Annotated in this window: 37 protein-coding genes and 1 pseudogene; 9 read left to right on the plus strand and 29 right to left on the minus strand. The window is 72.7% G+C overall.

Features of this window, described 5'->3' with window-relative positions; genetic code table 11:
* Positions 1-170: 170 nt before the first annotated feature.
* The 9 genes from ACFU97_RS33805 to ACFU97_RS33845 form a co-directional block, all read right to left on the minus strand.
* Positions 171-620, minus strand: a complete 450-nt coding sequence (locus ACFU97_RS33805) for an avidin/streptavidin family protein (RefSeq protein WP_384264306.1) — start codon at positions 618-620, stop codon at positions 171-173.
* A 53-nt stretch (positions 621-673) separates the two neighbouring features.
* Positions 674-1,375, minus strand: coding sequence for a CBS domain-containing protein (locus tag ACFU97_RS33810; protein ID WP_384264307.1), 702 nt, complete (start codon positions 1,373-1,375; stop codon positions 674-676).
* A 201-nt stretch (positions 1,376-1,576) separates the two neighbouring features.
* Positions 1,577-2,632: a YbhN family protein gene (locus ACFU97_RS33815; RefSeq protein WP_384264308.1), complete on the minus strand. Its 1,056-nt coding sequence runs from the start codon at positions 2,630-2,632 to the stop codon at positions 1,577-1,579.
* Positions 2,633-3,161: 529 nt separating this feature from the next.
* The gene (locus ACFU97_RS33820) at positions 3,162-4,106 is read right to left on the minus strand and encodes a universal stress protein (protein WP_384264310.1); all 945 of its coding nucleotides are present in this window, start codon (positions 4,104-4,106) and stop codon (positions 3,162-3,164) included.
* Between the two features lie 135 nt (positions 4,107-4,241).
* A complete protein-coding gene (locus ACFU97_RS33825) occupies positions 4,242-4,484 on the minus strand; it encodes a DUF397 domain-containing protein (RefSeq protein WP_384264311.1) in 243 nt (80 codons plus the stop codon).
* Between the two features lie 94 nt (positions 4,485-4,578).
* Positions 4,579-5,745, minus strand: coding sequence for a thiolase domain-containing protein (locus ACFU97_RS33830; protein WP_384264313.1), 1,167 nt, complete (start codon positions 5,743-5,745; stop codon positions 4,579-4,581).
* Complete coding sequence (locus ACFU97_RS33835; RefSeq protein WP_384264315.1) at positions 5,742-6,788, minus strand: thiolase domain-containing protein; 1,047 nt, start codon at positions 6,786-6,788, stop codon at positions 5,742-5,744. Before ACFU97_RS33835 ends, ACFU97_RS33830 begins: the two co-directional genes overlap by 4 nt.
* Positions 6,788-7,729: a Zn-ribbon domain-containing OB-fold protein gene (locus ACFU97_RS33840; protein WP_384264317.1), complete on the minus strand. Its 942-nt coding sequence runs from the start codon at positions 7,727-7,729 to the stop codon at positions 6,788-6,790. Before ACFU97_RS33840 ends, ACFU97_RS33835 begins: the two co-directional genes overlap by 1 nt.
* A gap of 29 nt (positions 7,730-7,758) precedes the next feature.
* Positions 7,759-8,559, minus strand: a complete 801-nt coding sequence (locus ACFU97_RS33845; RefSeq protein WP_384264319.1) for a crotonase/enoyl-CoA hydratase family protein — start codon at positions 8,557-8,559, stop codon at positions 7,759-7,761.
* Positions 8,560-8,746: 187 nt separating this feature from the next.
* Between ACFU97_RS33845 and ACFU97_RS33850 the strand changes: the two genes are divergently transcribed.
* The 3 genes and pseudogenes from ACFU97_RS33850 (at position 8,747) to ACFU97_RS33860 (ending at position 13,209) form a co-directional block, all read left to right on the plus strand.
* The gene (locus tag ACFU97_RS33850) at positions 8,747-10,366 is read left to right on the plus strand and encodes an acyl-CoA synthetase (protein WP_384264320.1); all 1,620 of its coding nucleotides are present in this window, start codon (positions 8,747-8,749) and stop codon (positions 10,364-10,366) included.
* A 153-nt stretch (positions 10,367-10,519) separates the two neighbouring features.
* Positions 10,520-12,663 (plus strand): annotated as a pseudogene (locus tag ACFU97_RS33855) (sulfatase).
* Positions 12,664-12,795: 132 nt separating this feature from the next.
* Complete coding sequence (locus tag ACFU97_RS33860; RefSeq protein ID WP_384264322.1) at positions 12,796-13,209, plus strand: hypothetical protein; 414 nt, start codon at positions 12,796-12,798, stop codon at positions 13,207-13,209.
* A 101-nt stretch (positions 13,210-13,310) separates the two neighbouring features.
* Here the strand turns inward: ACFU97_RS33860 and ACFU97_RS33865 are convergent, their stop codons facing one another.
* Positions 13,311-14,087, minus strand: coding sequence for a helix-turn-helix domain-containing protein (locus ACFU97_RS33865; protein WP_384264323.1), 777 nt, complete (start codon positions 14,085-14,087; stop codon positions 13,311-13,313).
* Positions 14,084-14,878 (minus strand): helix-turn-helix domain-containing protein, encoded by a 795-nt coding sequence (locus tag ACFU97_RS33870; protein WP_384264325.1) that lies wholly within the window; start codon positions 14,876-14,878, stop codon positions 14,084-14,086. Before ACFU97_RS33870 ends, ACFU97_RS33865 begins: the two co-directional genes overlap by 4 nt.
* Before the next feature lie 325 nt (positions 14,879-15,203).
* On the opposite strand from ACFU97_RS33870, the gene ACFU97_RS33875 reads away from it, so the two are divergent.
* Entirely contained in the window at positions 15,204-15,581 is a 378-nt protein-coding gene (locus ACFU97_RS33875; protein ID WP_384264326.1) for a peptidoglycan-binding protein, read from the plus strand.
* A 43-nt stretch (positions 15,582-15,624) separates the two neighbouring features.
* On the opposite strand, the gene ACFU97_RS33880 is transcribed toward ACFU97_RS33875, so the two are convergent.
* Positions 15,625-16,476 (minus strand): alpha/beta fold hydrolase, encoded by an 852-nt coding sequence (locus ACFU97_RS33880; RefSeq protein WP_384264327.1) that lies wholly within the window; start codon positions 16,474-16,476, stop codon positions 15,625-15,627.
* A gap of 133 nt (positions 16,477-16,609) precedes the next feature.
* Between ACFU97_RS33880 and paaK the strand changes: the two genes are divergently transcribed.
* A complete protein-coding gene (gene paaK / locus ACFU97_RS33885; protein ID WP_384264328.1) occupies positions 16,610-17,908 on the plus strand; it encodes a phenylacetate--CoA ligase PaaK in 1,299 nt (432 codons plus the stop codon).
* 15 nt (positions 17,909-17,923) lie between these two features.
* On the opposite strand, the gene ACFU97_RS33890 is transcribed toward paaK, so the two are convergent.
* Together ACFU97_RS33890 and ACFU97_RS33895 are read right to left on the minus strand one after the other, a co-directional pair.
* The gene (locus ACFU97_RS33890) at positions 17,924-19,426 is read right to left on the minus strand and encodes a metallophosphoesterase (protein ID WP_384264329.1); all 1,503 of its coding nucleotides are present in this window, start codon (positions 19,424-19,426) and stop codon (positions 17,924-17,926) included.
* An 86-nt stretch (positions 19,427-19,512) separates the two neighbouring features.
* Positions 19,513-21,009, minus strand: coding sequence for an acyl-CoA synthetase (locus ACFU97_RS33895; protein ID WP_384264331.1), 1,497 nt, complete (start codon positions 21,007-21,009; stop codon positions 19,513-19,515).
* An 85-nt stretch (positions 21,010-21,094) separates the two neighbouring features.
* On the opposite strand from ACFU97_RS33895, the gene ACFU97_RS33900 reads away from it, so the two are divergent.
* Positions 21,095-21,604 carry a DUF2867 domain-containing protein gene (locus ACFU97_RS33900; protein WP_384264332.1) on the plus strand — a complete coding sequence of 170 codons (510 nt, stop codon included), beginning with the start codon at positions 21,095-21,097 and terminating at the stop codon, positions 21,602-21,604.
* Between the two features lie 7 nt (positions 21,605-21,611).
* Here ACFU97_RS33900 and ACFU97_RS33905 read toward each other — a convergent pair whose 3' ends face one another.
* The 5 genes from ACFU97_RS33905 to ACFU97_RS33925 all read right to left on the minus strand — a co-directional run bounded on the left by ACFU97_RS33905 (position 21,612) and on the right by ACFU97_RS33925 (position 28,272).
* Positions 21,612-23,165, minus strand: coding sequence for an acyl-CoA synthetase (locus ACFU97_RS33905; protein WP_384264333.1), 1,554 nt, complete (start codon positions 23,163-23,165; stop codon positions 21,612-21,614).
* The gene (locus tag ACFU97_RS33910; protein WP_384264334.1) at positions 23,162-24,271 is read right to left on the minus strand and encodes a nitronate monooxygenase; all 1,110 of its coding nucleotides are present in this window, start codon (positions 24,269-24,271) and stop codon (positions 23,162-23,164) included. The genes ACFU97_RS33905 and ACFU97_RS33910 overlap by 4 nt, the downstream gene beginning before the upstream one ends.
* 122 nt (positions 24,272-24,393) lie before the next feature.
* On the minus strand, positions 24,394-25,164 hold the full coding sequence (locus ACFU97_RS33915) for a class I SAM-dependent methyltransferase (RefSeq protein WP_384264335.1): 771 nt from the start codon (positions 25,162-25,164) through the stop codon (positions 24,394-24,396).
* Positions 25,161-26,729 (minus strand): phytoene desaturase family protein, encoded by a 1,569-nt coding sequence (locus ACFU97_RS33920; protein WP_384264337.1) that lies wholly within the window; start codon positions 26,727-26,729, stop codon positions 25,161-25,163. Before ACFU97_RS33920 ends, ACFU97_RS33915 begins: the two co-directional genes overlap by 4 nt.
* 85 nt (positions 26,730-26,814) lie before the next feature.
* Positions 26,815-28,272, minus strand: coding sequence for a LuxR C-terminal-related transcriptional regulator (locus ACFU97_RS33925; protein ID WP_384264338.1), 1,458 nt, complete (start codon positions 28,270-28,272; stop codon positions 26,815-26,817).
* Positions 28,273-28,576: 304 nt separating this feature from the next.
* Between ACFU97_RS33925 and ACFU97_RS33930 the strand changes: the two genes are divergently transcribed.
* Positions 28,577-29,242 carry a cutinase family protein gene (locus ACFU97_RS33930; RefSeq protein ID WP_384264339.1) on the plus strand — a complete coding sequence of 222 codons (666 nt, stop codon included), beginning with the start codon at positions 28,577-28,579 and terminating at the stop codon, positions 29,240-29,242.
* Positions 29,243-29,305: 63 nt separating this feature from the next.
* On the opposite strand, the gene ACFU97_RS33935 is transcribed toward ACFU97_RS33930, so the two are convergent.
* The 6 genes from ACFU97_RS33935 to ACFU97_RS33960 all read right to left on the minus strand — a co-directional run bounded on the left by ACFU97_RS33935 (position 29,306) and on the right by ACFU97_RS33960 (position 35,805).
* On the minus strand, positions 29,306-30,184 hold the full coding sequence (locus ACFU97_RS33935) for a universal stress protein (RefSeq protein ID WP_384264340.1): 879 nt from the start codon (positions 30,182-30,184) through the stop codon (positions 29,306-29,308).
* Positions 30,185-30,314: 130 nt separating this feature from the next.
* The gene (locus ACFU97_RS33940; RefSeq protein WP_384264341.1) at positions 30,315-30,935 is read right to left on the minus strand and encodes a hypothetical protein; all 621 of its coding nucleotides are present in this window, start codon (positions 30,933-30,935) and stop codon (positions 30,315-30,317) included.
* 177 nt (positions 30,936-31,112) lie between these two features.
* Complete coding sequence (locus tag ACFU97_RS33945) at positions 31,113-32,036, minus strand: carbamate kinase (RefSeq protein WP_384264343.1); 924 nt, start codon at positions 32,034-32,036, stop codon at positions 31,113-31,115.
* 3 nt (positions 32,037-32,039) lie between these two features.
* Positions 32,040-33,041 (minus strand): ornithine carbamoyltransferase, encoded by a 1,002-nt coding sequence (gene argF, locus ACFU97_RS33950; RefSeq protein WP_384264344.1) that lies wholly within the window; start codon positions 33,039-33,041, stop codon positions 32,040-32,042.
* A gap of 21 nt (positions 33,042-33,062) precedes the next feature.
* Positions 33,063-34,277, minus strand: a complete 1,215-nt coding sequence (locus ACFU97_RS33955) for an arginine deiminase (protein ID WP_384264345.1) — start codon at positions 34,275-34,277, stop codon at positions 33,063-33,065.
* 31 nt (positions 34,278-34,308) lie between these two features.
* Positions 34,309-35,805, minus strand: a complete 1,497-nt coding sequence (locus ACFU97_RS33960; protein ID WP_384264346.1) for an APC family permease — start codon at positions 35,803-35,805, stop codon at positions 34,309-34,311.
* Positions 35,806-36,105: 300 nt separating this feature from the next.
* Between ACFU97_RS33960 and ACFU97_RS33965 the strand changes: the two genes are divergently transcribed.
* Positions 36,106-37,782: a GAF domain-containing protein gene (locus ACFU97_RS33965; RefSeq protein ID WP_384264362.1), complete on the plus strand. Its 1,677-nt coding sequence runs from the start codon at positions 36,106-36,108 to the stop codon at positions 37,780-37,782.
* A gap of 34 nt (positions 37,783-37,816) precedes the next feature.
* On the opposite strand, the gene ACFU97_RS33970 is transcribed toward ACFU97_RS33965, so the two are convergent.
* The 4 genes from ACFU97_RS33970 to ACFU97_RS33985 form a co-directional block, all read right to left on the minus strand.
* Positions 37,817-40,057, minus strand: a complete 2,241-nt coding sequence (locus ACFU97_RS33970; RefSeq protein ID WP_384264348.1) for a tetratricopeptide repeat protein — start codon at positions 40,055-40,057, stop codon at positions 37,817-37,819.
* Positions 40,058-40,113: 56 nt separating this feature from the next.
* A complete protein-coding gene (locus ACFU97_RS33975; protein WP_384264350.1) occupies positions 40,114-40,971 on the minus strand; it encodes an oxygenase MpaB family protein in 858 nt (285 codons plus the stop codon).
* A 9-nt stretch (positions 40,972-40,980) separates the two neighbouring features.
* Positions 40,981-42,159, minus strand: coding sequence for an acyl-CoA dehydrogenase family protein (locus ACFU97_RS33980; protein WP_384264352.1), 1,179 nt, complete (start codon positions 42,157-42,159; stop codon positions 40,981-40,983).
* 411 nt (positions 42,160-42,570) lie between these two features.
* Positions 42,571-42,942: a ferredoxin gene (locus ACFU97_RS33985; RefSeq protein WP_384264354.1), complete on the minus strand. Its 372-nt coding sequence runs from the start codon at positions 42,940-42,942 to the stop codon at positions 42,571-42,573.
* A 75-nt stretch (positions 42,943-43,017) separates the two neighbouring features.
* On the opposite strand from ACFU97_RS33985, the gene ACFU97_RS33990 reads away from it, so the two are divergent.
* Positions 43,018-43,380: a DUF6479 family protein gene (locus ACFU97_RS33990; RefSeq protein WP_384264356.1), complete on the plus strand. Its 363-nt coding sequence runs from the start codon at positions 43,018-43,020 to the stop codon at positions 43,378-43,380.
* Positions 43,381-43,424 lie beyond the last annotated feature (44 nt).

Below are 43,424 nucleotides of genomic sequence, written 5' to 3' on the forward strand. Positions count from 1 at the left end.
TCGGACTGGGGGGGTGGGAGTGCCCCCACCGGGGGGGAGGAGTTTCGATGGGGAGAGGGGACCAGGGACCTCCGTCAGGGGATGGGGGGGGGGAGGGCCCCCCGGCCCCCTTTCGGGACTACGCTCCCCGCTCCGGCGTCCGCCGGCGGGCGTCCCCTCGCGCCCGCGCCTCACGCCGGTGTCACCTCGCCGAGGCTGACGGGGCGTGGGTGGGAGGTGGCTTCGGCGTGCCGCAGGCGCCTCTCGGCCTCTGCCCGGGTGGGCGCCCGGCGGGTGAAGACGTCCTGCCCGACGGCCGTGGCCTCCCAGGTGTTGGCCTCGGCCGCGGAGGCGGTGAGCAGCCAGGTGACACAGAGCCGCTCCTCGCCGTCCGCGTAGTACTGGCCGTTCCAGCTGGTCACCGAGCAGGCGTCGGTCCTCGCGTTGCGCCACGCCACCGTCCAGCCGAGCGGCGTCCCGTGGTCCGGGAGGGCAGCAGTCTCATAACGCCCTACGAGCGGGTACGCGCCCACCGCGTGCCCCGCGCCCGAGACGTAGGTGCCCCGGATGCAGCCGGTGGGGTCGGCCGTGATCCGCATGAACGAGCCGAACTCGTTGTACCAGTCTCCGGTGATGCTCATCGCTCGCTCCTCCTTCGTCCGCCCCGGCCCCGGCCCGGCCGTGGGACGACCGGCTACATGTGTCCGGAGGGCCCGCCGGCGTGGTGTGCCCGGACGGCGTCCGGACGGTGGGTCAGCCGGTCGGCCACGGCCACGGCGCCGTCCACGTGAGCGGCGATCTGCGCCGCCAGTTCGGCGTCCTCGCGCCGCTCCAGGTGCCCCCTCAGCGTCACGACGCCCGCGTCGACGGTGACGTCCACGGCGTGGCGGGGAACGCCGACCCCCCTGGTCACCTGGTCGATCACGTCGCGGCGCAGCTCGTCGTCCGTGCGCAGGAAGACCCTCAGCAGGTCGCTCCTGGTGACGATCCCGACCAGGTGATCCTTGTCGTCCACCACGGGCAGCCGCTCCACCCGGTGCTCGCGCATCACCCGTGCCGCCTCGGTGACGTACTGCTCCGGGGTGGCGGTGAGCGCGGGCCGGGTCATGAGGTGCTCCGCGGTGCCCGCGCGGGCCTTGCGCTCAGCCGTACGTGCCGCGTGGGTCAGCCTCGGCAGCCGGACGTGCCTGCGTCCGTGCCGCTCCTCACGCTGTGCCTGATGCTGCAGCAGATCCGTCTCGGAGATCACTCCGACGACGTTCTGCGCGTCGTCGACGACGGGCAGTCCGCTGATGCGGTGCTCCGACAGCAGCCGGGCGACCTGCTTGAACGACGTCTCACGCCCGGTCCTCACGACCTCCTGTGTCATGACGTCCTTGATCCTGCAGTACCTCATCGCCGTCTCCTTCCTCCTTCCGTCCGCAGTGCCTTCAATTCGGCTCTCCTTGTCCATCTCCCCCTCCACTTCCCAGCATTGACCTCGGCGGCGTGCGCCGCATGGGCCCGATCGGGCACAGGTGGCTCCGGCCGACCCATGGCAGCGAAGGCGATGCGGCGGCCGCGCCGACCGCGCGGAAAGGCTCAGCGCGGGGACCGGTCAGCGCGGCGGGTGCGTGGGGCGTTCCTGGAGCGTGACCGCGAGCCAGCACGCCCAGCCGATCGGCTGCACGGCCCAGAAGCTGACGGCCCGGTACAGGAGCGTCGCGGCGATCGCCGACGCCGACGGGAGTCCGTAGAGCACGAGAAGCGCGGACATGCTCGTCTCGACCACGCCGAGGCTGCCGGGGGTCAGTCGCAGACTGCCGGGGATCTGGGTGAGGACGTAGGCGAGCAGCAGCCCGTGCCAGGGCACGCCGACGTTCAGGGCCCACAGGGACGCGGCCAGGCCGGCGACGTCGAGCCCCCAGTTGAGCAGGGCCAGCGTGAACGGGCGCAGCCACGGCCGCAGTCCGGGCTGCAGCCCGCGGGCCTGCTCGATCAGCCGCGCCAGCGCCTGCTGTCCTTCCCGGACGCGGGCGGAGCGTGCTCCGGCGCGCTGCCACAACCTCTCGACGGCCGAGCGGAAGGCGGCGAACCGGGACGCCCCGAGCACCGCCAGCGCGATGCCCAGGACCGGGAGCACACCGGCGAGAGGGAGCAGGACCGTGCGCAGGCCCGCCGGTCCGGCGGCGGTCACGCCGATCAGGAAGACGAGGGCCAGGCTGAGGGCCGACAGCACCCCGGCCATGACCAGCACCGCGGCCGCGAGCACCTGCTGCACTCCCCGGCGGCGCAGCTGGCGGTAGACCCACGCCGCTGAGAAGGCCGCCCCGCCGGGCAGCGCGCCGGCCACCGAGTTGGCGGCCACCACGACCGCCGTCGTACGGCGCAGGCTCCAGCGCTCCCCGCCCGCGGCCAGCAGCCACCGGTACACGCCCGCGAAGCACACGAACGACAGCGCCTCGCACCCCACGGCGACCGCGACCGGCAACGGGTGCACCCCGGCGATGAGGTGGTACGCCTGTGCCAGCTCACGGCGTCGCAGCACGGCGACCAGGACGACGGCCGCGGCGAGGAGCACGGCCCCCAGCCACCACACGATCCCCGGCCGCGCGGGACGCCCCGTCTCCCACTCGGCATGGCGCTCCGTGGCGGACACCCGCCGGCGGGCCATCAGCCGTCACCTTCGGCCGCGCCCGGCGGACCCACAGGGCGGTTGCGTTCCACGGCCGCCTCCTTAGCGGCGTACCAACGCTCGATTCCTCTCCATACAAACGCCCTGGCCGCCTGGGAGCGCCTTGCCGGCCGGCGGATGCCGGGCACGCGGGCCGCACGAGGATCACCTGCGACGAGCGCGTCGTCGCCGGTCGGCCTCACGCTGGCCCGGCCCCGGGGCGGGCCGGTAGCGGCCCACCCCCTTCTCCGAGGAGCCGCCGCGGCGGCCCGTGCCGGTCCCCACACCGGCGCCACCCACGGGACACTGTGTCTCTTCGGGCCTGCACCCCACAGGGCCCGGGGTGGAGACACGCGGCTGATGAGGTCCTTCCCCAAGAGGAACCCCGTCGCCGGTTGTCTCGTGGGTTCGCGTGCCACACTCGCACCACACCCGCGGCGGGAGCAGATGCCGAACGACCCACCGAGGGGGCCGACCGGCCCAACGGCTCGGCGTGGCGCGCCGTCCGCGCCCGCCCGCCGCCCGGACGTCAGGCGGCCTGCTCCGACGCCGTCGGCGGGACCACCGCCACCGGAGCCATCGCGTGCAGCAGCACGGCCTGGGTGACCGAGCCGACCATGCGGGCCGGGGACATCAGGCGGCGGCGATGGCGGCCCACGACGACCAGTTCGGCGTCCTTGGAGGCGGCGACCAGGAGGCCCGCCGCGTCGCCCGGCAGGGCGTAGGCGTCGGACCGGACGTCGGGGTGCCGCTCGCGATGCGGGGCGAGAAGGCCCTCGGCCAGGGCCCAGGTCTCGTTCTCCACGGCGCTCTGGTCGATGGTCGGCGGGACGAGCTCGCCGGGCGAGGCCCAGAACTGCGGCGGCCAGCTGTAGGCGGCGATCACCTGGAGGCGGGCGCCGCGCAGCCCGGCCTCGCCGCAGGCGAAGGCGAGGGTCGCCTGGTCGGGGTGGTCGACGTCGACGCCGACCACCACACGCGGACCGGACTCGACGGTCAGGACGCCGTGCTCGCCCTGTGCCCCGGCGTCGTGGGAGGCCCCACCACCGCGCCCCTGCCGGGGCACCACGATCACCGGGCACTCCGCGTCACGGGCGGCGGCCATGCCGGTGGAGCCGAGCAGCAGGCTGGCGAAGCCGCCGCGCCCGCGCGAGCCGAGTACCAACAACTGTGCGCCGGAGCCCAGTTCGGGCAGCACGGCGGCCGGTGCGCCCTCCAGCGGGCGGTACTCCACGGCCGGCAGGTCCGTTCGGCCCTCGAACCGCGCGCGCACCTGGTCAAGGACCGGGTCGTCCTCCGGGTCGGGCGGACCGGTGGTGAGGACCTCGGGCTGCGCCCAGGGCGCGTACTGCCGCACATGGACCACCCGCAGCGGCGCCCCGCGCCCGCGGGCGGCGTCCACCGCCAGGTCCAGCGCGTGCAGGCTGTCGTCCGACCCGTCGACCGCCGCGATGACCGGCAGGCTGCTGCTCATGGGGCTCCTCACCTCCGGAAGACGACCTTCCCCTCCGGGGGCCAGCCTCGCTCAGGAGGCGGCCCCGGGAGGGCCACCAGGTCGCGTGTCCGGAAAAACGGGCGGAACACTCCCGGATCGGACCGCAGGATCAGGTCACGTCAGGTCGAACTCTCCTTCCCGCGCCCCTGACACGAACGCGCCCCACTCCGCGGGGGTGAAGATCAAAGAAGGGCTTTCCGGGCGGCCGCTGTTGCGCATCGCGATGAAACCCTCGACAAATGCGATCTGGACATCCCCCATGCCACGGCTGCTCGAGTGCCAGTCGGCGTTGCTGAGGTCCAGCTCCGGCTTATCCCAGCCGGCAAGCGGGTGCTGCTGGATGGTGCTCTCGGCCACGTCCGTGCTCCTCCCGATTCGTCGTCCGCGGCCAGCCTAGCGATCGGTTTCTGTTGCCGACAGGCCACGTGAGGGGGACCCTTTCCCGCGGCCGTCAGGAGTCGGGCCGTTCGCTGCCCACGAGCCACATGGAGAAGAACTGCGAGCCGCCTCCGTAGGCGTGCCCGAGGACCCGTCGCGCGCCTTCCACCTGGTGTTCTCCGGCGAGGCCGCGCACCTGGAGGGCCGCCTCCGCGAAGCGGATCATGCCGGAGGCGCCGATCGGATTCGTCGACAGGACGCCGCCCGACATGTTGACGGGCAGGTCCCCGTCCAGCTCCGTGACCCCCGATTCGGTGAGTTTCCAGCCCTCGCCCTCCTCCGCGAAGCCCAGGTTCTCCAGCCACATCGGCTCGTACCAGGAGAACGGCACGTACATCTCGACGGCGTCGATGTCCCGGCGCGGGTCGGCGATCTGGGCCTGCCGGTACACGTCGGCCGCGCAGTCCTTGCCGGCCTGCGGCGAGACGAAGTCCTTTCCGGCGAAGAGCGTCGGCTCGCTGCGCATGGCGCCGCCGAGCATCCAGGCCACCGGCCGCGGGGCGCGCGCGGCCCCGGCCCGGTCGGTCAGCACCATCGCGCAGGCGCCGTCGGAGGACGGGCAGGTCTCCGAGTAGCGGATCGGATCCCACAGCATCGGCGAGGCCTGGACCTTCTCCAGGGTGATGTCGTGCTCGTGGAGGTGGGCGTAGGTGTTCTTCAGGGCGTTGCGCCGGTCCTTGTAGGCGACGAGCGAGCCGACCGTGTCCGGCGCCCCGGTGCGGCGCATGTACGCGCGCACGTGCGGGGCGAAGAAGCCGCCCGCGCCGGCCAGCAGCGGCTGCTGGAAGGGGATCGGCAGGGACAGGCCCCACATGGCGTTGGACTCGGACTGCTTCTCGAAGGCCAGCGTGAGCACGGTGCCGTGGACGCGGGCGGCGACGAGGTTGGCGGCGACGAGTGCGGTGGAGCCGCCGACCGAGCCCGCGGTGTGCACGCGCAGCATGGGCTTGCCCACCGCGCCGAGCGCGTCGGCGAGGTACAGCTCGGGCATCATGACGCCCTCGAAGAAGTCGGGCGCCTTGCCGATGACCACGGCATCGATGTCGGCCCAGGTCAACTCGGCGTCCTCCAGGGCGCGTTGCGCGGCCTCCCGGACGAGCCCGGCGATCGACACGTCCCGTCGCGCCGCCACGTGCTTGGTCTGGCCGACGCCTACGACGGCCACGGGTTCCTTGCTCATCGCGGATCCCCTTCGAGTACGGCGACCAGGTTCTGCTGCAGACAGGGGCCGGAGGTGGCGTGGGCGAGCGCCCGGTCCGACTCGCCCCGGTGGATCGCGGCGGCGGCCTCGCCGAGCCGGATGAGTCCCGCGGCCATGATCGGGTTGGCGGCGAGCGCGCCGCCGGAGGGGTTCACCCGCACGTCGTCACCGAGCCGCAGGGCCTTGCGCAGCACGACCTCCTGCGAGGTGAAGGGCGCGTGCAACTCGGCCGTGTCCACCGGCCGTTCGAAGACGCCGGCCTTCTCGGCGGCGAGCCGGGCGGAGGGCGAGTCGGTCAGGTCGCGCACGCCGAGGCCGTGCGCCTCGATGCGGTGGTCGATGCCGCGGATCCAGGCGGGCCGCTCGCACAGCTCCCGGGCCCGCTCCCCCGCCGCGAGGATCACGGCGGCGGCTCCGTCGCCGATGGGCGGGCAGTCTCCGGTACGCAGCGGCCGTACGCGGTAGTCGCCTTGCGGGACCGAACCCCTCAGCTGGGCATGGGAGTTGGCCTCGGCGTCGGCGCGGCTGCGGGCGGCGACGGCCGCGAGGGCGGGCTCGTCGGTCTCGCCCGCGTCGATGAGGGCCTGGGCCTGGAGGGCGGCGAGGGCGATGGAGTCGGGCCACAGGGGCGCGACGTAGTAGGGGTCGAGCTGCCGGGTCAGCACGTCGCGCACGGAGCCGGGCGAGGACTTGCCGTACGCGTAGACGAGGGCGGTGTCCGCGTCGCCGGTCAGCAGCTTCGTCCACGCCTCGTACAGGGCCCAGGCGCCGTCCATCTCCACGTGCGACTCGGAGATGGGCGGCCAGGCGCCGACGCCGTCGAGCGCGAGAGTGAAGGAGAAGGCGCGGCCGGCCAGATAGTCGCTGGAGCCGGAGCAGGTGAAGCCGATGTCGGCGGTCTTCAGGCCGGTCTGCCCGAGGACGCCGTGCAGCACCGGCATGAGCATCTCGACCTCGGAGAGCTCGTCGCTGGTGCGGCGGTGGTCGGTCTGGGCGAAGGCCACCAGTGCTATGTCACGCATCAGAGCAGCTCCTTGTAGGTGTCGTACTCCGCGTCGGGCTCCCCGGTGGGCCGGTAGTGGTCGGGGTAGCGGGCCCCTTCCGTCCACACCGCCTCGACGCGCAGGCCCATGCGCACCTGGTCGTAGGGGATGCCGCCGATCCGGCCGTGCAGTGCGAGGTCGGCACCGTCGAGCGCGATGTGGGCGTAGACGTACGGCACTTCGATGTCGAGGTTCTTCGCCTTGATGTTGACGATGCAGTACGTGGTGACCGTGCCGCGCGGCCCGACCTCGACCTGCTCCGCGGTGGCGACGCCGCAGGTGGGGCAGGCGCCGCGCGGCGGTACGTACACCTTGCGGCAGGACGGGCAGCGTTCGCCGACCGTGCGCCGGTCCGCGAGGGCGTGGATGTAGGCGGACTGCGCGCGGCCCGGCGAGTAGGTGTAGTCGAGCCGGGCGGGCGCGACGATGCCGGTGATCGCGTCCGCGAACCGGCCGTCGTGGCCCGTGGGTTGCTCCTGTTCGCCGTCGTACGGCTCGAAGCAGGCGATGTCGGTGATGGCGCCCTCGCGCTCCTCGGCCCAGCGCACCCGGACCCGCATGCCGGTGTGCACGGCGTCGGGGCCGGGGGCGTCGAGGGCGTGCAGCAGGGCGGTGTCGGCTCCGTCGAGACGGACCAGAACCCAGGCGAAGGGCGTGCCGAGGGGCTGGCCACGGCGCGGCTCGTGGTTCCAGGCCCAGGTCGTGACCGTGCCGGTGGGGGCGACCTCGACCAGGTCGCGGAGCTCCTCGGAGGTGACGGGGTCGTACTCCACGGGCGGGACGAGGGTGCGGCCGTCGCCGGTACGCACCCCGAGGACGACGCCCTCGCGCAGTCCGGTGAGGAAGGCGCTCTGGACGGGGCCGACGGAGCGGGTGAAGGGGAACTCGACGGCGAGGGGTGCTTTGAGGACTTCGGGCATGCCGGTCTCCTTGGGAGGGCCTGCTGGGCTCAAGCTCGCTTGTAGACGGGCGGTCGCTTCTCCGCGAAGGCGCGGGCGCCCTCCTTGGCGTCGGCGGTGTCGAAGATCGGCCAGCCGCGCTTGAGTTCGGCGGCGAGTCCGTCCGTCTCGGTCATCTCCGCGGTCTCGTAGACCGAGGCCTTGACCGCTTCCACGGCCAACGGACCGCAGGCGTTGATCAGTTCGGCGATCTCCAGCGCCTTGGCGAGGGCTGTGCCGTCGGGTACGACATGGCCGACCAGGCCGATGGCGGCGGCCTCGCGGGCGCTGTAGGGGCGGCCGGTGAGCAGCATCTCCAGGGCGTGGGTGCGCGGGATCTGGCGCTGCAGCCGGACGGTGGAGCCGCCGATCGGGAACAGGCCGCGCTTGACCTCGAAGAGGCCGAAGGTGGCCGACTCGCCCGCGACCCGGATGTCGGTGCCCTGGAGGATCTCCGTGCCGCCCGCCACGCAGTACCCCTCGACGGCGGCGATCACCGGCTTGCGCGGGCGGTGGTGGCGCAGCATCGCCTTCCAGTGCAGGTCGGGGTCGGCCTTGAGGCGGTCCCGGTACTGCTCGCCCTCCATGCCCCTCCCCGCCAGGGCCTTGAGGTCCATGCCCGCGCAGAACGCACCGCCGGCGCCGGTCAGCACGACCGAGCGGACCGCGTCGTCCTCGTCCGCCTCGAGCCAGCCGTCGTGGAGCCCGACGAGCATCGGCAGCGAGAGCGCGTTCTTGGCCTCGGGCCTGTTGAGCGTGAGCACCAGTGTGGCGCCTTCGCGCTGCACGGTGAGGTGTTCCGTCCCACCCATTGCCGTCTCCCCTCTCCAGGAACGAGAACAGGTTGCAGTACCCCGCAAGGCACTTCAAGAGTTTTCTGACAGACAGTCAGATTTCTTCGCGCGAACCCTTCACAGTTGCCGCGCCCTTTGCTCTGATGACCGGCGAACCGACAGCTGCCAGGCTCGCCCCGGGGCGAGGGGACGGTCAGGAGGAGCGGTGGAGTACAACCTTGCGGACCTGTTCGAGTCTGTCGTCGACGTGGTGCCCGACCGCGAGGCCCTGGTGTACGTCGACCACCCGGGCACGGGCGCCGAACGCCGCCTGACCTACGCGGAGTTGGACGCGGCCGCCAACCGCATCGGCCATCACCTGATCGACGCCGGCATCCGCCCCGGCGAACACCTCGGACTGCACCTCTACAACGGCATCGAGTACCTGCAGACGGTGTTCGCCTGCCTCAAGGCGCGGATCGTCCCGGTCAACGTCAACTACCGTTACGTGGAAGACGAGTTGGTGTACCTCTACCGCGACGCCGATCTCGTGGCGCTGGTCTTCGACGCGGAGTTCGACGGCCGGGTGGCGGCGGCGCTGCCGCAGTGCCCGAAGCTGCGGCACCTGGTGCGGGTGGGGGGTGACGGCGGGCCGTCGGCCGCGGTGTCCTTCGCGGCGGCGGAGGCGGGCGGTTCACCGGAGCGCGGGTTCCCGGCGCGCTCGGGGGACGACCAGTTCATCATCTACACCGGCGGCACCACGGGGATGCCCAAGGGGGTGATGTGGCGCCAGGAGGACCTGTTCTTCGCGGGTCTCGGCGGCGGCGCGCCGACCGGGGAGCCGGTGCAGAAGCCGGAGGAACTGGCCGAGCGGGTCGCGGCGGGCGGCAGCGGGATCACCTTCTTCCCCACTCCCCCGCTGATGCACGGCACCTCCACCCTCACCTCGTTCATCGGCTTCAACTTCGGCCAGCGGGTGGTGATCCACCGGAAGTTCGTTCCGGAGGAGGTGCTGCGCACCATCGAGAAGGAGCGGGTCACCAGCGTCTCGCTGGTCGGCGACGCGATGCTGCGGCCGCTGATCGACGCCCTGAACGGCCCCATGAAGGGCACGGACTGCTCGTCGGTGTTCAGTGTGTCCTCCTCCGGCGCGGTCATGTCGGAGACGGTGCGCCGCCAGTTCCAGGAGCTGCTGCCGAACACGATGCTGCTGAACAACTACGGCTCGTCCGAGTCCGGCTTCAACGGCACGGCGACGGCCGACTCCGGGGCCGGGCAGAGCTTCCGCATCCAGGTCAACTCGCGCACGCAGGTGGTCGACGTGGTCACCCGTGACCCGGTCGCGCCGGGCGAGGTGGGCCGAGTCGCCCAGTCCGGCAACGTCCCGCTGGGCTACTACAACGACCCGCGGAAGACGGCCGAGACGTTCTTCGAGAAGGACGGCCGGCGCTGGGTGCTGCTCGGCGACATGGCGACCGTGGACGAGGAGGGTGTCGTCACCGTGCTCGGCCGGGGCTCGCAGTGCATCAACACCGGCGGCGAGAAGGTGTATCCGGAGGAGGTCGAACAGGCCCTGAAGTCCCATCCCGACGTGTACGACGCGCTGGTGGCCGGGGTGCCGGACGCGAAGTGGGGCAACCATGTGGCCGCGGTCGTACAGCTGCGGGCGGGGGCGCCGCACCCCTCGCTGGAGGACGTCCAGTCCTACTGCCGTACCCATCTGGCCGGTTACAAGATCCCTCGCCAGCTGGTGATCACCGACGGCATCCGGCGCTCGCCCAGCGGAAAGGCGGACTACCGGTGGGCCCGGGAGGTCGCGGTTGCGGCGGACGGCACCACCCGCTAGGCGCCCGCCCGAGGCGACCGGCGTAGTCTTTGCGCGCGGTTGACCCGGGACTTTGAACAGCGAGTGACGCCGGGCCGTACGGAGGTTGGCGGCCCGGCCCTGCGGGTCCGGTTCGCCGTGCCATCAGCGGGCTACGTACGGAAGGACCTCCGGGTGTCGCACCTCACGCCCCCTCGTCAACTGCCGGACATCGCAGCGGGGGCCGACCCCGATACGGGTGTGGCCCCTGATGCCGCCGGGGCATCAGGTGATACGGCCGGGACAGCCGGGACGACCGAGGCGAAACCGGCGAAGCCGGTGAAGCCGCGCGACCCGGTGTGCGGCGACGCGGCTGCGGGAGCAGAGGACACGGCGGAGCCGAAGACGGAAGCGGCGGCCACGACCGCGGACACCACGGAACCGGAGACGAAAGCTGCGGCCACGACCGCCGACACCACGGAACCGGAGACGAAAGCTGCGGCCACGACCGCCGACACCACGGAGCCGAAGGCGGACACCGCTGCCACAGACACCACCGAGCCGGACGCAGAGGCCGCGGCCACGACCGCCGAACAGCAACAGCCCTCGGCACACGGCCCCGCCTCCGCCACCGACCTCTCCTCCGACACCGCCCCGCCGTCCGGCCCCCCGTCCCCACCAAGCCGTCCCGGATGGTTCGGCTGGCGGCGTCGGTACCCGCGGGCCGCGAGCACCGTGCGGGTCGTCACGAGCGTTCTCGCCGCGCTGCTGGTGCTCGTCGTGCTCCTGGTGCCCAACCGGCTCGACCGGATCAACGTCGAGTCCTTCCTGCGTCTGCCCGTCGAGGCGATCTTCCTCGCGGCGATACTGCTCGCGCTGCCGGCGAGGCCACGGCGCGTCACGGCCGGGGTGCTGGGCGTGTTCCTCGGTCTGTCCACCATCCTGAAGTGCCTCGACATGGGCTTCCGCCAGACGCTGGCCCGGCCGTTCGACCTGGTCTTCGACTGGGTCCTGCTGAGCGACGCGGCGGACTGGATGAAGGACTCGTTCGGCCGCGGCGGTGAGCTGCTCGCGGTGATCGGCGTGATCGTCGCGGTCGTCGCCGTGCTCGTGGTGAGTGCCCTCGCGCTGATACGGCTGGCGAACGTGCTGGCCCGTCACCGCCCCATGGCCGTACGCACCACACTGGTCCTCGGCGTCGTGTGGATCATCTGCTTCACCCTGGGGGTCCAGTTCGGCGGCGTCACCTTCGCCACCAAGGGCTACGCCCAGTACCTCGCCAACCGGGTGCAGTACGTCCGCGACGGCCTCGGCGACGCCGACGTCTTCAAGAAGCAGATGGCCGTCGACGCCTACGCCAAGACCCCGCCCGACCAGCTGCTGACCGGGCTGCGCGGCAAGGACGTGATGTTCACCTTCATCGAGAGCTACGGCCGGGTGGCCATCGATTCGCCGGCCATGGGGCCGCAGATCGACGCGACGCTCCAGCAGGGCGACGCCAGGCTCAAGTCGGCCGGCTTCGCGGCCGCAGCGGCTGGCTCAGGTCGCCTGTGACGGGCGCGGGCAGCTGGCTCGCCCACTCGACGTTCCTGTCCGGCCTGTGGATCAAGAACCAGCAGCGCTACCGGACCCTGACCACCAGCAAGCGCGCCACGCTGACCAGCTACTTCCAGAAGACCGGCGCCTGGCGCACGGTCGGCATCGTCCCGGGCGTGCGCAAGTCCTGGCCCGAGGGCAAGTACTTCGGCCTCGACCACATCTACGACTCCACGCACCTCGGCTACGAGGGCCCGTACTTCAGCTGGACGCCGGTGCCGGACCAGTTCAGCCTGGAGGCCTTCCAGAAGCTGGAGCACGGCAAGAAGAACCGCGACCCGCTCATGGCGGAGATCATCCTCGCCTCCAGCCACAACCCCTGGTCCCCCATCGCCCACATGATCGACTGGAAGGACCTCGGCAACGGCAAGGTCTTCTACAAGATCAAGAAGGAGGGCACCAACCCCACGCAGGTCTGGAAGAGCGCGAAGCGCGTGCGGACCGAGTACCGCAAGGCCATCCAGTACTCCCTGGACAGCCTGACCCAGTGGATGCAGCGCTACGGCGACAAGAACACCGTCCTCGTCTTCCTGGGCGACCACCAGCCCGTCCCGACGGTCACCGGCGGCACCGCCAACCGGGACGTGCCGGTCTCGATCGTCGCCCGCGACCCGAAGGTGCTCGACCGTGTCGCGAACTGGGGCTGGACGGACGGCCTCAAGCCCGCCGACAACGCCCCGGAGTGGACCATGAACCACTTCCGGGACCGCTTCCTGACGGCGTACGGGCCCCACGCCGGGTGAGGTGACGTGACGGGCCCCGGCCGGCCGGGCCGGGGCCTTCGGACGGCGTAACACAACGCGCCCGGCCGAGGCGGGTGTCCCTAGGGTCGATCAACGGTGATCGAACGTCACCGGGCCTGATGAGGACACCCCATGAACGTACCGATACGTGCGCTGGCCACGACCGCGCTCACGATCCTCCTGACCACCGGGCCGACGACCCTGGCGGCCCGTACGCAGACCGATCTGGACTGCAGCGACTTCGTCTTCCAGGAGGACGCACAGGCGGAGTTCAACCGCGATCCCAGCGACCCCTTCCGGCTGGACGCCGACGACGACGGCATCGCCTGCGAGGTCCTGCCGCACCGGACCGCGGCCCCCGTCACTCCGGCTCCGGCCACGATCCCCCAGCGGGGAGTGGACGCGGGCGTGGGCGCAGGCACCGTTCCCGCCGACCTCGAGATGGCGATCGGCGTCGGCCTCGCCCTCCTCGCCCTGACTCTCGCCTCCGGCCGCGTCCTGCTGCGACGGCGGGACGGCGCGGCGACCGCGCGGGCGAGGGACTGACCGGGGACCCCGCAGCGCCCGCGCCACCGTTCCCCCCTCCCCTCTTCCCCGCCGCACCCGGTCAGCCGGTCAGCCGGTCAGCCGGTCAGCCGGTCAGCCGGTCAGCCGGTGAAGCACATCCTCCGGCCGTCCGCCGGGACGAGGCAGACGCGGACGTCGCCGGGGTCCTGCCCGGGCGGCATGCCGGTCATCGGGGTCGCGAGGTAGGCGTCGACGTCGTGCCGGTCCTTCACCCGGATCTCCTTGCGAGGTGCCCCGGGCAGGGTGAGTTCCACCCGGTCGCCGAGGTGGAGGTGCGTGGCGCGCACCCAGACGGCGTGGCACGCCGTGCCGAAGCGCAGCTGCAGGCGCCGTCCCCCCGCGGCGGTGCGCACGGCCAGGGTCCGGACCATCCGCTGCCCGCCGCACCCCATGTCGAGGGGGTCCTGCCCCTCGCACGTGCGGCCCGAGCACCCGGGCCGTGGTGTGAAGGCCGTCGCGGTGGCCCCGGCGGTGGCCGAGGGTGACGTGTGCGGGGTGGACAGCAGCACGGCCGCGGCCGCCGCCGTGATCGCCGCCAGCGCGGCGGCGGCACCCCACACGTACGGTGTGCCGCGGCCGCCGCGGGTCTCGGGCGGCGGCTCCGGTGTCGCCCGCGCCCGTCCGCTCCAGCGGGCGTCGGCCAGCTCCCAGAGCGCGAGCAGCCGGTGCGGGCGGACGCCCGCCACCTCGCACAGCGACTCCACGGCACGGCGTGGCACCGGCTGGGTGCCGGCCAGATAGCGCGCCCAGGACGACTTGCTGTACGGGGTGCGCCGGGCCAGCTGCGCCAGACTCAGCCCCGCCGCGGCGCGCACCTCGCGCATGCTCACGGCCAGCTGCGCCGTCTCCGGGCTCATGTGCGCAGCTCTCGCCAGGTGTCCGGGCCGACGATGCCGTCCGGCACCAGCCCGTGCCGTTTCTGGAAGGCGCGCGCGGCCTGCCCGGTCCGCTCGCCGTACACCCCGTCGACCCGGCCGGGGGAGGAACCGTGCCGCAGCAGCAGGCACTGGGCCTCCACCACGTCCCAGCCGGTGCTGCCCCGGTCCAGCAGGACGTCGCGGCTGGTGGCGTATCCGGCGGTCAGGACGCCGTTCGCGCGCCGGATCCGGCCGCAGTCGTAGGAGCGGCCGCTGTGGTAGGCGGAGGTGCCGAGCGCGGCGCTCCGCCCGGTCCCCGCCCTGCCGCCGTCGCCGTGCCAGGACGCTCCGGCGAGGAACCCGGCGGCGAAGGCCACCAGGACGGCGGCGCCCGCGGCGGCCGGGACGGTGCGCGCGGTCCACCACGACCGGCGCGTCCACCACGCCCGGCGGGTCCACCGCGCCCGGCGGGTCCGGCCTGGCGGGCGGTCGGCGGCGTCGGACGCGGGGGCCGGTTCCGTTCGCCGGGCCCGTGCGGTCCCGGCGACCTCGTGCAGCACCAGCAGCCGCTCGGCCGGGGTCCCGCAGAGCTCGGCGAGTTCCTCGGCCGCGCCGCGCGGCACCGGCTTCTTGCCGTTGAGGTAGCGCTCCCAGGACGAGGAGCTGTACGACGTCCTGGCCGCCAGCGCGGCCAGGCTCAGTCCCGCCCGGTCCTTCAGCCGTCTCAGCTGCGCGACGAGTTGCCGTTCCGCGTCGTCGAGCCCGGCGGGCAGTTCCTTCCAGCGCGTCATGTCACGTCCTCGTACACGGGTGAGGTCGCCGTCGTGGAGGAGGACGCGGTTCCCGTGGGGCCCCGGTTGCGCTTCCCGGCGCTCATGACCACTTCCCGCCCCGCCGGCCGTCCCACGGTTTTGTCACGGGACCCGGTGTCCCAGCAGGTCGGCGCATGGGTCGTGCCGTGTGCCACCGGTTTCGGCGGCGCGTGTGGCGGGCGCCGGATCCAGCCGGGCAACGTCGTCGGTGCCACCGAGGGGCCCGGCACGGGAGGGACCTCCCCCGCCCCGCATTCCACCGGAAGCGGACGCGGCCCCTCAACCCACCGGAAAGGAACCGGCCATGACCCTGCGCAGGACTCTCGCGCTCACGACCGTCACCGGAGCACTCGGAGCGGGCCTGGTGCTCGGCTCGGTCGGCAGCGCCTCCGCGCGGCCCGACGTGCCGAACGTCGGCCGCGGCGATGCGGGCGTGCCCGTGCTCTGCGTCCAGCACGGCTACAACGACTGGGCCAGGCGCACGCACCACCACACGATCGGCGAGGACCGGGACTTCGGTGCGCGGACCGAGAGCGCGGTCCGGCTCTTCCAGAAGAAGTCCCACCTCGGCGTGGACGGCGTCGTCGGCAAGAAGACCGGCAACAGCCTCCTGGACAACCTGCAGGGCGACGGCGGCTGGCGCTCCGGCTGCTACGAGCACCTGCCGAGCACCCACCGCTGAGCCGGCCTGCCGAGCACCCCGGTCCACCGCGTGGGCCGGGGCCTCAGCGTGCGGATGCCGTCCGGTCCAGGAACGCGGCGACCCGGGCCGCGAACCACACCGGGTCGTCCACCCACGGGTAGTGGCCGGCGCCGGGCTGGACGGTCAACTCCCCCTCGGGGAACGCCTCGACGGTGCTGCGCGCGAGCTCGGGGCACGGGCCGCCGTCGAGTTCGCCGGCGAGGACGAGGACCGGTGCGGTGAGACCGGAGAGCGCGGCCCGGGTGGCGGGCGGGTCGTAGGCGCCGTCGGTGCCGTAGACGTCGGCGGCGTCGTCGTTGAACTCCTCGTCGGCGCGGGCGTCGTGCTCCGCGGCCGCGTCGTCCCAGCGGCCGTAGAAGAAGGGCGCGAACGCCGGGTCGAAGTCGGTCTTCCCCGCCAGCCACTCCTCGTACGAGGGGAACGCCTCCTCGAACCACGGCTCACCGCTGCGCAGCCGCGCCGCCGCCAGCCGGTGCTCCAGGGTCGCCGGCATGCCCAGCGCCCACGGTATGGCGGTCACCAGCACCAGCCGGGAGATCCGCTCCGGGTGGCGGGCGCCGTACAGCATGGCGAGGCTCCCGCCGGCCGAGTGCGCCAGCACGTCCATCCGCTCCAGGCCCAGGTGCACCCGCAGCGCCTCCACGTCCGCCACGAGCCGGTCGCAGCGGTACGTCTCCGGGTCCGCCGGCACCGCGGAGTCGCCGGTGCCGCGCAGGTCGAGCAGGACCAGCCGGCGGTGCGCGGCGAGGCCTCCCAGATCGCCGAGGTAGCCGGAGGCCCGCATGGGCCCGCCGGGCAGCACGACGAGCGGGGTCCCCTCGCCCCGCAGGTGGTAGGCGAGCTCGGTCCCGTCCGGGGCGGTGAAGGTCGGCATACGGAGATCCTCGCGTGCGAAAGCGAGGTCTGACCACTTGCCCGCGGCAACGTGGCCTGAATTACTGATCCCGAGCATCGCGACCGAATGATCGGTTGCCCGAATCGGTGCGGTTGGCCCGGAAGAGGTCCCCATGGCTGATGCGACGGAGCTGCTGGACGCGGGAGAACGGCTGGACGCCGGCGCGCTGCGGGAACTCCAGCTGGAGCGGCTGCGGGCCTCGCTGCGGCACGCGTACGAGCACGTGCCGTTCTACCGGGAGTCCTTCGACAAGGCGGGCGTCCGTCCCGAGGACTGCGCGTCCCTCGCCGATCTGGCCCGCTTCCCCTTCACCGCCAAGACGGACCTGCGGGCGAACTACCCGTACGGCATGTTCGCCGTCCCCGAGGACCGCATCCGGCGCATCCACGCCTCCAGCGGCACCACCGGGCGCCCCACGGTCGTCGGTTACACGGACAACGACCTGTCCCTGTGGGCGGACATGGTGGCCCGCTCGATCCGGGCGGCGGGCGGCCGGCCGGGCGACAGGGTCCATGTGGCGTACGGCTACGGACTGTTCACCGGCGGCCTCGGCGCGCACTACGGCGCCGAGCGGCTCGGCTGTACGGTCATCCCGGCGTCCGGCGGCATGACGGCCCGTCAAGTCCGGCTTGTCCAGGACCTGAAGCCCGGGATCATCATGGTGACACCGTCGTACATGCTCACGCTCCTCGACGAGTTCGAGCGGCAGGGCGTCGATCCGCGCGCCACCTCGCTGCGGGTCGGGATCTTCGGCGCCGAGCCGTGGACCGAGCGGATGCGGCAGGAGATCGAGGAGCGGTTCGCGATCGACGCGGTCGACATATACGGCCTGTCGGAGGTGATCGGCCCCGGGGTCGCGCAGGAGTGCGTGGAGACCAAGGACGGGCTGCACATCTGGGAGGACCACTTCTACCCGGAGGTCGTGGACCCGATCACCGGCGAGGTGCTGCCCGACGGCGAGGAGGGGGAGCTGGTCTTCACCTCGCTGACCAAGGAGGCGATGCCCGTCGTGCGCTACCGCACCCGGGACCTGACCCGGCTGCTGCCGGGCACGGCCCGCGTCTTCCGGCGGATGGAGAAGGTCACCGGGCGCAGCGACGACATGGTCATCCTGCGCGGGGTGAACCTCTTCCCCACGCAGATCGAGGAGATCGTGCTGCGCACGCCCGGCGTCGCCCCGCACTTCCAGCTGCGGCTGACCCGGGAGGGCCGTCTGGACGCCCTCACCGTCCGGGCGGAGGCTCGCACGGACGCGGATCCGCGGACGCGGGAAGCCGCGGCGAAGGCCATCGCGGCGGCCGTGAAGGACGGCATCGGGGTGTCCGTGGCGGTGGAGATCGTCGACCCGGAGTCGCTGGAGCGGTCGGTGGGCAAGATCCGCCGGATCGTGGATCTGCGGGAGGTCAAGTGACGGGCGCGGGGCCCGTCACCCCGTCGGGTCGGCCACGGCCAGGGAGGGCAGCGCCGGCCGCCTGATCCCGGAGAGGTCGCGGAAGACCACGCTGTTGCGGTCGGTGACCGCACGGCCGAGCGCATGGTGCGGCCACAGTCCGCCGGCCATCCGGCGGCTGCGCTCGCCCCACTCCAGCGCCTCGGTGGTGCGGGCCTTGAAGAAGTTCAGGGCGTACCCGCCGGTGTGGATGCGCAGCAGACCGAAGCCGCCGGGGTACTCCTTGGCGGCGCCGACCTCCTGCAGGGCCACGTGCGGGGCGTGCGGCAGGAGCGTGCGCTTGTTGCGGTGGGTGTGGCCCGCGTGGTGCAGGAAGACTCCTGGGGTGGCGGCGTAGGCCTCGACGATCTCGCGGGCCTGGCGGCGGCCCATGCGCTGGCCCGCGCCGACCGGGAAGAGGGAGTCGCGCACGAACAGCGGATGATGGCCGAAGACCAGGGTGGGCTGCTCCCTGTTCTCGCGCAACCGGCTGCGGAACCAGGACAGTTGCTCCGCGCCGAGGCCGCCCGAGTCGGCGCCGTTGCCGGGCTTCTCGTACGTGTCGAGGCCGATCAGCCGCAGCCCGCCGAGGTCGCGTGCGAAGTACCCGGGCTCGTCCTCGCCGCCGAAGCCGCGGCGGAAGGTGTCGCTTCCCTCGCCGGCCCCCGACCCGGGCCGGTCGTGGTTGCCGCGTACCACGAAGTAGTCCTCGCCATGGGTGCCGAAGCCGTCCAGGATCCGCCGGGCGTCCGCCAGGTCCTGCGGCGCGCCGCCTGCCGAGATGTCGCCCGCGGCCAGCAGCAGGTCCGCCCCGCGGCGGCGGGCCTCCGCGACCAGGGCCCGGCTCATGATCTCCGGGTACGGCTCGAGGCCGGGCTGCTGCGTCACCCCGCGCAGGAGGGGGATGCCGGTCACGAGGCCGGCGATGGTCTCGCCGAGGTGCAGGTCGTTGCAGAGCGCCAGCGTCATCAGGTGGCTGCCGGGCGGCGGCTGCGGTGTGGTGAAGGAGTACGGGCCGCCGAGCGACCCCAGGCCGTGACGGGAGGTGCCCGCCGCGTTGCCGCGCACCAGGTGCAGCGTCGTGGGCCGGGCGGCGACGCCGCGTGACCGCGCCTGATAGTAGTACGTCTGCCCGGGTTCGAGACCGGTGAGCTCCACATGGTGGTGTGCCGTGAGCCGGTCCTCGCCGGCGACGCGGTTGAGGCGGCCGGGGTGGGTGCCGTAGACGACCTCCCCCTCCGTGACGGCGGGCAGCATGTGGCCGAAACCGTCGTCGGTGCCGGGCACTCCGGTGTACCAGGTGATGATCGCGCGGTCCTCGGTCAGCGTGACCAGTTCCAGATGGACGGCCGAGACCGTCTGGTGGTGCGGGAGGCGCGCGCGGGCGGCCGAGGCGGCCCTGAGCAGGGCCGGGGCGAGCAGAGCTCCGGAACGCAGCACCTCACAGGGGCCGGGGATCCCGGCGAGGGCGGCGAGGGGAGCGGGGAAACAGCATCGCATGCCTGGTTTGTGCCCTCCTGCCGTATACACCAGACATCGTAACGGCGGCGGTACCAGGTATGAAATGAGACTTCTTGTGTATCTCGTCACCCGGCGAAGCGGTCCCGCAGCTCCCGTTTGAGGATCTTCCCGCTTGCGTTGCGCGGGAGTTCGTCCACGAACACCACCCGCTTCGGCGCCTTGAAGTGGGCGAGGTGCTCGCGGGCGTGGGCGATGAGCTCCTCCTCGGTCACCGCGCCGCGCGGCACCACGAACGCGGTGACGGCCTCGATCCAGCGGTCGTCGGGCAGGCCGACCACGGCGACCTCGGCGACGCCCTCGTGCGTGTAGAGCGCGTCCTCGACCTGGCGCGAAGCGACCAGCACACCACCGGAGTTGATCACGTCCTTCACGCGGTCGACGATCGTGTAGTAGCCGTGCGCGTCCCGGACCGCGAGGTCACCGGAGTGGAACCAGCCGTCGCGGAAGGCGGCGGCGGTCTCCTCGGGCTTGTCCCAGTAGCCCTCGCACAACTGCGGGGAGCGGTAGACGACTTCGCCGGGTGTGCCGTCGGGTACGTCCTTGCCGTCCTCGTCGACCACGCGCGCGTCGACGAACAGGACCGGGCGTCCGCAGGAGTCCATGCGCCCCTTGTGCTCGTCCGGCGCCAGGACCGTGGCCAGGGGGCCGATCTCGCTCTGCCCGAAGCAGTTGAAGAAGCCGAGCTTTGGCAGCCGTTCGCGCAGGCGCTCCAGGACGGGCACCGGCATGGTCGACGCGCCGTAGTAGGCCTTGCGCAGTCCGGACAGGTCGCGGGTGGCGAAGTCCGGGCGGTTGGCGAGCCCGATCCAGACCGTGGGCGGGGCGAACAGGCTGTCCACGCGGCCGGCCTCGATCAGGTCGAAGAGCCGGTCGCCGTCGGGGGCGTCGAGGATGATGTTCGTGGCGCCTACGGCGAGATACGGCAGCAGGAACACGTGCATCTGCGCCGAGTGGTAGAGCGGCAGGGAGTGCACGGGCCGGTCGCCGGCGCTGAGGTCGAGCGCGGTGATCGCGCTCAGGTACTCGTGGACGAGGGCGCGGTGCGTCATCATCGCGCCCTTGGGCAGGGCTGTGGTGCCGGACGTGTACAGCAGCTGCACCAGGTCCTCGGCGCGCGGCTCGGGCCCGTCGTACGCGGGCACGGCCGCCTGCCGGGCGAGCAGCGAGTCGTCGGCGTCGCGCAGGGGCAGCGTCGCCGTCCCGTCCGGGAGCCGCCCGGCGAGGTCGGGGTCGGCCATGACCAGGGTGCTGCCGGACTGGCCGACGATGTACGCCAGATCGTCGCCGGTCAGGTTCTGGTTGACCGGTACGTGGACCAGGCCCGCGCGGGCGCAGGCGAGGAAGCCGATCAGATAGGCGTCCGAGTTGTGGCCGTAGGCGCCGACCCGGTCGCCGGGGGCGAGGCCCTGGGCGAGCAGCACGCTCGCCGCGCGGGAGACCGCCTCGTCGAGTTCTCCGTACGTCCACGAGCGGTCGCGGTACTCGACCGCGACGCGCGCGGGGGTGCGCCGGGCGCTGCGCCGCAGCACCCCGTCAACCGTACTGCCCTGTCCCTGCGTCATGACTGATGATCCTCGGTCCGGCACAGGGTCAGGTCAAGCATGTGGCAGGCTCGGGGACGAGCCGGTCACGGGGGGGTACGGGGACATGACCAGCACACGGGTGCGCAGGCACGCCGAGCCGGTGCTCGACGGGGCGGTGGCCGATCTCGGCGGCTACGACCACGCCGACGCGGTGGCCGTGGAACTGCCCGCCGGCGCCGACGCCGCCGAGTTCACCCGGCTGGTGTTCACCGGTACACCGCAATGGGTGCTCCGCCTCCTCGACGTGCGGGACAAGGCGATGGCCCCCTTCGGGCTGCAGACGCAGCAGCGGGTGCCCAGGGCGGAGATCAGGGTCGAACCCGGCCTGAAGATGGGGCCCTTCCGCATCCTGACGGTGGGTGAGGACGAGGTGCTGTGCGGGGACGACGACAAGCATCTGGACTTCCGCACGTCGTTCGCGGTCCGCCCGGTCGTCTCAGGCACCGGGCTCGAGGGCGTCTGCACGACGGTCGTGCGCTTCCACCGTCCCGCCGGCCGCCTGTACTTCAAGGCCATCGAGCCCTTCCACCACCTGATCGTCCCGCACGTCGTGGGCAACGCGGTGCGGTCCTGACGGCTCGTCACACCGCCCGCGTCCGGCCCTCCCAGTAGGGCTCGCGCAGCCGCCGCTTGTAGAGCTTGCCGTTGGGGTCGCGGGGCATCTCGGCGATGAAGTCGACGGTCTTCGGCCGTTTGTAGCCCGCGAGTTGCTCGGCGCAGTGCTCCAGGATCGAGGCGGCCAGTTCGGGGCCGGGCTCGTGGCCGGGGGCCGCTTCGACGACGGCCTTGACCTCCTCGCCCCAGTCGTCGTGCGGGATGCCGAAGACGGCGGCGTCGGCGACCGCGGGGTGGGCGAGCAGCGCGGACTCGATCTCGGCGGGGTAGATGTTGACGCCGCCCGAGATGATCATGTCGATCTTGCGGTCGCGCAGGAACAGGAAGCCGTCCTCGTCGAGGTAGCCGAGGTCGCCGACGGTGAAGAAGTCGCCGATACGGTTCTTCCTCGTCTTGGCCTCGTCCTTGTGATAGGCGAAGCCGCCGGTGTTCATCTTCATGTAGACGGTGCCGAGTTCACCGGCCGGCAGCCGCTTGCCGTCGTCGTCGAAGACCGCGAGTTCGCTGATGGGCCAGGCCTTGCCGACGGTGCCGGGCTTCTTCAGCCAGTCCGCGGCGGTGGCGAAGGCGCCGCCGCCCTCGCTGGCCGCGTAGTACTCCTCCACCGACTCGCCCCACCAGTCGATCATCGCCCGCTTCACATGGTCGGGGCAGGGTGCGGCGCCGTGGATCGCGTGCCGCATGGACGAGACGTCGTAGGAGCGGCGAACCTCTTCCGGCAGGGCGAGCAGCCGGTGGAACTGGGTCGGGACCATGTGCGTGTGCGTGCACCTCTCGCGGTCGATCAGCCGGAGCATCTCCTCGGGCGTCCACTTGTCCATCAGGACCAGCCGGTGGCCGATGTGCAGGGACGCGCCGGCGAACTGGAGCACGGCGGTGTGGTAGAGCGGCGAGCAGACCAGGTGGACGTTGTCGTCGAACGGCCTGATGCCGAAGATGCCGAGGAAGCCGCCGAGATAGGCCTCCTCGGGCGTCCTGCCGGGCAGCGGGCGGCGGATGCCGCGCGGGCGTCCGGTGGTGCCCGAGGTGTAGTTCATGACCCAGCCGAGTTCGCGGCCGGCGGGCACCGACTCCGGTTGCCCGTAGAGGAGTTCGGCGTACGGCCGGAAGCCCTCGACCGCGCCGACGGCGTACCGGTGGGTGGCCGGCAGTCCGGCCTCATCGGCCGCGTGCCGCGCCGCCTGTGCGAACCGCTGGTGTGAGATCAGCACCTTGGCACCGGAGTCGGCGACGATCCAGCCGATCTCCGGTCCCACGAAGTGGTGGTTGACGGGGACCAGGTAGAAACCGGCCTGGCTGGCGGCGAGATAGGCGGTGAGGAACTCGACGCCGTTGGGCAGGACGACCGCGAAGGCGTCCCCGCGTTCGAGTCCGGCGGCGCGCAGGCCGTGCACCAACCGGTTGACGTCGGCGTGCAGACGGCCGGCGGTCCACCGCTCGCCGTCCGGCGCGACGAGGACCTTTCGGTCGGGATCGGCGGCGGCCTGGGCCCAGAACCCGGCGGGGGGCGTACTCGTCACTTGCCGCTCCTTCCGGCGATACGGATCATGCGGTCGACGGCTTCCTCGAAGCCGCGGGTGAGGTCGTCGAAGACGGCCTGGACACTGCGTTCGCTGTTCATCCGGCCGACGATCTGGCCGACCGGCGTGCCGAGCAGGGGCTCGACCTCGTACTTCTGGATGCGGGTGAGGGCGTCGGCGACGAGCAGGCCCTGGAGGGGCATGGGGAGCGTGCCGGGTCCGGCCGGGTCGTCCCAGGCGTCGGTCCACTCGGTACGGAGCTGGCGTGCGGGTTTCCCGGTGAGGGCGCGGGAGCGGACGGTGTCGCCGGAGCCGGCGGCGAGCAGTTTGCGGGTCACCGCGGGCGAGGTGAGGTCGGCCTCCGTGACGGTCAGCCAGATCGAGCCCAGCCAGACGCCCTGGGCGCCGAGGGCGAGCGCGGCGGCCGCCTGCTGCCCGCTGCCGATGCCGCCCGCGGCCAGCACGGGCAGCGGATCCACGGCCTCGACGACCTCCGGGGTGAGCACCATGGAGGCGATGTCGCCGGTGTGGCCGCCCGCCTCGTAGCCCTGGGCGACGACGATGTCGATGCCCGCTTCCCGGTGCTTGAGCGCGTGCCGGGCGCTGCCCGCGAGCGCGGCGACGAGCACGTCGTGCTCGTGGGCGCGGGCCACGACGTCGGCGGGCGGCGAGCCGAGGGCGTTGGCGAGCAGCCGGATCGGGTAGTCGAAGGCGACGTCGAGCTGGTTGCGGGCGACCTGCTCCATCCAGCCGGTGATGCGCCAGCCGGATGCCTCTCCCTCGGCGAGCTCCGGCACTCCGTACTTGGCGAGGGTGTCCCTGACGAACTGGCGGTGCGACTCGGGGATCATGGCCTCCACGTCGGCCTCGGTGACGCCCTCCACCTTCTTGGCGGGCATCACCACGTCGAGGCCGTAGGGCCGCCCCTCGACATGGGCCTCCAGCCAGTCGAGGTCGCGTTTGAGCTCGTCGGGGGCGGTGTAGCGGACCGCGCCGAGCACCCCGAAGCCCCCGGCCCGGCTGATGGCCGCGGCGACGGCGGGGAACGGCGTGAAGCCGAAAATGGCGTGCTCGATTCCCAGTTTCTTGCTCAACTCCGTCTGCATGGCCGCAGAATGCCGCAGACCTCCGGCCGACGGAAGGCTTTTTCTGATGCTCCGTCAGATTTCTGTGCGGGCGCGGACGCCCCGACGGGTCCTGCCGAAGGTGTCTCGTCCCCCTCGTACCGCTAGGCGGCCCGCGCCACGCATACGGGCTGGTAGAAGCCGCTGTCCGCCGGAGCGTGCCAGGTCGGACCGGTGAAGGCCGCGGACCTCACGGCGTCCGTCACCTCGCGCCGGGTCAGCGCCCGGGAGGTGGCGTGGCGGACGCGGACCTCCCAGCCGTCCCCGTCCGGCAGGAGCTGGAAGTACTCCTGGTCGTAGCGCTCCCCGTCGTCGTGCCAGTGCCAGAGCTGGAAGGTGATCGTCCGGCCGTCGGAGGCGTGCGACACCTGGGGAGGCACGGAGGCGGGGCGGGTGCGGCGGGCCTCGTCGTAGTCGCGGAGGGTGAGCAGGAGCAGTCCGCCGTCCCGCAGGACGCGCCGCATCTCGCGCAGTGCCGCTTCCAGGTCCTCCGTGGTCAGCAGATGGGCGATCGAGTTGTCGGCGCACACGACGGCGTCGAACACGCCCCTCCCGAAGGGGAGTTGCCGCATGTCCGCGGCCGCCGTGGACAGGTCCGCGCCCCGGGCCGCGGCCTCCGCGGCCGCGCGGGTGGCGGCCACGGTGCTCAGGTCGCTGCCGACGACCCGGTGCCCGGCGCGTGCGAGACCGATCGCCTGGGTGCCGATCCCGCAGGCGCAGTCCAGGACGCGGTAGGGGCCCGGGCCGTCGAGTTCACCGCGCAGCAGGCCGTCGAACACGGCGGCCTGGCGGGCGATGCTCGCGTCCCAGTCGAGGAAGGTGCGGTGGTAGTCGGCGGCCAGCGAGTCGTAGAAGTCGCGGGGCGAGCGCGTCACTCGCCCGTCGCCTCCAGGACCGCCATCGCCGCGTTGTGCCCGGGCACGCCGCTCACTCCCCCGCCGCGCACCGCGCCCGCGCCGCACAGCAGCACGTTCGCGTGTCCCGTCTCGACGCCCCAACGGCCCGTCCCCTCCTGGGCGTAGGGCCAGGACAGCGCGCGGTGGAAGATGTTGCCGCCGGGCAGGCGCAGGTCGCGCTCCAGGTCCAGCGGGGTCTTGGCCTCGATGCAGGGGCGGCCGTCCGCATCGGTCGCCAGGCAGTCGGCGAGCGGTTCGGCGAGGTGGGCGTCGAGCTGGCCGAGGGTCGCCTTCAAGAGCTCGTCGCGGACGGCGTCGTTGTCCCGGTCGAAGAGGCGGGCGGGCGTGTGCAGGCCGAAGAGGGTGAGGGTCTGGTAGCCCTGCTCGACGAGGTCCGGGCCGAGGATGGTCGGGTCGGTGAGCGAGTGGCAGTAGATCTCCGACGGCGGCGCGGCGGGGAGTTCGCCGGAGGCGGCCTGGGCGTGGGCGGTGGCAAGCTGCCGGTAGCCCTCGGCGATGTGGAAGGTGCCGGCGAACGCCTCGCGCGGGTCGACGGAGGTGTCGCGCAGCCTCGGCAGCCGCTTGAGCAGCATGTTCACCTTCAGCTGGGCGCCCTCGGCGGGTTCCGGCGGGGTGTCGCCGGTCAGCTCGGCCAGGGCCTGTGGGGAGGCGTTGACCAGGACGTGGCGCGCGGCGGCGACGCCCTCGCCGTCGGGTGTGCGGTAGGTGATCTCGGCGGTCGTGCCGTCCGTGGCGATGCGGACCGCCTCGTGGCCGGTGGCGATGACGGCGCCCGCGGCACGGGCGGCGCCGGCCAGGGCGTCGGTCAGCGCGCCCATGCCGCCGACGGGGACGTCCCAGGCGCCGGTGCCGCCGCCGATCACGTGGTAGAGGAAGCAGCGGTTCTGCGGCAGGGTCGGGTCGTGGGCGTCGGCGAAGGTGCCGATGAGGGCGTCGGTGAGGACGACGCCCCGCACGAGGTCGTCGGCGAAGCGGTCCTCGATCGCGATGCCGATGGGGTCCTCGAACAGCACCCGCCAGGCCTCCTCGTCGTCGACGCGGCGGCGCAGCTCGTCCCGGGTGGGCAGCGGCTCGGTGAGGGTCGGGAAGACGCGTTCGGCGACGCGGCCGGTCATGGCGTAGAAGCGCTGCCAGGACTCGTACTCGCGGTCGGAGCCGGTGAGCTGGGCGAAGGCCTCGCGGGTGCGCCCCTCGCCGCCTCCCACCAGGAGCCCGGTCGGCCGTCCGTCCCGTTCCACCGGTGTGTACGAGGAGATGGTGCGGGTGCCGAGGCGGAACTCCAGGCCGAGGTCCCGCAGGATCTTCCGCGGCAGCAGGCTGACCAGGTACGAGTAGCGCGACAGCCGCGCGTCGACCCCGGCGAACGGCCGGGTGGAGACGGCGGCGCCCCCGGTGTGGTCCAGCCGCTCCAGCACCAGCACGGACCGCCCGGCCCGTGCCAGATAGGCGGCGGCGACCAGCCCGTTGTGCCCCCCGCCGACGATCACTGCGTCGTACGTCCGGTGTCCCTCGTGTGCAGCCATGGTTCTTCGTAACATGCGATGATCGTCAACGGCCAGGGGTGTACGGCGACGGGGTCATGACTCCGGCGTCCGCCCCGGCCCGCGGTCAGGCCGGTCCGTCTCCCAGGAGCCGGGTGAGGGCGACGCGGGAACGGACGCCGAGCTGGGTGAAGACGTTGCGCAGGTGGTACTCCACCGTGCGCGTGCTGATCGAGAGCTGCCGGGCCACCTCCCGGTTGGTGGCGCCCTGGGCGACGGAGCGGGCGATGCGCAGCTGCTGCGGGGTGAGCAGGCTGAGCGTGCCGGGCCCGGGGCCGGGCGCGTCGGCGAGCGTCTCCCCCGCGGCGCGCAGCTCCGCGCGGGCGTGCTCGCTCCACACGTCCGCGCCGCACTGCTCGAACCCCAGCACGGCACTGCGCAGTTGGGCCCTGGCCTCCACGGGCCGGCGCCTGCGGCGCAGCCACATCCCGTGGGCGAGGTGCGTCCGGGCGTGCTCGTAGGGCCCGTTGACCTTCTCGTGTTCCGCCAGGGCCGCGGTGAACAGCTCCTCGCTGCGCTCGTCGCGCTCGACGAGCGCCCGGCAGCGCAGGGCCAGCGCCGGTGCCTGGGGGTCGGCGCCCATGGCGGCCCAGGCGGCGTACTGGCCGATCATGTCCTCGACGTCGACGTCGACCTCGTGGCCCGCCAGGACGGCGGCCTCGACGTAGCAGGGGACCGTCATCACCCAGAGCCCGAAGTGGCCGCGCCGCGGGCCCTCGTGGACCAGCGGGGAGAGGCGGGCGGTGGCGTGCTCGGCGTTGCCGTGCCCCAGATCGGCGCGGGCCTGGGCCCATTCGGCGAGCGTGCTCGTCTGGCGCAGTCCGTGGGCGTGGGCGATGCGCAGCGCCGCCTGCGCGTGCCCGGCGACCGTCGCCGGGTCGCCCGCGATCGAGGCGGCCAGGGCCAGTACGGCGGACAGGCCGGCCGCCACGTTGCGGCGGCCGTGTTCCCCGGCCGCCTCCAGTCCCGCCTCGGCGTGGACGCGGGCCTGGTGGTAACTGCCCTCGCGCAGTTCGGCGTAGGCGAGGTGTTCGAGGATGCGGGCGACGATGTCGGTCGACTTCGCGGCGCGGGCGGTGGCCAGCGCGCGGCCGAGCACCTGGCGTGCCGTCGCGAGGTCGCCCAGCATGAGCGCGATGGTCCCGGCGGACATCAGGGCCGGCGGCTCGTCCCGGGCGCCGAGGACGGCGAGCACGGGGCGGAGCAGCAGGGTGGCCGCGGTGAAGTCGTCTTCCATCACGCGGCGCATGCCGTCCCGGTAGGAGCTCCAGAAGGCGTCGGCCGGGTCGTGCTCCTCCCCCGCCTGGAGTGCGGTGCCCCGGGGACCGGCCGGGGCGCAGAGGGCGTCGAGGGCTGCGAGGTATCCCTCGCGGTCACCTCCCGACCAGGCCGCCAGCGTGGCCTGCACGCCGGCCGTGCGCGACCGGGCGGGGTCGGTGGTCCGCAAGGAGGTGGAGGCGAGGAGGAGCAGGTTGTAGGCGTCGGCCGCCGGGCCGTCGCGCAGCAGGTGGAGGCCTTGGGTCATCTCCTCGTGCAGGTGAGGCGGTTGGTCGCCGCCCACGGGATGGTCGCAGTCCGCTCGGGTTTCTTCATGCCCCACGTGCACCACCATTCCCTGTGGCCTCGCTGTGCCGATCGTAGCGAGCGGTGGGCGTGCGCGGGTTCGAAACCCCGTAATGCTGACGGGCCGTCCAACAACGCGCCCCTGGTGGGCGACTGGTGATTCCACCGATACGTGAGGGGCGTGGCGGTTCCTACGTTGCTGTTGCGCTCGACGCACCGATCCGTGCGGAGCGCCCGTACCGCCGCACAGAGAAGAGGTACCCCCCATGTCTCACCGCGCGTCCCGACGTCATCTCGCGATCCTGTCCGTCGCCGCCGCCGGCGCTCTCGGTGCCGCCGGACTCACGCTGCTGCCCTCACTGGCCTCCGCCGCCCCCTGCTCCGACGTCGACGTCGTCTTCGCCCGCGGCAGCGGCGAGGCCCCGGGGCTCGGCATCGTGGGCACGCCCCTGGTGAAGACCATCAGGAGCGAACTGCCGGGCAGGTCCGTGACCTCGCACGCCGTCGACTACGCGGCGAACCTCTCGCAGACCAGCGCGGGCCCCGGGGCCACGGCCATGACGGACCACGTCAGGTCCACCGCCGCGAGCTGCCCCGGCACCGCCTTCGTCCTCGGCGGCTACTCCCAGGGCGCCAGTGTCACCGACATCGCGCTGGGCATCCGTACGACCCTGGGCACGGGCCGGACCATACCCACGGACCTGGCCTCCCGGGTCAAGGCCGTCGTCGTCTTCGGCAACCCGCTGCGGCTCTCGGGCCGGACCATCAACACCGCCGGCACCCTGTACGGCGCGAAGGCCAAGGAGTTCTGCAACACCGGCGACCCTGTGTGCGGCAACGGCAACAACGCCGCGGCGCACCTCACTTACCACGTCAACGGCAGCGTGCAGTCGGGCGCCCGCTTCGCCGCCGGCAGGATCGACGCGGGCTGAGCCACGGAGGCCGGAGGGGCCGCGGTGCACGGCCCTCCGGCTTCCGCCGAACCCCTGGGCGCGTCAGTCGTGGGCGACGACGGCGACGGGGGCGGTGGCGTGGTGCAGGACCGCGTGGGTGACGGGGCCGATGTGGGCGCCGACTGAGGAGCGGCGGATGCGCCGGCCGACGACGACCAGGGAGGCGTCCTTCGAGGCGTCGAGCAGGAGGGTGGACGGGCTGCCGTAGCGGGAGTGCTCGACGACCTCGACGTCGGGGAACTTCTGCCGCCAGGAGCGCAGCACCTCGGTCACCATGAGGGCGTCCCCCTTCGCCATCTCCCGCTCGACGGCGGGCTCGAGGGCCATGCCGTAGGCGTAGTAGGGCGGCGGGTTCCAGCCGTGCACGACCTTCAGCGGCACCTTGCGGCGCGCGGCGGCGTCGAAGGCGAACCCGATCAGCGCCTCGTCGGGGCGGCCGACGTCGAGTCCTAGGACGACGGGGCGGGTCTCGTCCGTCTCCCGCGCGGAGTCGGCCTCTTCGCGGGCGCGGACCAGGACGACGGGGCGCTCGGTGTGCGCCACGACCGCGAAGCCGATCGAGCCGACCACGAAGCCGCCGAGCCCGCCCAGGCCGCGTGAGCCGAGGACGAGGAGCTCGGCGTCCTTCGCCACGCGGGTCAGGGCCTCGGCGGCCGGTCCGGAGAGCTGCTCGGTGGTCACCTCGACGCCGGGGTGGCGCCGCCGCAGGTCCTCGGCGGCCTCACGGGGGATCCGCTCGGTCCAGTGCTGGAGGGTCTCCGTGCCGCGGTGCGTGGCGTCGGCCAGGTGCTCCGGGATCGGCTCCCAGGCGTGCACGAGCTTCACCGGCAGTCCGCGCAGCCCTGCCTCACGGGCCGCCCACTGTGCCGCGGCACGGCTCTCGGGCGAGCCGTCGAGGCCTACGGTGATGGTGCGGGACATGGTCTCCTCCTCCTGAACCGGGCCCTGACGGGACCCGGTTCCAGCGTGGTGTTCAGGGGTTCTGCAGAGCCCTTGAGCGGGGCCTCGGACAGGGGCCGGCGGGATGCGGGGGCGTCCCGCCGTGTGCGGGTCAGCGCAGCCAGGCGTGGTCGCGGACGACCGGGAGGCGTGCCCACTGCCGGCCCAGGCCCCAGGTGGCGCCCGCGCCCGTGACGGCGACGGCGATCAGCGCGGCGGCGTAGATGACGTGGTAGTCGACAAAGGGGTTCGTCGACATGCTCGGCGCCCCGTTCGCCAGGTGCTTGGCGGGCGGCCACTCGGCGATCCACATCAGCGCCATCATCGCGGCGCCCGCCACCGCGGCCGGACGCAGCGCCACGCCGGCCATGGCGGCCAGGCCGATGCCGAGCATGCCCAGCATGAACAGCCAGTCCGCCCACGTCGCGCCGGCCCACGCGTGGAACGTCGACTGCATCGGTCCCGCGGCGACGGAACCGAGGAAGCCCTTCGTCGGCGACCCGCCGTCGAGCCAGCCCTTGCCGGACGCGGTCGCGTAGCCGAGGCCGAAGGTCTTGTCGAGGAACGCCCACAGGAAGACGAAGCCGGTGAGCAGGCGCAGGGACGCGAGGGCGTAGGCCCGCAGGGCGAGGGTCTCGCTGCCTGCCGAGACGGCGATCGTGGAGCCGCCGCGGTTCCTGCGGAAGGACAGGTGGAAGCCGGGGCTCCGGTGGTGGTGCTCGTGCACGGCCATGGCAGTGTTCCCTTCGGGGCTGTCTTGTCGGTGTTCTGACATCACTCTCGCCGCGCGCGCCGTGCACGCGGGGATGCCGAAGGGCTGCGGCCGTGGGGCTGAAGGTCCCTTCTGCCGGGGCCCGTTGGGACCAACGCCAGGACCCGTGACCGCGACGGCCGGTGACCTGCGTGCCCGTCAGGTGCCCGTCAGGTCCGGGCGGATCAGGGTGCCCGACCGGCCGTGGACGATCTCGTACGCGGCGTCCAGGGCGCCGATCGCGGCCAGCGCGCCGGTGTGCTCGACGAAGCGGGCGGCGGCCTCGGTCTTCGGTCCCATGGAGCCGTCCGGGAAGCTCCCGGCGCGCAGCTGCGCGGGGGTGGCGTCGAGGATCGGCCGCCGCTCCGGGGTGCCGTAGTGCTCGTAGACGTTCGGAACGTCGGTGAGGACGAGCAGGAAGTCCGCCTTGAGGTCCTCGGCGAGCAGCGCCGCGGTGAGGTCCTTGTCGATGACGGCCTCCTGGCCTGTCAGCGCGCCCGTGTCGCGGTCCGCGGTGACGGGGACGCCGCCGCCCCCGGCGCAGATCACCATGGCGCCGGCGCCGAGCAGGTCGTGGATCATGTCGGTCTCCACGATGCGTTCCGGCCGGGGCGAGGGAACGACGCGGCGCCAGCCCCCGGTGTCCTCGGCGAAGGTCCACCCCCGCCTGGCGGCCAGCGCCTGCGCGGCCTTGCGGGAGTGGAGCTGGCCGACGAACTTCGTGGGCCGGTCGAAGGCGGGGTCGTCGGACCTGACGAGGGTGTGCGTGACGAGCGTGGCGATATGGCGGCCCGGCAGGGCGTTGTGGAGCGCGCAGGCCAGCAGGGACCCGATCAGACCCTGCGTCTGGGCGCCGAGGAGGTGCAGCGGATACGGGGCACTCAGGGCGGGGTCGGTCGCGCTCTCCATGGCGAGCAGGCCGATCTGGGGGCCGTTGCCGTGGGTGATGACGAGCTCGTGATCCATGGCGAGCGCCGCCAGAGCGGTGGCGACCCGGTCGATGTTGGCCTGCTGCACGGAGGCGTCGGGGCGTTCCCCGCGGTGGAGCAGGGCGTTGCCGCCGAGGGCGACGACGATGCGCATGGGTCAGTCCTCCAGGGTGGCGACGAGTACCGCCTTGATGGTGTGCAGCCGGTTCTCCGCCTGGTCGAAGACGAGCGACGCCGGCGAGGAGAACACCTCGTCGGTGACCTCGAGGCCGTCGAGGCCGTAGATGCCGAAGAGGTTCTGCCCGAGGCGGGTGTGCCGGTCGTGCAGGGCCGGCAGGCAGTGCATGAAGCGGACGTCGGGGTTGCCGGTGGCGGCCAGGGTCTTCTCACCGACCTGGTAGGGCATCAGAAGCTCGATCCGCTCCCGCCAGGTGTCGGCCGGCTCGCCCATGGAGACCCAGACGTCGGTGTGCAGGAAGTCGGCGTCGCGTACGGCGGACTCGACGTCCTCGGTGATCATCACCCGGGCGCCGCTGCGGTCGGCCACGTCGCGGCACCTGGCCACCAGCGCCGGGTCGGGCCAGAGCGCCTTCGGCGCGGCGATGCGCACGTCCATGCCGAGCAGGGCGCCCATGGACAGCAGCGAGTTGCCCATGTTGTTGCGCGCGTCGCCGAGGTAGCAGTAGGCGATGTCCGGCAGCGGCTTGGGGCTGTGCTCCCGCATGGTCAGGACGTCGCACAGGCTCTGGGTGGGGTGCGCGGTGTCGGTGAGGCCGTTGTAGACGGGGACGCCGGAGTGTGCGGCGAGCTGCGTCACGATGTCCTGGTCACAGCCCCGGTACTCGATGGCGTCGAACATGCGGCCCAGCACGTGGGCGGTGTCGGCGACGGACTCCTTGGTGCCGATGTGGCTGTCGCCGGGTCCCAGGTAGGTGGTGGCGGCGCCCTGGTCGGCTGCGGCGACCTCGAAGGCGCAGCGGGTGCGCGTGGAGGTCTTCTCGAAGATCAGGGCGAGGTGCCTGCCGGTCAGCCGCTGCCGTTCGCGGCGGGCGTGCCTGGCTGCCTTCAGCTCCGCGGCCAGGTCCAGGAGGTGATGGATCTCAGCTGCGGTGAAGTCGAGTTCGCCGAGGTAGGAGCGGCCTCGCAGGTCGATGGTCATGGCGGGTCCTCTGATGGTGGCTCAGGCGGCCGGGCCGCGTTCGACGGGACAGCTCATGCAGCGGGGGCCGCCGCGACCGCGTCCGAGTTCGGCGCCGGCGATCGTGACGATCTCGATGCCCTGCTTGCGCAGGTAGGTGTTGGTGGTGACGTTGCGCTCGTAGCCGACGACGACACCGGGCGCGACGGCGAGGAAGTTGCTGCCGTCGTCCCACTGCTCGCGCTCCGCGCCACGGATGTCCTGCGTGGCGGACAGCATGCGCACCTTGTCCAGGTCGAGGGCCTCGGCCAGGGCGGTGGCCAGATCGGAGTTGGCGGTGACGTCGAAGCCGGTCTCGCGGGCGTCGCTGGGCCGCAGGGTCCACGAGCGCAGGGAGTCGGCGAGGCCGGGATAGACCGTGAAGGCGTCCCGGTCGACCATGGTGAGCACCGTGTCCAGGTGCATGTAGGCGCGGGCGGCGGGGAGTTGGACGGCGATCAGGCGGGTCGCCGTGCCGCCGGCGAACAGCCGGGCGGCCAGGTTCTCCACGGCCTGGGCGGTGGTGCGCTCCCCCATGCCGACCATGACGGCGCCGTTGCCGAGGACGTGGACGTCGCCGCCCTCGAGGGTGCCGACCTCGCCCTCCAGGAGCGGTGTGCCGGCGGTGCCCGCGAACATCGGGTGGAAGCGGTAGACGGCCTCGGCGTGCAGGGTCTCCCGGCGCCGGGCGGGCTTGGCCATGGGGTTCACCGAGAAGCGGTCGTACATCCAGCAGGAGTTGTCGCGCGGGAAGAGGTGGTTGGGCAGCGGGGTGAGCGCGAAGTCGTCCGGGCCGAGCGCGCTCCACACCAGGCTGTGCGGGGCGGTCAGGGACAGGTCGCTCTTGAGTATCCCGCCGATCAGATAGCCGGCGAGGGTCTCCCCGTCGAGCTGCTCGCACAGGGCCCGCACGGGGTCGGTCAGGGCGGGGCCGACGGTGGCCGCCGTGACGACCCGCTCCAGCAGCCAGGCGCGGGCGTCCGGGACGTCGAGGGTGCGGGCCAGCAGGTCGGCGAAGTAGTGGACGCGGGTGCCGTGGTCGCGCAGCACCTGGGCGAAGGCGTCGTGCTCCTCGCGGGCGCGCTTGGCCCACATGATGTCGTCGAACAGCAGGGCGTCGACGTTGCGCGGGGTGAGACGGGAGAGTTCGAGGCCGGGGCGGTGCAGGACGACCTGGCGGAGGGGGCCGACCTCGGAGTCCACGTGGAAGGTGTTCATGGCGGGGGCTTTCTGCCGGTGGGACGGGAGGTCAGTCGTGCTGCGGGAAGTCCTTGCGGGTCCTGCGCGGGGCCGCCTTGTGGGTCCTGCGCGGATCGCGCGGGAGCCGGGCCGCGGGCGGAGGTGTCTCCGGGGCCCGCTGCTCGGGGACCGGGGCCGCCGTGTCCCGCACGGGTACGACCGTGTCGCCGTAGACGCCCTGGCGCTGTTTGAGCCAGATGTAGACCGGGACGCCGAGCAGCAGGACGAACAGGCCGTAGTAGACGGTCTGGTAGCCGCTGCCCTGGATCGACCAGTAGGAGAAGGCGAGCGCGAGGGCGGCCACCGTGACGTCACGTGCCAGCCGGCGCGGGGTCAGGCTCTCCCGGCCGCGCACGGTCAGCCAGTACAGCTGGGCGGCGGCGGAGAACAGGTACGGGATCACGGCGGTCAGCACGCTCAGCAGGACGATCTTGGTGAAGACGTCCTCGAAGCGGGTGTAGCTGAACACGGTGATCAGCGAGGCCAGCACGGTCGAGGCGACGATGCCGAAGGCGGGCACACGGTTCTCGCCGCGCAGCCGTGCGAAGGCGCCGGGGAAGAGCCCGTCGCGGGCGGCGGCGTACGGCATCTCCGCGCACAGCATGGTCCAGCCGTTGAGGGCGCCGATGCCGGAGACGATCGCGGCGACGGCGACGACGTCACCGGCCCAGGTGCCGCCGAAGATGTTGTTCGCGGCGTCGGAGAACGGCGCGGTCGAACCGCCCAGCCTGCCGTGCGCGACGGTGCCGAAGACCGCGAGCGTGCCCAGGATGTAGATGACGGCGCAGACCAGAGTGCCGTAGACGGTGGCGCGGGGGACGTTGCGCCCGGGCTCGCGGACCCGGCCCGCGACCACGGAGGCGGCCTCCAGGCCGAGGTAGCTGAACAGGGCGATGGCCGCCGCGGCGGAGACGGCTCCGAGCGCGGACCGGTGGCTCGCGTTGAAGGCGCCGAAGTTGCCCGGGTCGATGAACAGCAGCCCGACGGTGGCCATGAACACCAGCGGCACGAACTTGAGGACGGTCGTGACGACCTGGAACGTGCCGGTGTTGCGCACCCCGGTGAGATTGATCGCGGCGGGGATCCACAGCCCGATCAGCGCGATCAGCACCGAGATCCCGGTCCGGTGGCCGGTGTTGACGAAGACCTCGACGTAGCCGACCCAGGCCACCACGATCGCGGCGTTCCCCGCCCACGCGGTGATCCAGTACGACCAGGCGTTCAGGAATCCCGCGAACTCGCCGAAGGCCTCACGGGCGTAGACGTACGGCCCACCGCTCGCCGGCACCCGCTTCGACAGGGCTCCGAAGGTCAGCGCCAGGGCGAGCGCGCCGACGGTCACGACGAGGAACGCGACCAGCGAGATCGGCCCGTAGGGGGCGAGCGCGGAGGGCAGCGCGAACACGCCGGTCCCGACGATGCTGCCGATGACGAGCGCGGAAGCGGCGGGAAGACCGAGGGCCGCGGTGGGCTGCGCGGGTTCACCGCTGTTCGGTGTCCTGGGCATGGTGGCGCTCCTCGTGCGGTCGCTGCGGGTGAAACCGATTCGTTCCCGATCCTTCTGCGCGGCGTCGGAACAGATCAGTGGCCACAGGTCCCGCCGGAGAGATCCGCTGGTCCCGCCGCGAACGGGCCGACCGGCCCTGCCCGCTCAACTGCCGCGAGGCGGCCGGGGACGGACGGCGTGGTTCCCCGGGACGGGGCCCGTCGGGCATGCTGGTGGCGTATGCCAGTTCGAGAGAGTGGGGACCGTGAGGTGTCTGGCGGGTCTGGCAACGGTGATGAGGGTTCGCTTCCGGCGTTGCGGATGGATTCCCTGCTGAGCGAGCTGCAGGCGCATGTGCAGCGGGTGCGGGGCAGCCGGGACCGTATGCACATGCTGCTCGACGCCGTGCTGGCGATCGGCAGCGATCTCGATCTGGAGGATCTGCTGCGGCGGATCGTGCAGGCCGCCGCCGATCTGGTGGACGCCCGCTACGGGGCTCTGGGCGTGGTCGGTGAGGAGGGCCGGATCCGGCAGTTCATCACGGTCGGCATGGACGAGCGGACGGTGACCGGGATCGGTCCCTACCCGCAGGGCCGGGGCATTCTCGGCCTGCTGATCCGCGAGCCGCACTCGCTGCGGCTGGAGGACCTGGGGGCTCATCCGGAATCGGTGGGGTTCCCGCAGGGGCATCCCCCGATGCGGACCTTCCTGGGTGCACCGGTGCAGGTGCGGGGCACCGTGTTCGGCAACCTCTACCTGACCGACAAGCGCGGCGGAAAGCAGTTCGACGCCGACGACGAGGCGGTGCTGCGCACGCTCGCCGTGGCGGCGGGCGTGGCGATCGACAACGCGCGCCTCTACGACGACAGCCAGCACCGTGAGCGGCGGCTGACGGCCGGTGCGGAGCTGACCCGGGCGCTGCTGTCGGGCGTGCCGCCGGAGCAGCTGCTGCGCTCGCTCGCCGACACGGTGCACGAGATGACCGGGGCGGACCTGGTCACCCTTGCCCTGCCGGCGGGCGAGGGCGGCGGCCTGGTCGTGGAGACGGCCGCGGGAGAACTCGCCGAGCAGGTGCGGGGGCTGGCGCTGCCGCCCACCACGCTGGCGGCGAAGGTCTACGCCCACGGCCAGACCATCAGCAGCGACAGCATCAGTGACGACCCGCGCGCGCTGGGCGGCAGTGCCTCCGTCGTCCCGCTGGGGCCGGCGTTCTTCGTCCCCGTCGGCGACCGCGAGCGGGTGCGCGGGGTGCTGCAGGTGGCCAACTGCCCGGGGCGCCCCGCCTTCGACGCGACCGTCGAGGACATGGTGCTGGCCTTCGCCGATCAGGCCGCGCTGGCACTGGAGGTCGCCGAGCACCGCCGCGACGCGGACCAGCTCGTGCTCCTCAACGACCGCGACCGCATCGCCCGGGACCTGCACGACCTGGTCATCCAGCGGCTGTTCGCGGACGGTCTGACCCTGCAGTCGGTCCTCGGACGCCACACGGGTCCCCCGGAGATGACCGAACGCCTCCAGCGCGTCGTGGACGACCTCGACGACACCATCAAGATCATCCGAAGCACCATCTTCAGCCTGCAGCACCGCGAGCACACCCTGCGTCCCACCGGGTTGCGCGACCGGCTGGTGGCCGTGAGCGACGAGGCGACCGAGACGCTCGGATTCGCCCCGGCCCTGCGCATGACCGGCCTGCTCGACACCGACGTGCCCGCCCGGCACGCCGACCACGTCATGGCCGTGCTGCGCGAGGCCCTGTCCAACACGGCCCGGCACGCCCACGCCACCTCCGTGGAGATCAGCGTGGCGGCGGCGCAGCGGACACTGCGGCTGACGGTCGCCGACAACGGCCGCGGCATCGCACCGGAGACCACGCGCAGCAGCGGTCTGACCAACATGCGCACACGCGCCGAGGAACTGGGCGGAAGCTTCACCCTCGCCGGCCGCGAGCCGTCGGGGACTCTCCTGGAATGGACTGTGCCCCTGCCCGCGGACGACTAGACCGCCAACCGCCGGCCGATGACCGCGGCGCCGGTCAGCGGCCGCCCTCCGCCCGCTGCTGGCGCAGGACCGCCACCCTGCGGTAGAGCTCGACCGCCTCCGCGCCGCGGCCCAGTTGTTCCAGGCAGTGGGCCTCGTCGTTGCGGCTGGCGAGGGTGTCGGGGTGGTCGGCGCCGAGCACGCGCTCGCGGGCGGCGGCGACGCGGCGGTACTCGGCGAGCGCGTCGTGCCAGCGGCCGAGCCAGCCGAGGCCGACGGCGACCTCGCGGCGGCTGACCAGGGTGTCCGGGTGGTCGGGGCCGAGGACGCGCTCGCGGATGGCGCAGACGTCGCGGGACTCGGCGAGCGCCTCCTCCCAGCGGCCGAGGCGGCCGAGGTTCACGCCCAGGCCGTGGCGGGCGCGCAGGGTCTCGGGGTGGGTGGGGCCCTGGACCCGGGTCCGGACGTCGATCAGGTCGCGGTAGAGCGTGAGCGCCTCCGCGCTGCGGCCGAGGCGGCCGAGGCTGATGCCGACCTCGTAGCGGGCGGCGAGGGTGTCCGCGTGGTCGGGCCCGAGCGCCTGGGCGCGGGCCTCGGCGACCTCGCGGTAGGTCTGCAGGGCCTCCGGCCAGCGGCCCAACTGACCGAGCGCGTAGGCGACTTCGTAGCGGGTGACCAGGGTGTCGGGGTGGTCGGGACCGAGCACGCGGGCGCGGGCCGCGGCCACGTCGCCCGCCATGCGGTACGAGTCCTCGAGACGGCCGAGTCTGCTGAGGTTGAAGGCGAGGTTGTGACGGCAGCGCAGCGTGTCCGGGTGGTCGGGGCCCTGGCCGCGCTCCCGGGCGGCGAGCACGGACACGTACACCTGGTGGGCGTCGAAGTGGCGGCCCAACTGACCGAGCACGTACGCCATTTCCTGGCGGGCGGCGAGCGTGTCGGGGTGGTCGGCGCCCAGCGCACGCGTCCTCGCGGCGGCCACGGCCTTGTACTCCTGCAGCGCGTCGGCGGCGCGGCCGGTGCGGCTGAGGGTGAAGGCGACCTCGTAGCGGCTGGCCAGCGTGTCGGGGTGGTCGGGGCCGAGCAGATGGGTGCGTTCGGCGGCCACCGCGCGGTGCACCTCGCCGGCCTCCGCCCAGCGGCCGAGCCGCCCCAGGCTGAGCCCGGCGTTGTGCCGCCCGGCCAGCGCGGTGAGCTGCTCCTGGGAGGGGGCGGCCGGTTCCTCGGGGGCGGGTCCGCCGGCCCGGCCGCCCGGCGGGCGCGGGATCCACTCGCCGGTGAGCCCGGCCCCGGCGTCCGGGGGCGTGGTGGAGAGCTGCGCGCCGGTGGCCTTGTGGCCGGTGGTCATGCCCCGCGTCCAGGAGGGCATCCGGCCCTCGCGGGAGGAGGCCTGGCCGGGCGGGCGCAGGACCGGCTGCGGGGTGACGACGGTCGGCACGTACGCCGGTGTCGTACGGCCGAGGGTGATGCGGCGACCCAGCTCACGCGCGTCGTGCGGGCGCTGCTCGGGCCGTTTGGCCAGCAGGTCCAGGATGATCTTCTCGAGGTATTCGGGGAGTTCGGCCCGGCGGCTGCGCGGCGGCTCGGGCGGGGTGTCGCGGTGCCCGACGAGGATGGCCCACGCGTCGTCGAGGTCGAACGGCGGTGCCCCGGTGGCGATCTCGTACAGGACGCACCCCAGCGAGTACAGGTCGCTGCGCTGGTCGACCTCGTCGCCGCCGATCTGCTCGGGCGACATGTAGTGCGGGGTGCCCATGGCGATGCCGGTGCCGGTGAGCCGGGAGGTGAAGCCGATGTCGTGGCCGAGGCGGGCGATGCCGAAGTCGCAGATCTTCACCGTGCCGTCCTCCAGCCGCATGATGTTCGCGGGCTTGAGATCGCGGTGCACGATGCCCTGCTGGTGGGTGTAGGCGAGGGCCGCGGAGACCTGGTCGGCGATGTCCACGATGTCGCCGACCGGCAGGGGATGCTGCCGGTTGTCCTCCAGCAGCTGGGAGAGGTTGCGGCCGTCCAGGAGCTCCATGACGAGGTAGAGGATGCCGTCGTACTCGCCGAAGTCGTGGACGACGGTCACCCCGCGGTGCTGGAGGGCGGCGGCCACCCGGGCCTCCCGGCGGAAGCGCTCCCTGAGGACCCGGGTGAAGGACTGGTCGTGGTGCGGGCCGAGGGGCTTGAGGCATTTCACCGCGACATGCCGGCCGAGCGACTCGTCACGGGCACGCCACACCTCGCCCATGCCGCCCCGCCCGATCAGGTCGAGCAGCCGGTACCGGCCCTGGATCAGCCTGCTGTCCCCCATCTGCTGCGATCGCCCCCGTCCGCACCGCCCACCCCTGGCCCGTCCAGTATGGCGACCTATCGTCCGAGTTTGTACGGTCGCGGCCGGGAGCCGGGACCGAGCCGGGCCATGGCGCGCAGGATGTGTTTGGGCGGGAGTTGCCATCGCACACGTGCGGGAACGCAGCGCAGCAGGGTGCCCGTGACACGCAGTTGCCGGGTGACGGTAGCGGGTCGCGGCGCCGGTCTGCCGTACAACTCGTGGGCGTACGGCGGCAGGGCGGCGTACGCCAGCTGTGCCACACGCCGCCACAGCACCTCGCGCGCCGGGACGAGAAGAGGATGCGTCGGAGGGCGGAGCAGGAAGTCGTCCACCGCGCGTGCCTCGGATCCGGCGGCGAGGTCGGGGCGCACCTTCTCGAAGTAGGCCGCCATCTCCGCCTGGTTCGCCGGTACGGCGTCGGGATCGAGGCCCACCAGGCGGGCGCTGACCCGGTGTTCGCCGATGTAACGGTCGGCCTGTGCGTCGGTGAGCCGGAAACCGGAGCGCCGGGCGACGGTCAGATAGGAGTCGATCTCCGCGCAGTGCACCCACAGGAGCAGGTCCGGCTCGTCGACGCCGTAGTGCTCCCCCGTGGCCGGGTCGGTCGCCGACAGCATGCGGTGGATCTTCCGCACCCGGGTCCCGGCGCGCTCGGCGGCCTCGGTGGTGCCGTAGGTGGTGGTCCCGACGAAGTTCGCGGTCCGCATCAGGCGGCCCCAGGCGTCCTTGCGGAAGTCGGAGTTCTGCATGACGCCGCGCACGGCGCGCGGGTGCAGGGCCTGGAGGTAGAGCGCGCGGATGCCGGCGACCCACATCATGGGGTCGCCGTGCATCTGCCAGGTCACCGAGGACGGTCCGAACAGCCCGGGGTCGCCCGCCTTGAAGCCCGTCATCCGTGCAGGTTAGCGCCGCACCCTCGGCATCCCCAGACCGATCCAGGAGATGATCTCGCGCTGGATCTCGTTGTTGCCGCCGCCGAAGGTGAAGATCACGGCGGAGCGGTAGCCGCGTTCGAGCTCGCCGTGCAGCACCGCGCCCGCCGAGCCCTCCTTCAGCTCGCCCGCGGTGCCGACGATCTCCATCAGCCAGGCGTAGGCGTCGCGGCGGGCCTCCGAGCCGTAGACCTTGACGGCGGAGGCGTCCTGCGGGGTGAGGGTTCCCTCCTGGACGGCGTTCACCATGCGCCAGTTGAGGAGTTTCATCGCGTCGAGCCGGGTGTGGGTCTGGGCCAGGCGGCGGCGCACCCAGGGCAGGTCGACGACGCGGCGGCCGTCGGCGAGCTTGGTCTCCATGGCCCAGCGCTGCACGTCGTGCAGGGCGCGGATGGCCATGGTGCCGTGGGCGGCGAGGGTGACGCGCTCGTGGTTGAGCTGGTTGGTGATCAGCCGCCAGCCCTGGTTCTCGGCGCCGACGCGGCGGGAGACGGGGACGCGGATGTTCTCGTAGTAGCTGGCGGTGGTGTCGTGGGAGGCGAGGGTGTTGATGAGGGTGCAGGAGTAGCCGGGGTCGCTGGTCGGCACGAGCAGCATGGTGATGCCCTTGTGGGGCGGGGCGTCGGGGTCGGTGCGCGTCGCGAGCCAGACCCAGTCGGCCGTGTCGCCGTTGGTGGTCCAGATCTTCTGCCCGTTGACGACGTACTCGTCGCCCTCGCGGACCGCGCGCGTCCTGAGTGAGGCGAGGTCGGTGCCGGCGTCGGGCTCGCTGTAGCCGATGGCGAAGTCGATCTCGCCGGAGAGGACTTTCGGCAGGAAGTACGCCTTCTGCTCGTCCGTGCCGAACTGCATGATCGTCGGGCCGACCGTGTTGAGCGCCATCAGCGGCAGCGGTACGCCGGCCTGGGCGGCCTCGTCGAAGAAGATGAACTGCTCCATCGCGGTCAGCCCGCGCCCGCCGTACTCCTTGGGCCAGCCGACGCCGAGCCAGCCGTCGGTGCCGAGGCGGCGGACGGTCTCGCGGTAGAAGCGTTTCTGGGCGGCGGGGTCGGCGTGCCGGGCGTAGGCGTTGTCCGGCACCAACTCGGCGAAGTAGGCGCGCAGTTCGGTGCGCAGCCGCTGCTGCTCGGGCGAGTATTCGAGGTGCACGACGCCTCCAGGCTTCCCAGGCCGGTCCTGACGGCGCACACGGTAGAACGTGTTTCAGAAATAGGGAATGGGGAGGGGGGCGCGATCGGTGGGGGTGGGCATCGGTGGAGGGTGGAAATGGCGGAGTGGGGGCGGGTGCGTTCGGGCCGGCCCGGGGGCGGACCGGTTACCACGCGTAACGGTGCGGGGTCGTTTCACCGATGGCGGCACGGGCCGCGGTTCCGCCGGCGGCCGACGCCCGGCCCGGCTTCACCGGTGTCGGGGCAAGCGCGGTTCCGCCGGCGGCGGTGAGCCCCGGTCACCGGTAGCGGCGCGGCCCGACCCCGTCGGCATGGGGGCGGGCCCATCTTCCGCGGCGTCGGCGCGACCCCCTCTCCTCCCGTGCCGCCGTAGCGTGAGGCGTCACGGATCTCAGTTCAACGTGGACAAGAACTCCGTGCACGCGCGGGCGCAATCGCGGGCCGCCTCGGCTCCGTCCTCCGCGTCGGGGTGGCGGTCGAAGACGTGGGCGCATTCCAGGCAGACCGTGCGGCACCACTCGAGCTGGATGCGGATGCCGGACTCGTCGAGGCGGTTCTGTTCGGACAGCACCCGGCACGTCGCGTCGCACACCTCCGCGCACATGATGCCCTTGCGCCGTACGAGCTCCTGCTCCTCCGTTCCGTCCGTGTCCACCAGGCTCGCCCGCAGAGCGCACGCGCGGGCGCACTCCGTACAGGCCTGGGCGCAGGCGAAGCGGTCCTCCAGGAATTGGAAGAGTTCCTGCTGGGTCGTCGTAGTCACACCGGGCGGGTTGCCGCACTCCTCCGCGTCAAACACGGGCCGGTTCACCGCAGGGCCGCGGGGTACCCGGCTGCCATGAACAGCGCAACTATGGACATCGCCGCCGGCAGTGCCGCCGCCATGGGGCTCGTCGCGACAGGCGTGGTGGTCGTGGTCCTGCTGATCGGCGCCTTCGTCCTCGGCGCACGCATCCGGCGCCGCGAGCCCGCCCCGCCGCGACCCGAGGAACAGCCGAGGCTGCCGGACGAGGGCCCGGTCCGCGAGGTGCTGGAACACCGCGAGCCGGACGAGGTGCCCCGCAGCGACCGGCGCCTGACCCCGCACGAGCTGCCCAACCACGGCAACTCCCCGACCCGGACCGGCTCGGCCACGAACCGGCGCCGCTGGAGCGAGGGCAGCAGCGGTTCGTTCGGCAGCGGCGGGCCGGGCACCCGCTGAGACCGGCGACGCCGGGAGGAACGAGGACCCGGCCGGCGTGCGAG

The sequence above is a fragment of the Streptomyces sp. NPDC057616 genome (assembly GCF_042800575.1).
Taxonomy (GTDB): Bacteria; Actinomycetota; Actinomycetes; order Streptomycetales; family Streptomycetaceae; genus Streptomyces.

What these genes read in the sequence shown, in the direction of transcription:
- ACFU97_RS33810 (WP_384264307.1), bottom strand. Translation starts at nt 1,375, where the DNA reads ATGAGGTACTGCAGGATCAAGGACGTCATGACACAGGAGGTCGTGAGG.
- ACFU97_RS33925 (WP_384264338.1), bottom strand. Translation starts at nt 28,272, where the DNA reads ATGACCCAAGGCCTCCACCTGCTGCGCGACGGCCCGGCGGCCGACGCC.
- ACFU97_RS33815 (WP_384264308.1), bottom strand. Translation starts at nt 2,632, where the DNA reads ATGGCCCGCCGGCGGGTGTCCGCCACGGAGCGCCATGCCGAGTGGGAG.
- ACFU97_RS33870 (WP_384264325.1), bottom strand. Translation starts at nt 14,878, where the DNA reads ATGACGCGCTGGAAGGAACTGCCCGCCGGGCTCGACGACGCGGAACGG.
- ACFU97_RS33830 (WP_384264313.1), bottom strand. Translation starts at nt 5,745, where the DNA reads ATGAGCAAGGAACCCGTGGCCGTCGTAGGCGTCGGCCAGACCAAGCAC.
- ACFU97_RS33820 (WP_384264310.1), bottom strand. Translation starts at nt 4,106, where the DNA reads ATGAGCAGCAGCCTGCCGGTCATCGCGGCGGTCGACGGGTCGGACGAC.
- ACFU97_RS33955 (WP_384264345.1), bottom strand. Translation starts at nt 34,277, where the DNA reads ATGAACACCTTCCACGTGGACTCCGAGGTCGGCCCCCTCCGCCAGGTC.
- ACFU97_RS33865 (WP_384264323.1), bottom strand. Translation starts at nt 14,087, where the DNA reads ATGAGCCCGGAGACGGCGCAGCTGGCCGTGAGCATGCGCGAGGTGCGC.
- ACFU97_RS33935 (WP_384264340.1), bottom strand. Translation starts at nt 30,184, where the DNA reads ATGTCCCGCACCATCACCGTAGGCCTCGACGGCTCGCCCGAGAGCCGT.
- ACFU97_RS33970 (WP_384264348.1), bottom strand. Translation starts at nt 40,057, where the DNA reads ATGGGGGACAGCAGGCTGATCCAGGGCCGGTACCGGCTGCTCGACCTG.
- ACFU97_RS33840 (WP_384264317.1), bottom strand. Translation starts at nt 7,729, where the DNA reads ATGCCCGAAGTCCTCAAAGCACCCCTCGCCGTCGAGTTCCCCTTCACC.
- ACFU97_RS33920 (WP_384264337.1), bottom strand. Translation starts at nt 26,729, where the DNA reads ATGGCTGCACACGAGGGACACCGGACGTACGACGCAGTGATCGTCGGC.
- ACFU97_RS33845 (WP_384264319.1), bottom strand. Translation starts at nt 8,559, where the DNA reads ATGGGTGGGACGGAACACCTCACCGTGCAGCGCGAAGGCGCCACACTG.
- ACFU97_RS33940 (WP_384264341.1), bottom strand. Translation starts at nt 30,935, where the DNA reads ATGGCCGTGCACGAGCACCACCACCGGAGCCCCGGCTTCCACCTGTCC.
- ACFU97_RS33930 (WP_384264339.1), top strand. Translation starts at nt 28,577, where the DNA reads ATGTCTCACCGCGCGTCCCGACGTCATCTCGCGATCCTGTCCGTCGCC.
- ACFU97_RS33990 (WP_384264356.1), top strand. Translation starts at nt 43,018, where the DNA reads ATGAACAGCGCAACTATGGACATCGCCGCCGGCAGTGCCGCCGCCATG.
- ACFU97_RS33890 (WP_384264329.1), bottom strand. Translation starts at nt 19,426, where the DNA reads ATGCGATGCTGTTTCCCCGCTCCCCTCGCCGCCCTCGCCGGGATCCCC.
- ACFU97_RS33960 (WP_384264346.1), bottom strand. Translation starts at nt 35,805, where the DNA reads ATGCCCAGGACACCGAACAGCGGTGAACCCGCGCAGCCCACCGCGGCC.
- ACFU97_RS33880 (WP_384264327.1), bottom strand. Translation starts at nt 16,476, where the DNA reads ATGCCGACCTTCACCGCCCCGGACGGGACCGAGCTCGCCTACCACCTG.
- ACFU97_RS33895 (WP_384264331.1), bottom strand. Translation starts at nt 21,009, where the DNA reads ATGACGCAGGGACAGGGCAGTACGGTTGACGGGGTGCTGCGGCGCAGC.
- ACFU97_RS33805 (WP_384264306.1), bottom strand. Translation starts at nt 620, where the DNA reads ATGAGCATCACCGGAGACTGGTACAACGAGTTCGGCTCGTTCATGCGG.
- ACFU97_RS33945 (WP_384264343.1), bottom strand. Translation starts at nt 32,036, where the DNA reads ATGCGCATCGTCGTCGCCCTCGGCGGCAACGCCCTGCTCCACCGCGGG.
- ACFU97_RS33835 (WP_384264315.1), bottom strand. Translation starts at nt 6,788, where the DNA reads ATGCGTGACATAGCACTGGTGGCCTTCGCCCAGACCGACCACCGCCGC.
- argF (WP_384264344.1), bottom strand. Translation starts at nt 33,041, where the DNA reads ATGACCATCGACCTGCGAGGCCGCTCCTACCTCGGCGAACTCGACTTC.
- paaK (WP_384264328.1), top strand. Translation starts at nt 16,610, where the DNA reads ATGGCTGATGCGACGGAGCTGCTGGACGCGGGAGAACGGCTGGACGCC.
- ACFU97_RS33975 (WP_384264350.1), bottom strand. Translation starts at nt 40,971, where the DNA reads ATGACGGGCTTCAAGGCGGGCGACCCCGGGCTGTTCGGACCGTCCTCG.
- ACFU97_RS33910 (WP_384264334.1), bottom strand. Translation starts at nt 24,271, where the DNA reads ATGCAGACGGAGTTGAGCAAGAAACTGGGAATCGAGCACGCCATTTTC.
- ACFU97_RS33965 (WP_384264362.1), top strand. Translation starts at nt 36,106, where the DNA reads ATGGATTCCCTGCTGAGCGAGCTGCAGGCGCATGTGCAGCGGGTGCGG.
- ACFU97_RS33860 (WP_384264322.1), top strand. Translation starts at nt 12,796, where the DNA reads ATGAACGTACCGATACGTGCGCTGGCCACGACCGCGCTCACGATCCTC.
- ACFU97_RS33900 (WP_384264332.1), top strand. Translation starts at nt 21,095, where the DNA reads ATGACCAGCACACGGGTGCGCAGGCACGCCGAGCCGGTGCTCGACGGG.
- ACFU97_RS33875 (WP_384264326.1), top strand. Translation starts at nt 15,204, where the DNA reads ATGACCCTGCGCAGGACTCTCGCGCTCACGACCGTCACCGGAGCACTC.